The organism is Sphaerisporangium sp. TRM90804 (genome assembly GCF_029846175.1).
GTDB lineage: Bacteria > Actinomycetota > Actinomycetes > Streptosporangiales > Streptosporangiaceae > Sphaerisporangium.
Genome location: NZ_JARWAC010000002.1, coordinates 1 through 57,273 on the forward strand (window position 1 = coordinate 1; position 57,273 = coordinate 57,273).

General features: G+C 74.2%; 46 protein-coding genes (1 of these 46 only partly in view). 23 read left to right on the top strand and 23 right to left on the bottom strand.

Going from position 1 to position 57,273, the window contains the following annotated elements:
• Positions 1 to 149: 149 nt before the first annotated feature.
• Positions 150 to 1,643 (bottom strand): DUF5691 domain-containing protein, encoded by a 1,494-nt coding sequence (locus PYR91_RS01715; protein ID WP_279777231.1) that lies wholly within the window; start codon positions 1,641 to 1,643, stop codon positions 150 to 152.
• Positions 1,643 to 3,235 (bottom strand): SWIM zinc finger domain-containing protein, encoded by a 1,593-nt coding sequence (locus PYR91_RS01720; RefSeq protein ID WP_279777232.1) that lies wholly within the window; start codon positions 3,233 to 3,235, stop codon positions 1,643 to 1,645. The genes PYR91_RS01715 and PYR91_RS01720 overlap by 1 nt, the downstream gene beginning before the upstream one ends.
• Positions 3,236 to 3,426: 191 nt before the next feature.
• Between PYR91_RS01720 and PYR91_RS01725 the strand changes: the two genes are divergently transcribed.
• The 3 genes from PYR91_RS01725 to PYR91_RS01735 all read left to right on the top strand — a co-directional run bounded on the left by PYR91_RS01725 (position 3,427) and on the right by PYR91_RS01735 (position 6,300).
• A complete protein-coding gene (locus PYR91_RS01725) occupies positions 3,427 to 3,792 on the top strand; it encodes a VOC family protein (RefSeq protein WP_279777233.1) in 366 nt (121 codons plus the stop codon).
• A 150-nt stretch (positions 3,793 to 3,942) separates the two neighbouring features.
• Positions 3,943 to 4,542: a cupin domain-containing protein gene (locus tag PYR91_RS01730; RefSeq protein WP_347942842.1), complete on the top strand. Its 600-nt coding sequence runs from the start codon at positions 3,943 to 3,945 to the stop codon at positions 4,540 to 4,542.
• Positions 4,543 to 4,758: 216 nt separating this feature from the next.
• On the top strand, positions 4,759 to 6,300 hold the full coding sequence (locus PYR91_RS01735; RefSeq protein ID WP_279777235.1) for an aldehyde dehydrogenase family protein: 1,542 nt from the start codon (positions 4,759 to 4,761) through the stop codon (positions 6,298 to 6,300).
• Positions 6,301 to 6,369: 69 nt separating this feature from the next.
• Here PYR91_RS01735 and PYR91_RS01740 read toward each other — a convergent pair whose 3' ends face one another.
• The 3 genes from PYR91_RS01740 to PYR91_RS01750 form a co-directional block, all read right to left on the bottom strand.
• Positions 6,370 to 7,716 carry a PQQ-binding-like beta-propeller repeat protein gene (locus PYR91_RS01740; RefSeq protein ID WP_279777236.1) on the bottom strand — a complete coding sequence of 449 codons (1,347 nt, stop codon included), beginning with the start codon at positions 7,714 to 7,716 and terminating at the stop codon, positions 6,370 to 6,372.
• Positions 7,717 to 7,906: 190 nt separating this feature from the next.
• A complete protein-coding gene (locus PYR91_RS01745; RefSeq protein ID WP_279777237.1) occupies positions 7,907 to 11,062 on the bottom strand; it encodes an AAA family ATPase in 3,156 nt (1,051 codons plus the stop codon).
• Between the two features lie 24 nt (positions 11,063 to 11,086).
• On the bottom strand, positions 11,087 to 11,770 hold the full coding sequence (locus tag PYR91_RS01750; RefSeq protein WP_279777238.1) for a hypothetical protein: 684 nt from the start codon (positions 11,768 to 11,770) through the stop codon (positions 11,087 to 11,089).
• Between the two features lie 239 nt (positions 11,771 to 12,009).
• Here PYR91_RS01750 and PYR91_RS01755 point away from each other — a divergent pair, with 239 nt between their 5' ends.
• From PYR91_RS01755 to PYR91_RS01775, 5 genes are all read left to right on the top strand, one after another.
• The gene (locus PYR91_RS01755) at positions 12,010 to 13,002 is read left to right on the top strand and encodes a pirin family protein (protein ID WP_279777239.1); all 993 of its coding nucleotides are present in this window, start codon (positions 12,010 to 12,012) and stop codon (positions 13,000 to 13,002) included.
• A 117-nt stretch (positions 13,003 to 13,119) separates the two neighbouring features.
• Positions 13,120 to 13,884 carry an SDR family NAD(P)-dependent oxidoreductase gene (locus PYR91_RS01760; protein WP_279777240.1) on the top strand — a complete coding sequence of 255 codons (765 nt, stop codon included), beginning with the start codon at positions 13,120 to 13,122 and terminating at the stop codon, positions 13,882 to 13,884.
• A gap of 106 nt (positions 13,885 to 13,990) precedes the next feature.
• On the top strand, positions 13,991 to 15,250 hold the full coding sequence (locus PYR91_RS01765) for a nucleotide sugar dehydrogenase (protein WP_279777241.1): 1,260 nt from the start codon (positions 13,991 to 13,993) through the stop codon (positions 15,248 to 15,250).
• A 122-nt stretch (positions 15,251 to 15,372) separates the two neighbouring features.
• Complete coding sequence (locus tag PYR91_RS01770; protein WP_279777242.1) at positions 15,373 to 17,727, top strand: hypothetical protein; 2,355 nt, start codon at positions 15,373 to 15,375, stop codon at positions 17,725 to 17,727.
• 74 nt (positions 17,728 to 17,801) lie between these two features.
• The gene (locus PYR91_RS01775) at positions 17,802 to 20,222 is read left to right on the top strand and encodes a hypothetical protein (protein WP_279777243.1); all 2,421 of its coding nucleotides are present in this window, start codon (positions 17,802 to 17,804) and stop codon (positions 20,220 to 20,222) included.
• Here PYR91_RS01775 and rfbB read toward each other — a convergent pair.
• The gene (gene rfbB, locus PYR91_RS01780; RefSeq protein WP_279777244.1) at positions 20,199 to 21,191 is read right to left on the bottom strand and encodes a dTDP-glucose 4,6-dehydratase; all 993 of its coding nucleotides are present in this window, start codon (positions 21,189 to 21,191) and stop codon (positions 20,199 to 20,201) included. The genes PYR91_RS01775 and rfbB overlap by 24 nt on opposite strands.
• Positions 21,188 to 22,255: a glucose-1-phosphate thymidylyltransferase gene (locus tag PYR91_RS01785; protein ID WP_279777245.1), complete on the bottom strand. Its 1,068-nt coding sequence runs from the start codon at positions 22,253 to 22,255 to the stop codon at positions 21,188 to 21,190. The genes rfbB and PYR91_RS01785 overlap by 4 nt, the downstream gene beginning before the upstream one ends.
• A 328-nt stretch (positions 22,256 to 22,583) precedes the next feature.
• On the opposite strand from PYR91_RS01785, the gene PYR91_RS01790 reads away from it, so the two are divergent.
• Positions 22,584 to 23,519 carry a glycosyltransferase family 2 protein gene (locus tag PYR91_RS01790; protein ID WP_279777246.1) on the top strand — a complete coding sequence of 312 codons (936 nt, stop codon included), beginning with the start codon at positions 22,584 to 22,586 and terminating at the stop codon, positions 23,517 to 23,519.
• On the opposite strand, the gene PYR91_RS01795 is transcribed toward PYR91_RS01790, so the two are convergent.
• Positions 23,477 to 24,328: a GNAT family N-acetyltransferase gene (locus PYR91_RS01795; protein ID WP_279777247.1), complete on the bottom strand. Its 852-nt coding sequence runs from the start codon at positions 24,326 to 24,328 to the stop codon at positions 23,477 to 23,479. The two genes, PYR91_RS01790 and PYR91_RS01795, sit on opposite strands and share 43 nt — an antisense overlap.
• Entirely contained in the window at positions 24,328 to 25,482 is a 1,155-nt protein-coding gene (rffA, locus tag PYR91_RS01800) for a dTDP-4-amino-4,6-dideoxygalactose transaminase (protein WP_279777248.1), read from the bottom strand. The genes PYR91_RS01795 and rffA overlap by 1 nt, the downstream gene beginning before the upstream one ends.
• Positions 25,483 to 25,725: 243 nt before the next feature.
• Here rffA and PYR91_RS01805 point away from each other — a divergent pair, with 243 nt between their 5' ends.
• The 4 genes from PYR91_RS01805 (at position 25,726) to PYR91_RS01820 (ending at position 29,393) form a co-directional block, all read left to right on the top strand.
• On the top strand, positions 25,726 to 26,424 hold the full coding sequence (locus PYR91_RS01805) for a class I SAM-dependent methyltransferase (protein ID WP_279777249.1): 699 nt from the start codon (positions 25,726 to 25,728) through the stop codon (positions 26,422 to 26,424).
• A 199-nt stretch (positions 26,425 to 26,623) separates the two neighbouring features.
• Positions 26,624 to 27,241 (top strand): class I SAM-dependent methyltransferase, encoded by a 618-nt coding sequence (locus tag PYR91_RS01810; RefSeq protein ID WP_279777250.1) that lies wholly within the window; start codon positions 26,624 to 26,626, stop codon positions 27,239 to 27,241.
• Between the two features lie 14 nt (positions 27,242 to 27,255).
• A complete protein-coding gene (locus PYR91_RS01815; protein ID WP_279777251.1) occupies positions 27,256 to 28,278 on the top strand; it encodes a deacetylase in 1,023 nt (340 codons plus the stop codon).
• Between the two features lie 17 nt (positions 28,279 to 28,295).
• Complete coding sequence (locus PYR91_RS01820; RefSeq protein ID WP_279777252.1) at positions 28,296 to 29,393, top strand: glycosyltransferase; 1,098 nt, start codon at positions 28,296 to 28,298, stop codon at positions 29,391 to 29,393.
• Here PYR91_RS01820 and PYR91_RS01825 read toward each other — a convergent pair.
• Together PYR91_RS01825 and PYR91_RS01830 are read right to left on the bottom strand one after the other, a co-directional pair.
• Positions 29,332 to 30,825, bottom strand: a complete 1,494-nt coding sequence (locus PYR91_RS01825) for a polysaccharide biosynthesis C-terminal domain-containing protein (RefSeq protein ID WP_279777253.1) — start codon at positions 30,823 to 30,825, stop codon at positions 29,332 to 29,334. The genes PYR91_RS01820 and PYR91_RS01825 overlap by 62 nt on opposite strands.
• A 6-nt stretch (positions 30,826 to 30,831) precedes the next feature.
• On the bottom strand, positions 30,832 to 32,184 hold the full coding sequence (locus tag PYR91_RS01830; protein ID WP_279777254.1) for a hypothetical protein: 1,353 nt from the start codon (positions 32,182 to 32,184) through the stop codon (positions 30,832 to 30,834).
• A gap of 439 nt (positions 32,185 to 32,623) precedes the next feature.
• On the opposite strand from PYR91_RS01830, the gene PYR91_RS01835 reads away from it, so the two are divergent.
• Genes PYR91_RS01835 through PYR91_RS01860 form a run of 6 tightly spaced genes read left to right on the top strand, consistent with a single transcriptional unit; the run spans position 32,624 to position 39,254 of the window.
• Positions 32,624 to 33,778, top strand: coding sequence for a glycosyltransferase (locus tag PYR91_RS01835; RefSeq protein WP_279777255.1), 1,155 nt, complete (start codon positions 32,624 to 32,626; stop codon positions 33,776 to 33,778).
• Complete coding sequence (locus PYR91_RS01840) at positions 33,775 to 34,740, top strand: NAD-dependent epimerase/dehydratase family protein (RefSeq protein WP_279777256.1); 966 nt, start codon at positions 33,775 to 33,777, stop codon at positions 34,738 to 34,740. The genes PYR91_RS01835 and PYR91_RS01840 overlap by 4 nt, the downstream gene beginning before the upstream one ends.
• Before the next feature lie 53 nt (positions 34,741 to 34,793).
• Positions 34,794 to 35,795 (top strand): NAD-dependent epimerase/dehydratase family protein, encoded by a 1,002-nt coding sequence (locus tag PYR91_RS01845; RefSeq protein ID WP_279777257.1) that lies wholly within the window; start codon positions 34,794 to 34,796, stop codon positions 35,793 to 35,795.
• Between the two features lie 22 nt (positions 35,796 to 35,817).
• Positions 35,818 to 36,765 carry an NAD-dependent epimerase/dehydratase family protein gene (locus tag PYR91_RS01850; RefSeq protein WP_279777258.1) on the top strand — a complete coding sequence of 316 codons (948 nt, stop codon included), beginning with the start codon at positions 35,818 to 35,820 and terminating at the stop codon, positions 36,763 to 36,765.
• Positions 36,762 to 37,868 carry an MraY family glycosyltransferase gene (locus PYR91_RS01855; RefSeq protein ID WP_279777259.1) on the top strand — a complete coding sequence of 369 codons (1,107 nt, stop codon included), beginning with the start codon at positions 36,762 to 36,764 and terminating at the stop codon, positions 37,866 to 37,868. The genes PYR91_RS01850 and PYR91_RS01855 overlap by 4 nt, the downstream gene beginning before the upstream one ends.
• Before the next feature lie 3 nt (positions 37,869 to 37,871).
• Entirely contained in the window at positions 37,872 to 39,254 is a 1,383-nt protein-coding gene (locus tag PYR91_RS01860; RefSeq protein ID WP_279777260.1) for a polysaccharide biosynthesis tyrosine autokinase, read from the top strand.
• Here PYR91_RS01860 and PYR91_RS01865 read toward each other — a convergent pair.
• The 4 genes from PYR91_RS01865 to ugpC all read right to left on the bottom strand — a co-directional run bounded on the left by PYR91_RS01865 (position 39,206) and on the right by ugpC (position 44,073).
• Positions 39,206 to 39,832, bottom strand: coding sequence for a hypothetical protein (locus PYR91_RS01865; RefSeq protein ID WP_279777261.1), 627 nt, complete (start codon positions 39,830 to 39,832; stop codon positions 39,206 to 39,208). The genes PYR91_RS01860 and PYR91_RS01865 overlap by 49 nt on opposite strands.
• Before the next feature lie 125 nt (positions 39,833 to 39,957).
• Positions 39,958 to 41,736 (bottom strand): DUF4012 domain-containing protein, encoded by a 1,779-nt coding sequence (locus tag PYR91_RS01870; RefSeq protein ID WP_279777262.1) that lies wholly within the window; start codon positions 41,734 to 41,736, stop codon positions 39,958 to 39,960.
• Positions 41,737 to 41,744: 8 nt separating this feature from the next.
• On the bottom strand, positions 41,745 to 42,539 hold the full coding sequence (locus tag PYR91_RS01875; protein ID WP_279777263.1) for a hypothetical protein: 795 nt from the start codon (positions 42,537 to 42,539) through the stop codon (positions 41,745 to 41,747).
• A 310-nt stretch (positions 42,540 to 42,849) separates the two neighbouring features.
• Positions 42,850 to 44,073: a sn-glycerol-3-phosphate ABC transporter ATP-binding protein UgpC gene (gene ugpC / locus PYR91_RS01880; RefSeq protein WP_279777264.1), complete on the bottom strand. Its 1,224-nt coding sequence runs from the start codon at positions 44,071 to 44,073 to the stop codon at positions 42,850 to 42,852.
• Between the two features lie 169 nt (positions 44,074 to 44,242).
• On the opposite strand from ugpC, the gene PYR91_RS01885 reads away from it, so the two are divergent.
• Together PYR91_RS01885 and PYR91_RS01890 are read left to right on the top strand one after the other, a co-directional pair.
• Positions 44,243 to 45,241: a LacI family DNA-binding transcriptional regulator gene (locus tag PYR91_RS01885; protein ID WP_279777265.1), complete on the top strand. Its 999-nt coding sequence runs from the start codon at positions 44,243 to 44,245 to the stop codon at positions 45,239 to 45,241.
• Between the two features lie 406 nt (positions 45,242 to 45,647).
• Positions 45,648 to 46,514, top strand: coding sequence for a hypothetical protein (locus PYR91_RS01890; protein WP_279777266.1), 867 nt, complete (start codon positions 45,648 to 45,650; stop codon positions 46,512 to 46,514).
• Positions 46,515 to 46,538: 24 nt separating this feature from the next.
• On the opposite strand, the gene PYR91_RS01895 is transcribed toward PYR91_RS01890, so the two are convergent.
• Positions 46,539 to 47,198, bottom strand: coding sequence for a TetR/AcrR family transcriptional regulator C-terminal domain-containing protein (locus PYR91_RS01895; RefSeq protein ID WP_279777267.1), 660 nt, complete (start codon positions 47,196 to 47,198; stop codon positions 46,539 to 46,541).
• A gap of 84 nt (positions 47,199 to 47,282) precedes the next feature.
• Between PYR91_RS01895 and PYR91_RS01900 the strand changes: the two genes are divergently transcribed.
• On the top strand, positions 47,283 to 48,422 hold the full coding sequence (locus tag PYR91_RS01900; protein ID WP_279777268.1) for a ferritin-like domain-containing protein: 1,140 nt from the start codon (positions 47,283 to 47,285) through the stop codon (positions 48,420 to 48,422).
• Here the strand turns inward: PYR91_RS01900 and PYR91_RS01905 are convergent.
• The 5 genes from PYR91_RS01905 to PYR91_RS01925 all read right to left on the bottom strand — a co-directional run bounded on the left by PYR91_RS01905 (position 48,409) and on the right by PYR91_RS01925 (position 53,224).
• Entirely contained in the window at positions 48,409 to 48,732 is a 324-nt protein-coding gene (locus tag PYR91_RS01905) for a DUF202 domain-containing protein (RefSeq protein WP_279777269.1), read from the bottom strand. The genes PYR91_RS01900 and PYR91_RS01905 overlap by 14 nt on opposite strands.
• Positions 48,733 to 48,736: 4 nt before the next feature.
• Complete coding sequence (locus PYR91_RS01910; protein WP_279777270.1) at positions 48,737 to 49,078, bottom strand: DUF202 domain-containing protein; 342 nt, start codon at positions 49,076 to 49,078, stop codon at positions 48,737 to 48,739.
• Positions 49,079 to 49,148: 70 nt separating this feature from the next.
• Positions 49,149 to 49,517 (bottom strand): hypothetical protein, encoded by a 369-nt coding sequence (locus PYR91_RS01915; RefSeq protein ID WP_279777271.1) that lies wholly within the window; start codon positions 49,515 to 49,517, stop codon positions 49,149 to 49,151.
• A 50-nt stretch (positions 49,518 to 49,567) separates the two neighbouring features.
• The gene (locus PYR91_RS01920) at positions 49,568 to 51,169 is read right to left on the bottom strand and encodes a Na+/H+ antiporter (protein ID WP_279777272.1); all 1,602 of its coding nucleotides are present in this window, start codon (positions 51,167 to 51,169) and stop codon (positions 49,568 to 49,570) included.
• A gap of 57 nt (positions 51,170 to 51,226) precedes the next feature.
• Positions 51,227 to 53,224: a hypothetical protein gene (locus tag PYR91_RS01925; protein WP_279777273.1), complete on the bottom strand. Its 1,998-nt coding sequence runs from the start codon at positions 53,222 to 53,224 to the stop codon at positions 51,227 to 51,229.
• Between the two features lie 595 nt (positions 53,225 to 53,819).
• On the opposite strand from PYR91_RS01925, the gene PYR91_RS01930 reads away from it, so the two are divergent.
• Entirely contained in the window at positions 53,820 to 55,805 is a 1,986-nt protein-coding gene (locus PYR91_RS01930; RefSeq protein WP_279777376.1) for an ATP-dependent DNA helicase, read from the top strand.
• A gap of 51 nt (positions 55,806 to 55,856) precedes the next feature.
• On the opposite strand, the gene aroQ is transcribed toward PYR91_RS01930, so the two are convergent.
• On the bottom strand, positions 55,857 to 56,288 hold the full coding sequence (gene aroQ / locus PYR91_RS01935) for a type II 3-dehydroquinate dehydratase (protein WP_279777274.1): 432 nt from the start codon (positions 56,286 to 56,288) through the stop codon (positions 55,857 to 55,859).
• Positions 56,285 to 57,273: the 3' portion of a 3-dehydroquinate synthase gene (gene aroB / locus PYR91_RS01940; RefSeq protein ID WP_279777275.1), read on the bottom strand. The gene runs 88 nt beyond the window's last position; the window shows 989 of its 1,077 coding nt (coding positions 89-1,077); its start codon lies off the right edge, out of view — the gene reads right to left on this strand; the stop codon is at positions 56,285 to 56,287. The genes aroQ and aroB overlap by 4 nt, the downstream gene beginning before the upstream one ends.

The following is a 57,273-nucleotide window of genomic DNA, read 5'->3' on the forward strand; positions in this document are numbered from 1 at the left end:
GGACGGTGGGGACGGCGCCCGGTCGCGCCGGGAGGCCGCCCGTTCTCGCCGGGAGGAGACACCGGGCCGGCGACCGGGCAGGAAGACCCAGCCGTCACCGCCCGCCGCCCGACGGCGGACCGGCCTACCGGGGATGGAGGTGAACCTTGTCATGTCGGCGGCTCGCTCTCGCGTCGGGTGTGGTGCGGATGATGGTCAGGAGTGGTGGCGGGCGGGACGCCCAGTTCGGTGAGCATGTCGAAGCGGAACCGGAGGGTGGCGGCGACCTCCTGCACGGGGGGCTCCGGGGACAGCCGGGCGGCGATCTCGTGCATGGCCGGGTCGGCGCGCTCGCTCGCCAGGCGCACCAGCTCGCCGAGGTTCCACGGCTGGCGGCCGACGGTGTCGAGGATCTTGGCGAGCACCGCCCGCGCCAGGGGCTCGCCCCAGGGCGCGGGGACGCCGCCCAGCATCATGATGAGCTGGCCGTCGACCGGCTGGTCGCGCACCAGCTCGGCGGCCTTGCCGGCCCGCTCGGCCGGGGGCAGGACGGCGAGCAGGTCGCTGAGCGGCTCAACGGCGAACAGCGCCCGCGCCCACGTGGGATCGTCCTGGAGCACGGCCGCCCGTTCCCAGCCGAGCCTGATCTCGCGCGCCCAGTCGCCGAGGTTCAGCGCGACGATCTGCTTGGCGGTGAGGCCGAGGTGCGTCGTCCAGAACCCGAGCGGGGTGTGCGCGACGACCTGCTGGAGCCACCAGCTGCGCTGCCCGGTGCCGGCCGGGGCGCGGGACCGGACGCCGTCACGCTCCATGGCGGCGTCGCAGGACTCCGGGGGCTCGGCCACGAGCCTGCCGCCGGCCAGGGACAGGCAACGGCCCGCCCGTTCGGCCATGCGCAGGCCGAGCCGCGACTCGGGCAGCCGGGTGAGAAGATCGGCGGCCTGGCTCCTGACCTCGCGCCTGCGGTCGTCGAGGGCCCCTTCGAGGAAGGGCTCGTCGGACATCGAAAGCCCGTCGGCCAGCGCGTGCACGAAAGCGGCGCGATCTTCGGGCGCCTCGGTCTCCCACCCCTGTATCAGCAGCTCTCGCGCCTTGGCGGGATAGGCCGCGCGTAGCCGCCGGAAGTAGGACAGCCGGTCGCCCCGGGTGCCGAACTCCCACAGGTGGAGCTCCCCGCTCCCCGGCCCTCCCCGCCGGCTCCCGGACTCCTCCTCCGCCGCCACGCCGGTTGGCATGTGGGCGGTGGCCTCCTCCTGGAGGTAGGACCAGGAGGGGTTGAGGGAGGCGAGCCAGCGGCCCCGGGCTCCGGCGAGGACGCCGATGGGGGCGCGCAGCGAGCGGTCTCTGGCGCCGTGGTCGAGCACCCGGGGGACGAGCTGGGGCGGCATGCGGAACCCGCGGCCCGCCGCGGCCTCCAGCCACTCGGGCAGCAGCCGGGGGTACTCACCGTCGAGGACGCGAGCCACGCGCTCGCCGGCGGCGCGCGGCACCAGCGGCTGCTCCTCGGGAAGCGCGGCGGCCAACGGCTCGCCCCTGTGGAGCCGTTGCCCCGCCCGCGCCGCCACCGCGTGGGCCGCCGCCTGCCCCAGCAGGCCGGGCACGGGACGCCGGTCGGTGCCGACCAGCGCCGCGGACACCAGCCGCTCCCATTCGTCGGCGGACATCACAGCACCACCACCCGGCCTTCCTCATCCCAGGTCGTCAGGGGCCGAAGCCCCCGCGGCGTCCACTCGGCCGCGACGGTCACCGGCAGCCCGCCGGACACCGCGAGCAGCCGCCAGGGCTCCTCGGCCGCCGGTCGCAGCGGCAGGCCCTCCACCACCGGCCCCTCACCCCCCGCACCTTCGGCGGGCACGTCACCCACCGCATCGGGCGTCTCCGCGGGAGCCGCCGCGACATCACGGGCCGGACCTGCCGCCGGGGTGATGGGCGGGAGTGGGGTGTCGGTGAGGAGCCAGGTGGTCTTGTTTCTGGCGGGGGTGACGGCGGTGAGCACCACGGGCCAGGAGTCGAGCCAGGGGTCGCCTTCCAGGGCGGCGGCGACCTCGGTGAGCGCCTGCCGCACGCCGCCGCCGGAGGGCGGGCCGGCCTGGGCGGTGGCGTGTCTGGTGGCGACGACGGCGCGCAGCGGGGACGAGCCGGGGTAGAACGCGAGGTCGGCGTCGATGGACGTGCCGGTGACGAGGGAGGCGTCCAACGCCTGCCCGGCGGGGGCGAAGGAGAGCACCAGGGCGACCCGGCCGGTCTCGCGCCCGCGCAGCCAGACCCGGCGGGACATCAGGCGGTCCTGCTCGTCGTCGCGCTTGCCCAGGACGTGCCAGTGGTCGCGCACGGTCTCGCCGGCGAGCACCTGCTCGCGGGTGATGGGGAAGCCGACCCTGGAGCGGATGGTGTCGCGCAGGGGGGCGGGAAGCTCGCCGGCGCGGCGGTGGCCTACGGCGAGCAGGTGGATCAGGCCGTACTCGCCCAGCAGGCGGGCCGGCCAGTCGTCCTCGGCCAGGACGCGGGGCAGGCGCGCGACCGCCGCCGCGACGCCCGGCGCCTGGGCGTCGACGAGCCGCCGCGCGAGCTCACCCCACTGGGCCGGCGCGTTCTGCCGGGCCCCCGCGAGGCCTTGGGCGATCTGGTCGGCAAGCCAGCGTTCGAGCTCGGCGAGGCCGGAGGTGACACGCTCGGCGCGCTGGACGGCGCGCCGAGCCGCCGCCGTGTCGCCCGGGCCCGCCGCGCCCGCCTGCGGAAGGCCGGCGTCGAGCCCGGCGGGGTGCTCCCCCGGCACGCCGGGAGCCCCGGGCACGGCCGCGCCCGGCGACCGGGTGTCGCCCTCTCGCGCGAGCGCGCCGGGGGCGGGCGGGGTGGAGCCGGTAGATGACGCGCCCGCTTGGGCGGACCGGGGGCCGGCGGACGTGGCCTCGGCCTTGGCGGCGCGGGCGCGCCGTTGGTCGAGCCACTCGCCCACCCAGGCGGGTGGATCGTCGGCGGAGGGAACGCCGTCGGCCGACCAGAGCAGCAGGAGGCCGAGCGCGTGTTTGCAGGGGAACTTGCGGCTGGGACAGGAGCACCGGTAGGCGGGGGCCGCGAGGTCGACACACGCGCGGTACGGCTTGGCGCCGCTACCGGCGCACTCCCCCCAGACGACGTCGGGCATGATGCCGACGCCCGACCACTTGGCCGGGGCGCAGACCCCCTTGGCTCCCTTCTGAGAGGAGGCGTCGGGGGCGAGCGCGAGAACCTGATCGCGACTCCAACGTTCGATCACGCACCGCACACTATCGACGACGTCCGACAAAAACGGGGCCTCGATCGGGCCACGCGACGGTCATCTCGGCGACGGACGGGAACCGGCCCGAGATGGGGAGAAACAGCAGGTAGAAGGCGGATTTGCCGTCATGATGGAGAAGCCGGGGGAAGAGCGGTGCCAGTCTTCTCCCGACGGGTAGAGGGGCCGCCATGGCACTCATATGGGAACAGATCGTCATCGACGCCGACGACGCGGTGGCGCTCGGGGAGTGGTGGAGCAAGGCGCTCGGCTGGGTGGTGGTCAACGACGCCGCAGAGGAGTACGAGATCCGGGCCGCGCCCGCCGTGCTGCCCGGCCTGCTCTTCACGCCCGTGCCCGAGGGCAAGCGGGTGAAGAACCGGCTCCACCTCGACTTCCGGCCCCAAGACCAGCGCGCCGAGGTCGACCGCCTGATCGCGCTCGGCGCCCGCCCCGCCGACGTGGGGCAGGGCGAGGAGTCCTGGGTGGTCCTGAGCGACCCGGAGGGCGACGAGTTCTGCGTGCTCGGCGAGCGCCGCCGGTCCCCCTCGGTCTGACCCGAGCCCCACCGCCTGATCCGAGCCCCGCTCGACGGGCGCGTCCTGCCGCGCGCGCTCGGCAGGACGCGTCACGGCGTCGCGTGGGCGACGAACGCCGGGCTCGCGGGGGTGGGTTGGGGGGTGGCGTAGCATCGGCGCGTGTTGTTGATGAGGCTGGACGCTTATCCGGATGGGCCTTCCGTCGTCGCGGACGACGAGGACGGCGCGGCGCTGCGGGCCGCCGCTGAGGCGTTCACGGGGCCGGAGGCCGTGGTCGCCGTGGACGGGGGACGGGTGAGGTTCCTGCGGCGCGACGTCACCGGGGCGTTCGTCGCGCTCGACGAGCGGCCGCCGGTCGCCGAGGCGCTCGGGCTGCTGCCCCACCCCGAAGGCGGGTGGTTCCGCGAGACCTGGCGCACGTCCGTCCCGCTCGCCCCCCAGGGGTACGACGGCACGCGGCAGAGCGCCACGGGCATCTACTTCCTGCTCCAGCCCGGGGAGCGGTCGGTCTGGCACGTGGTCCGCTCCGACGAGGTGTGGTTCTGGCACCGGGGCGGGCCGCTGACCCTCCTGCTCGGGGGCACGGGCGAGCGGCCCGGCGAGGAGCGCGTCGTGACGCTCGGGCCGGACGTCGAGGACGGCCAGGTGCCGCAGGCGCTGGTGCCGGCCGGCACCTGGCAGGCCGCGCACCCGGCGGGCGGCGAGGGCGTCCTGGTGAGCTGCGTCGTCTCCCCCGGCTTCGACTTCGCCGACTTCAGGGCGCTCTGACGACGGGCGCCCCGCCCCGGTGGGCCGCTTGATCCCGCTCCGAGCCGGCGGCGATCGGCCCCCGGAGCCGCGACGGCGCACGAGCTGCGGCGGCGGTCGGGCACCCGAGCCGAGGCGGCGATCGGAGTGCGGAGCCGTGGCGGCGGTCGGGCCGCGGATGGGTAAAACCCGGGGAGGCGGCAGAATGGCAAGCTCAGCCACACGAGGAGGACGGCGATGACCCGGCGGATCGTCTCCGTCGTCGGCGGCAAGCCCGCCGAGGACGCCAGCGCCACGACGTACACGTCGGTCGATCCGGCCAGGACCGCCGAGACCGTCGCCAAGGTCCTGCTCGCCGACGGCGCCACGTTCGCCTGGGCGTGCAGTGCGGCGGCCGCGGCCCAGCGCGAGTGGGCGCGGGTGCCCGCGCCGGTGCGGGGGCGGGTGATCGCCTCCATCGGCCGGCTGGTCGAGGCCAACGCCGAGGCCCTCGCCGCCCTGGTCACCCAGGAGATCGGCAAGCCGTACGCCGAGGCGCTGGGCGAGGTCAGGGAGATCGTCGACACCTGCGACTTCTTCCTCGGCGAGGGGCGGCGCCTGTACGGCCAGACGGTGCCGTCGGAGATGCCCGACAAGAGCCTGTTCACCTTCCGGGTGCCCGTGGGGGTGGCCGCCGTGGTCACCGCCGGCAACTTCCCGATGGCGGTGCCGAGCTGGTACCTCGTCCCGGCCCTGCTGTGCGGGAACGCCGTGGTGTGGAAGCCGGCCGAGTACGCATCGGCCTCGGCGCACGCGCTGTACCGCCTGTTCGCCGCCGCCGGGCTGCCCGACGGCGTGCTGAACGTGGTCTTCGCCGACGGCCCCACGACGTTCGCCGGCCTGGAGGCCGCGCTGACCGAGGGCAACGTGCACAAGGTGGGCTTCACCGGGTCGACCGAGGTGGGGCGCCGCATCGGCGAGCTGTGCGGGCGCCACCTCCAGTCGCCGTGCCTGGAGCTGGGCGGCAAGAACCCGATGGTGATCATGCCGGACGCCGACCTCGCGCTGGCCGTGGAGGGCGCGCTGTTCTCCGGGTTCGGCACGGCGGGGCAGCGCTGCACGTCGCTGGGCACCGTCCTGGTGCACCGCTCCGTGCACGCCGAGTTCCTCGACCGCTACGCCCGGGCCGTCCAGGAGGCCGTGGTCGGCGACCCCAGGGGCGAGGTGCTGTACGGCCCGATGCTCGACCAGCGGTTCGCCGAGCGTTTCGAGGAGCACCTCGGCTGGATCGAGCCGCACCACACGGTGGTGACCGGCCCGACCGGCCGCATCACCGCCGAGAACCCGCGCGGCGGCTTCGACGGGGCGGGCGGCCTGTACTACCACCCCGTGGTGGTCGACGGCGTGCGCCCGGGCGACCGCCTCTTCCTGGAGGAGACGTTCGGCCCCATCGTGGGCGTCAGGACGTTCGGCAGCCTGGACGAGGCGATCGAGCTGGCCAACCGACCCGGCTACGGGTTGTCGTCGTCGATCTACACCACCGACCCGGAGGCCGCGTTCCGCTTCCGGTCGGGCGTCGGCGCGGGAATGGTCAGCGTGAACAACTCCACCTCCGGCGCCGAGGCCCACCTGCCCTTCGGGGGCAACGGCCGGTCGGGCAACGGCAGCCGCCAGTCGGGCATGTGGGTGCTCGACCAGTTCACCCGCTGGCAGGCCATGAACTGGGACTACTCCGGCCGGCTGCAGAAGGCGCAGATGGACGTCGCCGAGATCGTCCCCGACCTGGAGTTCCGCCTCTGAGGGCGACCGGCCGCCCAGGCCGGCCGACCAGGCCGGCCCCCGGGCTCGCGGCGGGCGCGGCAGGGCCGGTCAGTTCACGCGGTGGACGGAGTAGCGGGGCGCTTCCGAGTACCGCTCCTTGAAGATCGCGTAGCGATCGGAGAGCGCGATGGGCTGGCCGGGAAGGTCGTCGGCGAGCGTGTTGGCCGAGCGGTCCACCTCGTAGCCGCGGTCGCCGCGGTCGTCCAGGAAGACGTGGCCCTTCCAGACGGCCGCGAGGGTGGAGTCGGGTATCTCCCGCCTGGCCACCTTGACCTCGCGGTCGCCGAGCCCGACGGTGATCAGCCGGTGCTGCGTCAGGTCGTTGAACTCACAGGCGATCAGGCTCTCGCCGTCGGTCTGGCAGTCGGTGACGAACTCGGGCAGGCGGGCGATCTCGCGGCCGGTGCCGGCTTCGAGGAGCAGGGGCGGCCCCAGGCGGCCGTCCTCTACCTCTCTGACCAGGGACGTCCGCCCGGCGGCCAGCATCGGGAGCGAGGCGGGCAGGCGGTCCGACAGGTCCCACCGGGTGCGGCCCGTCGCCGCGTCCAGGGCGGTGACGGTCCCGCTGCTCACGTCGAGCGTCGAGCGTCCCGGGCCGTCGGCCACGCGGCCGAGCACGATGCCGCCCGCCATCAGCGCCGGCTGCACGCCGTGCCGGGTCCACAGCCGCCGCCCGGTCACCGCGTCGAAGGCGACCAGGCGCGTGTCGCCGAACCTGGTGTTCATGGTGGGCGCGACGGTGGCCAGGGCGATCCGGCCGTCGCCCGCGGCCAGCGCCCCGGTCAGCCGGCCGGCGACCTTCGCGGCCCTGCCGGTGCGGGCGGGGGTGAGCGGGAGCTTCCAGCGGACGCGGCCGTCCCGGCCGGACAGCAGCGCCACGCCGGTCTCGTCGGAGGGGCCGGAGCCCGCGGGGCAGAGCCCCGCCGGATGCCGGCAGGCGGTCAGGTAGTAGTCGGCGAGGATCCCCCAGTCGCCGCCGTCCCCCACGATCTGCGGCGTCTGCGGGTGGCCGTAGGCCATCGCCCGCCAGACCGCGCCCCCGCCGCCGCGCAGGCGGCCGTACTCCTCGACCGACCAGCGCACCCTTCCGGTGGCCGCGTCGGCCACGACCAGCCGGGTCGCCTTGCCCTCACCGGCGTTGCCGACGAGGACCGCGGACTCGCCGCGCAGCGCGGCGCCGCCGACGACCTTGAGCGCGCCCCTCGCGCCCTGGTTCCACAGCGGGTCGCGGTCGACCGCGAGGGGGCGCAGCGCGGGCGCGTCGTCGATCACCCGGCCGAGGTGCGGCCGCTGCGCCGCCGTCGGCGTGCCGGTGGCGCCCGGCACCGGCGCCCCGGTGCACGCGGCCACCGTCAAGGTTGCGCCGGCCAGCACGGCGGCACGTCGAACCGTCATCCCGCGTCTCCCGCTCGTCCCCGTCCGCCGTCGCCGCGCCTCCGGGCGCGGGAGGCGGGTCGATCACTCCCTGCGCTGGACCCTATGGGCAAGCGCCACCCCGCCGAGCTCGTTTCGGCGGGACGGGCGGCGGTGACGGCGGCGAAGGACGGGCGGAGCGGGTGACGGCCGGGTCACGGGGCCGCGGGGGTCAGCCTCCGTCTCGGGGGTCGCGGTCGTCGTAGCCGAGGAGGCGCATCGCCGTCTCGGGGTCCATGGCGGCGGCGAACAGCTGCGCCCGTTCGAAGGCGCGCTCGCGCGACTCCTCGGCCTTGGCACGCGCGGCCTGCTGTGCCCGGATCATCAGCACCGCGACGGCGCCGCCGACCACGAGCAGGACGGCGACGACGAGCAGCGCGATGATCGCGCCGGTCGGCCCGGACCCGGCCGGCTCGCTCCCGGAGGGCCCGCCGCCGACGGCGGCCAGCATGACGACCACCAGCCCCAGCAGCGCCGCGGCGGCCGCGAGCGCGATCCACACGGGACGGATCGACCGCCGCGGCCCCGAGCCCGCCCTCCCGTACGCGGGCGGCACGGTTCCCGGCTCCCCGGGCGCGGGCTCGTAGCCACCCTGATGCGGCACGTAGGCTTCCGGCCGCGGCACCTGGGGCGGCACGGACGGCAGGGGCGCCGTCTCCCTTCCCGTGGCGGGTTCGGCGCTCCAGGGGATGAAGTCGGGCGAGCCGTTCCCGTTCGGGGACGCCGGCAGGTCCGGCGCGGCGACCGGGCCGCCCGGCTGAGGCGCGACCGGCCCCCCGCCGTTGGGTGGGGACGCGGCCGGAAGGTCCGGCGCGGGCGACCCCGACGGCTCCGAGGGCTCCGGCGGCGGGACCGGGCCCGCGCCGTGGGGGACGACGTGGCCGGCGACGACCGGGACGGCGACCTGGGCGGCCGGGCGGGGCAGTGGGGCGGTGACGTGACTGTGGGTGCGGTGGGCGTCGGCGGCGACCTCGTGGTAGGCCTCCAACCGGTCGTGGAACCCGTCCGCGCCGTAGGCGGAACCGTCGACGAGCGGCCCCCGCGTCCCTTCGATCACCGCGATGACGTCGTCGCCGTTGAGCGTCTTGTGCCGCTCCAGGGCGTGCGCGACGCACAGCACCTCGCGCCGGTTCTCGCGCAGCAGTTCCTCGGTCTTCTTCAGCAGCCGCGACAGGTTGTACTCGATGCGCTCGGCCAGCATGTCGGGCGTGAGGTGGTCGCGTGCGGGCCCGGGCTCCTGGGTGTAGCCGGTGCCGCCGACGCCGCGCGGGCGCGGGGCCGCCTTGCCGTCGCGGATGCCGAGCTGCTGGAGCGCGGGCAGCGAGGCCAGGCCGGTGCCCATGCCCCAGTACGCCTCCATGAGGCCGGTGACCATGGTGGCGCTCTCGAGGTCGCCGGAGACGCCCGAGGAGTTGTCCTGGCCGAAGAACATGCGCTCCCCCGCCAGGGAGGCCAGCGACACCATGATGTCGGCCTCGTACTCGCTGCGCCAGCGGGTGAACTGGTCCTCGGGCTTGATGCTGGAGACCATGCCGAGGTAGTCGGCGCCCTTCTCGATCGTGGCGATGTCGATCTCCAGGTGCTGACGCGTGCGGTAGGCGACGACGGCGTGGCACGCCTCGTGCACGGCCACCGCGTGGCGCTCGCGCTCGATGTACTCGACGTCCTCGGGCGGGCCGAGCTGCTTGAGCCGCTTGGCGGTCATGACGTCCGCCCAGGTGATGACCTCGCGCCCGTCGCGGATCGCGGTGATGAGGGACTCGTTGACCAGGTCCTTGATCGTGGCGCCGGTGGCGTACGGGGTGATGGTGGCCAGCTTGTCGAGGTGGGCGGCGGTGAGCTGGTGGCGCACCTTGTCGAAGTACCCCTCGTAGGTGCGCACCCGGCCGGCCTTGGAGGGGTAGCCGACCTTGTAGATGCGGTCGATGCGGCCGGGCCGCAGCAGGGCCTCGTCGAGCGAGTTGGGCATGTTGGTCGCCATCATGACGAGGATGCGGTACTTCGGCGGCGGCTTGGGGCGCATGCCGAACAGCCTGCGGACGTAGCGGTTGAGGATGCCGCGCGGCTTCTTCAGCCCGGACAGCTCGGTGAGCAGCGCCTGGAGGGTGCCCTGGTCGCCGGAGCCGCCCATGCCCATGCCGCCCATGACGACGCGGTCGCGCACGGCGCCGGGCGTCTCGGCGCGCGACGGGCCGAGTGCCTGCCGGGTGAGGACGGCCCGGGTGTCGCCGGACAGGTAGTCGAAGCCGTGGCAGCCCGTGTGGAACGGGCCGCCCACCCGGGGCGCCCCGGGCCCGGTGGGGAAGGCGGCGGAGTGGCCGGTGGAGTGGCCGCCCCCGGGCGGCCCCTGCTGGGCGAGGGCGCCTCGGCGGCCCAGGGAGTCGGCCTCGTCGAAGAAGACGATGACGCCGCCGTACCGCAGCGCGAGCTTGCGCAACTTGCGGAACAGCGACTTCACCTTCAGGATGCCGATGCCCATGAACATGTTGACGAACGCGCCGGGGTCGACGAAGACGTACGGCCGGCCGGTCTCGCCCGCGACGGCCTCGGCCATCAGGGTCTTGCCCGTCCCCGGCGGGCCCCACAGGAGCAGGCCGCTGGGCACGTAGCCGCCCTTGGCCTCGATCTCGTCGGGCTTCTCCAGGAAGACGATGTTCTCCTTCACCCGCTCGACGACGTGGTCCTGTCCCCACACGTCGGCGAAGCGGGTCTTGATGTCGTCGGGGTAGTAGGTCTCGATCCCGCCCCTGGACATGAACCAGAAGAGTCCGACGAACTGGACGATGACGAAGAAGAACGCGAACGCGAGCTGGAGCCCGTACGGCAGGACCCGCCAGAGCAGGGCGGGCGCCTGGAAGAGGGCCAGCAGCGGGGAGACGTCCAGGATCTGGCCGAGCACGAGGGCGAGCAGCCCGATCCAGAACAGCCACTTCAGCACCCTGGCGATGCGGTAGCGGTTCCAGTCGCTGAAGCGGCGGCGGCTCCAGCGTTCGAAGCCGCCGAAGACCGTGCCCGTCCAGAACCGGTGGTAGCCGGCGGAGCGTTCGCTGACCACGAAGTGGAGCTGGCGCACCGCCTCCACGCCGATCAGCACGAGGATGAGCTGCCCGGCGCCCTCCACGGCGGTGACGAGCAGGGCGTCGCCGAACGGCATGATGCCCTCGAAGCTCGACATCTGATGCCAGACCAGCACGAGGAACGCGACGGTGAGCCCGATCAGGAACTTGACGCGGTCCCACATGGGCATGGTGCGCCTGCCGGGAGAGCTCGGCCCGGAGTCGGGGGCGCGCAGGCCCGTGGGACGCTCAGGTGCGGGGTGTCGTGTCATCGGGACTCCTCACCGGGTCACCGGTCATCCAGGCAGCCGCTTGACCTTGAACGACTGCGTGATGCCGCCGATCTGTTCCGCCCGGCCCCGGTAGGAGGCGGCCGGGCAGCGGATGAGCAGGACGGACACGCGCGTGCCGTCCGCGGCGAGGTAGGCGGTCTGGTCGAAGGTCTGCACCGGGCCTCCGAGGACCTTGAAGTTGTACACCACGTGGACGCCCCGCACGCCGTCCTCCGGGGGGAGCACCTCGTCGCTGAGGAGTTCGAACTTCTTGAAGGGGTAGCCGGGGGTCTGCTCCATGCGTTCACGCAGGTCGTCCTCGACGACGACCGGCAGCATGGCGGCGTTGCGCAGGGCGTCCAGGGACGCGGCGTCGCGCTGGTCCTCGGTCAGCTCGGACACCATGGCGAAGGCGAACGGCTCGCCGGAGCCGCCGGGGTCGAGCAGGTGGCCGGCCGACGGGGTGCGGTCGCCGTCGTAACCGACGGTCCAGGAGAGCTGTTTTCGCGACTGGGCCGTGGCCGAGGTCAGGTCGCCGAACAGCTCGCGGTCCAGCGCCTTCTGGTCGACCTTGCGCCAGGAGGCCGGGATCTTGAAGTAGCTCTGCCCGTCGCCGCCCATGACATAGGTGAACTCCGCACCGCCACAACCGGCCGCCCCGGCTGCGATGACGGCCGCGGCCGCCAACGCGATCAGCCGTGGCCCCACCCGCGACGCATCCACAGGGGCCTTACCTCCGCCTTGCGGGTCAACATGGTTGTTGTGCCCTCTTTTCCGGCAGGCGCCGCGCCCGGAGCGCTGAGAAGTCTTGACCAAATCTTGGCGGAAAGTTGGCTCCAGTTGTGACCTCGCGCGTCGGCGCCGTCCAGGAATAGTTGAAGTATCAACTTCTGTTGTGCGGAGTATCATCGTCCCGCGGCGTGAGCCGCGCCGATAAGGAGGCACCCATGCCGGCCGTGACCGCTGACACCCTCACCCTGCCCCGCCTTCCCCGCCTGCCCGAGGCCACGACGGCCTGGCGGCCGGTGGCCCGCGTGATCACCGCGCAGCGGCACCTGGAAGGCGAGGGCTTCGCCGTCCGCCGGCCGTTCCCGGGCGTCGACCTGTCGCTGGCCGACCCCTTCCTGCTGCTCGACCACATGGGCGCGGTGGAGTACGCCCCCGGCGAGGCCATGGGCACGCCCTGGCACCCGCACCGCGGCTTCGAGACGGTGACCTACATCATCGACGGCGCCTTCCAGCACCGCGACACCACCGGCGGCGGCGGCCTCATCGCCGACGGCGACACCCAGTGGATGACCGCCGGCAGCGGGCTGCAGCACATCGAGCAGCCGCCGCCGGAGCTGGTGGCCTCGGGCGGCATGTTCCACGGCGTGCAGCTCTGGGTGAACCTGCCGCGCGCGCAGAAGTGGGTCGCCCCGCGCTACCAGGACATCGGCCGCGGCGACGTGAAGCTGCTCTCCAGCGACGACGGCGCCTCGCTGGTGCGGGTGATCGCCGGTTCGCTCGCCGGACACGAGGGGCCGGGCGTCACCTACACGCCCATCACCTACCTGCACGCCACCGTCGCCCCCGGCGCGCGCCTCGACCTGCCCTGGCCGGTCGGCTTCAACGCGCTGGTGTACGTCCTGGCCGGGCAGGGCACCGCCGGCCCGTCGGCCAGCCCGCTCGGCGAGGGGCAGCTCGCCGCCTTCGGCCCCCGCGGCGACGCGCTCACCGTGCGCGCCGCGGACTCCCAGCCGGCGGCGGGCGCGCGCGGATGGGAGATCCTCGTGCTCGGCGGCCTGCCCATCCGCGAGCCGATCGCCAGGTACGGCCCCTTCGTCATGAACACCCGTGACGAGATCGTCCAGGCCTTCGAGGACTTCCAGGCCGGGCGCATGGGCGTCGTGCCCGCCGAGCGGGTGCCGCACCGCTCCAGCAGGGACGAGACGCTCTGAGCCTGGCGCGGCGAGAGCCGCGTCGCGCAGGGACGGGGTCCCGTTCTGTGCCCCGGCGGCGGGGCCGCACGGCCGAGTCTCCACGGCCCGGGGCCCGAAGCTCGCTAGTCTGCCCGCATGCCCACCGCACTCATCACCGGGGCGACCGCCGGCATCGGCGCCGCCTTCGCCCGCAAGCTGGCCGCCGACGGCTTCTCCCTCGTGCTGGTCGCCCGTGAGGAGAGACGCCTCGCCGCCGCGGCCGACGCCCTGCGCCGCGGGTACGGCGTGGACGTCGAGACGCTCGCCGCCGACCTGACGTCCGAGAAGGAACTCGCCACGGTGGAGGACCGCCTGCACGCCGGCGTCGACCTGCTGGTCAACAACGCCGGCTTCGGCCACCGGCACGCCGCGTTGCAGATGCCGGTGGCCGACCAGGTCGCCATGCTGCGGCTGCACTGCGAGGCGGTCGCGCGCCTGACCATGGCCGCCCTGCCCGGCATCCGGGCCCGCGGACGCGGCGGGGTGGTCAACGTGGCGTCGGTGGCCGCGTACTTCCCCTACGGCCCCTACAGCGCGTCCAAGGCCTGGGTGGTGAACTTCAGCGAGGCGCTGGCGGTCCAGATCCCCGAGCGCCGCGTCCACGTCATGGCTCTGTGCCCGGGGTTCGTGCGCACCGAGTTCCACCGGCGGGCGTCCATCGACACCGGGGCCATCCCCGGCTTCCTGTGGCTGTCGGCCGACCGCGTGGCCGCCGCGGCCATGCGCGACTTCGCGCGCGGCCTGCCGGTCAGCGTGCCCGACGTCCGCTACAAAGCCATCGCCGGGGTCGCCAAGTACGTCCCGCGCGGCGTCGTGCGCGCCGTCGCCGGCATGCTCGGCCGCGTCGGCCCGAACGGCTGAGCCCCCCGACCTGGGCGAACGGCGACACGCGCGCCCGGCGCCGAATGATCGTGATGTCGCCTCCCGCCCCCTACAGTCGGGCACGTCCGCAAGGTAGGGGGATGACATGGGCGAAAGACTCGTGGTGGTCGGGCAGGGCTACGTCGGCCTGCCCCTGGCCGTGAGCGCGGTCGAGGCCGGGTTCGACGTCGTGGGGATCGACGTCGACGAATGGCGGGTCAAACGGCTCAACGCCGCCGAGTCCTACATCGAGGACGTCGACGACCGGACGCTGGAGGACACGCGCGCGTCCGGCCGCTACCGCGCCAGCACGTGCTACGCCCAGGCCGAGCGTTTCGACTTCTGCGTCATCACCGTGCCGACGCCGCTGCGCGACGGGGTTCCCGACCTCACCCACGTCACCGACGCCGGGCGCCGCATCGCGCCGCTGCTGCGGCCCGGCGCGCTGGTCGTCCTGGAGTCGACGACCTACCCCGGCACCACCGAGGAGCACCTGCGCGGCCTGCTGGAGGAGGGCTCCGGCCTGCGCGCCTGCGAGGACTTCCTGCTCGGCTACAGCCCCGAGCGCATCGACCCGGGCAACGGGCGCTGGCACCTGGAGAACACCCCCAAGGTCGTCTCCGGCGTCGACCCCGCGTCGCTGCGCGCGGTCCGGGCCTTCTACGAGCGCATCGTCCACCAGACGGTGGCGGTGTCCTCCCCGCGTGTCGCCGAGCTGTGCAAGCTGCTGGAGAACACCTTCAGGCACGTGAACATCGCCCTGGTGAACGAGCTGTCGGTCTTCGCGCACCAGCTCGGCATCGACGTGTGGGAGGCGATCGACGCGGCCTCCACCAAACCGTTCGGCTACATGCGCTTCACCCCGGGGCCGGGCGTGGGCGGGCACTGCCTGCCGGTCGACCCGTCGTACCTGTCGTGGAAGGTGAAGCGCAGCCTGGGGCACAACTTCCGGTTCGTCGAGCTGGCCAACGACATCAACGCCCAGATGCCCGCGCACGTGGTGCACCGCCTCACGCTCGCGCTGAACCGCCTGGGCAAGCCGGTGTCCCAGAGCCGCGTCCTGCTGCTCGGGCTGGCCTACAAGAAGAACACCGGCGACATCCGGGAGTCGCCCGCGATCGAGGTGACGCGGGCGCTGAGCAGGCTCGGGGCCGACCTGCGGGTCGCCGACCCGCACGTGGAGTCCCACCCGCTGCCCGCGGGCGTCATGATGGTGGAGCCGACGGCCTGGGAGCTGGCGCAGGCCGACGCCGTGGTGATCCTCACCGACCACGACCGGTTCGACTACGAGCTGGTCCAGCGGGCCAGCGGCTTCGTCTTCGACACCCGCAACCGCTGCCGGGGCCCCAACGTCGAGCGGCTGTGACGCGGCACGGGCCGCGACGCCCGGACGGCTCCCCCTCGGGCCGGGCAAGGACGGGCAAGGAGATCACCGGGAGCGGCGGCCGCGCGAGGCCGTGCCGGTGATCTCGCCGGAAGAATCCGGCCATGGCCCACACACAGCCCTCCAGCACCTCGCCGACCGTGACCGGACCGGCGGGCACGGCCGCGGCCGCGGGCGCGAGCGCGCCACCGGGCCCGCCGCGGGCGCGCCGGCCATGGCGGTCGGGATGGACGCCCGCCGTGCTGGCCGCCGCCGTCACCGCGGCCGTCCTGCACCACTACGGCGTCCCGGTACGCGACCTGGCCCTCTTCGGCGCCTACCTCGCGCTCTGCGTGGCGCTGCCGGGCATGCTGCTGGTGCGCGCCCTGTATCCGGGGCGGGTCACCACCGCCGAGCAGGCGGCGTTCGGCCTGGCCCTCGGCTACGCCGTCGAGGTGCTCGTCTACATCCCCGCCCGGGCGCTCGGGGCCCCGCTGCTCGTGCTGGCCTGGCCGGTCACCGCCTACGCCGCCCTGCTGTTCGTGCCCCCGCTGCGGCGCCGCTGGAGCTCCCGGCGTGCCGAGGCCGCCCCGCTCTGGGTGTCCTGGGTCCTGGCGCTGGCGCACATCGGCGTGACCGCCTGGGGCGCGCTGCGGTTCTTCCGCATGAACGCGCTGACGTGGCCGGCGATGGGCGCCAACGACTACGACCTGCCTTTCCACCTGACGCTGATCGGCGAGCTGAAGCACCACGTGCTCCCGGTGATGCCGCACGTGGCCGGGGAGCCGCTGTACTACCACTGGTTCGTCTACGCCCACTTCGCGGCGTCGAGCTGGATCACCGGCATCGAGCCCGCGACGCTGCTGTTCCGGCTCACCGTGCCGCCGATGCTCGCCGCCCTCCTGGTGCTGGTGGCGATGACCGGCCGGCGGGTCAGCGGCTCGTGGGCCGGAACGCCGGCCGTGCTGGCGGGCACGATGCTCGTGGGCGCCCCGAGCATGTACCTGGGGCACAACGACGTGCTCGCCTGGGGCGGCCTGCAGGACGCCGCCTGGGTGAGCCCGACCCAGACCTTCGGCGCGCTGCTGTTCGCCCCCCTGGTCGTGCTGGTGCTGGAGCTGTTCGAGCCCGAACGGCCCGGCCTCGGCCGGTGGCTGCTCATCGCGGTGTTCCTGGTGACGATCATCGGGGCCAAGGCGACGTACCTGCCGCTGCTGGCGGCCGGGCTGACGGCGGTGGCCGTGGCCGGGGGCCTGCGCCGGCGGCCGTCCCCACGGGTGCTGGGCCTGCTGGCGGCCACCCTGGCGTGCCTCGCGTTCGCCCAGGTGGTGCTGTTCGGCCGCGTGCGGCAGGGCATGTCGGTCGCTCCCCTGGCGTTCATGCGCGAGAGCTGGGCGGAGCTGAGCGGCATGGAGCCGCTGGCCGGCATCGGGCGGCAGTTCTCACCGCCGCCGGGGTCCCTGCTCGGCGTCACGCTGGTGTTCCTGCTGTGCTGGGCAGTCACCTGGTGCGGCGTGCTGGGCCTGCTGGCCCGCCGCGGCCTGATCACCGGCCCCGTCCCGGTGTTCGTGCTCGGCATGGGCGCGGCGGCGCACGGAGCCGTGCTGCTGCTCGGCCACCCCGGGTACAGCCAGTTCTTCTTCCTGTTCGCCGCCTACCCCTACCTGGTGGTGCTGACCGTCCACGGCACCCTGGTGCTCGCGCGGCGCGCGCGGCTGCCGCTCCACTGGGTGGTCGCCGCGGTCTGCGCCGGCCTGCTCGCCGCCTACCTGGTGCCGGTGCTCGGCGCGGTGACGACGCCCCTCGCGCCCGGCCGGTCCGACCTGCTGCTGTACCGGCCGTACGCGGTACTGGTGGCGGTCACCGCCCTGGCGGGCGGCGTCCTGGCCGCGCGGGCCGGACGGCTGAGGGCGTGCGCGCTGGTCGTCATCGCGCTGGGCGCGGTCGCGCTTCCGGCGTGCGCGCACGCGCACGTCATCTCGGCCATCGGCAAGGCCGCGCAGCGGGGCGTCGGCGGCGTGGCCCCGGAGGCCGACGCCCGGCCCGTCCCCGAGGGCACCCTCACCGCCGCGCGGTGGCTGCGCGCGCACTCCGGCCCCGACGAGCTGGTGGCGACGAACACGCACTGCCGCTGGGGCGAGGAGGACCCCTGCGACACCCAGCAGGTCTGGGTGAGCGCGCTCACCGAGCGGCGCGTCCTGGTGGAGGGATGGGCCTACACCGCGCGGAACCTGGACCGGTGGCGGCCGGGCGTGCGGATCAACCGCCTACCCTTCTGGGACGCCGATCGGCTCCGCGCGAACGACGCCGCGTTCCAGGCGCCGTCGGCCGGGACGGTCGGGCTGCTGCGCGACCGGTACGGGGTGCGCTGGCTGCTCGCCGACGAACGGCGCGCGCCCCACCCGGAACTCGCCCGCTTCGCGACGCTGCGGCTCCGCACCGGCGACTACGCGGTCTACCGCATCGGCGGACCGGGATAAAGGGCCGGTAAGAAGATCGTCGCGAGCGGGCGTCCGCACGGGGCGGCGTGCCCGGCGTCGCCAGACTTGCACTCGTGACCACGTCTTCGCACGTCGACGCCCCTTCGCCGCCTTCCTCCGCACCGGCGGGCACCGCCCGCGGCGCACGCCCGGCGGCGGGCCGGTGGCGGAGCCTGGCGGCGTCCGGATGGCCGCCGGCCGCGCTGCTGGCCGGCCTCACCGTCGCGGCCCTGCGCCACTACGGCGTCCCCGCCGGCGTCACGGCCGTCTTCGCCGCCTACCTGCTGCTGTGCGTCGCCCTCCCGGGCGTGCTGCTGGTGCGCGCCCTCCACCCGGGGCCGCGCCCGCTCGCCGAGGACCTCGCCCTGGGCCTGACGGCCGGCTACGCCGCCGAGGTCCTCGCCTACGTCGCCGCCCGGGCCGCCGACCGGCCGCTGCTGGTCCTGCTGTGGCCAGCGGTCACCTACGCGGCCTTCCTGCTGCACCCGCGGCTGCGCCGGCACTGGCGCGGCGGCCCCCGGCCGGCCGCCCCCCGGTGGTGGCCGTGGTTCCTGGCGCTGACCGGCGCCTACCTGGTGGGCTGGAGCGCCTTCACCTGCTGGCGCGTCAACGCGCTCACCTGGCCCGCCGCCGGCGCCGCCCATGTCGACATGCCGTACAACCTCGCCCTGATCGGCGAGCTGAGGCACCACGTGCCGCCGACCGTGCCCGTGGTGGCCGGGGAGCCGCTGCACTACCACTGGTTCGCCTACGCGCACGCGGCGGCGTCGGGCTGGATCACCGGCATCGAGCCCCTGACGCTGCTGTTGCGCCTGTCGGTGCTGCCGATGCTCATGGCGCTGGCCGTCATCGTGGCCATGACGGGGCGGCGGATCACCGGCTCGCGCGCCGGCGCGGTGCTGGCCGTGGCCGGCACGCTGCTGGTGGCGGCGCCGAGCCTGTACGCCGGCGCCAACGGGCTGCTGCGCTGGACGGGGGTCCTGCACGTGCCGTGGAACAGCCCGACGCAGACGTTCGGGGCGCTGATGTTCGCGCCCCTGGTGCTCCTGGTCGCCGACCTGCTCACCCGGCCGGGCGCGGGGCGCGCCCGCTGGGCGCTGTTCGCGCTCCTGCTGGTCGCGGTCATGGGCGCCAAGGCCACCTACCTGCCGCTGCTGGCGGCGGGGCTCGTGGCGGCGGCCGCCGCCGGATGGGCGGTGCGGCGCCGGCCGCCCCGCGAGGCGCTCGCCGCACTGGGGATGACGGCCGCGGCGCTCGCCTTCGCGCAGCTCGTCCTGTTCGGCGGGGCGCGGCAGGGCACGACCGTCGCCCCGCTGTCGGTCGTGCGCGCCACCTGGGCCGACCTGACCGGCGCCGGGCAGGGGGCGGTGCCGGGGCCGGCCTCGCTCGCGGCCACCACGCTGCTGTTCGCGCTCTGCTGGGCCGTCACCTGGTGCGGCGCGCTGGGGCTGCTCGGCAGGCCTGGCCTGCTGCTGCGCCCGCCCGTGGCGTTCACGCTGGGCATGACGGCGGCGGGCGCCGGGCTGATGCTGCTGCTCGGCACCCCCGGCGACCTGAACCAGGCGTACTTCCTGCAGGCCTGTTACCCCTACCTGGCCGTGCTCGCGGCCTACGGCCTGGTGAGGGCCGTGCGGCGGGAGCGGTGGCCGCTGGCGGCGGTGGCCGGCGCGGCGGCGGCGGGGATGGCGCTGGCGTATCTGGTACGCGAGCTGTGCGGCGTCGAGGCGCCACTGGCGCTCGGACGGCCGGAGGCCGAGCTGTACCTGCCGTTCGCGGCGCTGCTCGCCGCAGTCGTCACGGCGGCCGGCCTGCTCGCGGTGTCCGGAACGAGCAATGGCCTTTACAACGTAGATCTGCTTCGGGACGGCGGGCGGGCGGGCCTGACGGGGCGCCTGCCCGGCCTGCCGGGAGATCGGGCCCGGGGGTGGGCGCTGCTGCTGGTGGCGGTCACGGCGGCCGGGGTGCCGGGGGCGTGGCAGGCCCGCGTGCTGTCGCACCTGCGCGGCGGCGCGGACGTCAACATCAGCGCCGACGGCCGCCCGGACCCCGCCCAGGTGCCGCGCGGGGCGCTGGCCGCCACCCGCTGGCTGCGGGCGCACTCCCTGCCCGGCGAACTGGTCGCCACCAACGCCCACTGCCAGTGGGCGCGGCGGGACGTGTGCGACAGCCGCCACTTCTGGGTGTCCGCCCTCACCGAGCGGCGCGTTCTCGTCGAGGGCTGGGCCTACACCGCCGCCAACCTGGACCGCCGGCCCGGCGGCGCGTTCCTGGACGCCCCCTTCCTGGACGCGGCCCGCCTGGAGGCCAACGACGCCGTCTTCCTGCGGCCCTCGGCCGAGGCGGTGGCGCGCCTGCGCGACGGGTACGGCGTGCGCTGGCTGGTGGCCGACGAGCGCGCCGCCGGCCACTCGGCGCGCATCGGGCGGTTCGCGAGCCTGCGGGTGCGCCACGGCGACTACGCGGTCTACCGCCTACCGGACGCGGACCGCTCCTGACCGGCCCCGCGCCGCGCGCCACCAGGCCTGGTGGTCGCGGTACCACGCCACCACCTCGGCCAGCCCCTCCTCGAAGCCGACCCGCGGCTCGTAGCCCAGGGCGCGGACGCGGGCGCCGTCCACGGCGTACCGGCGGTCGTGGCCCGGCCGGTCGGGGACGTGGTCGACCGCGTCCCACCCCGCGCCCAGGGCCGCCAGCAGCCGGCCGGTCAGCTCGCGGTTGGTGAGCTCGGCGCCGCCGCCGACGTTGTACACCTCGCCTGGCGACCCCTTGTCCAGCACGACGAGGATCGCCCGGCAGTGGTCGTCCACGTGCAGCCATTCACGGACGTTGAGCCCGTCGCCGTACAGCGGCACCCGACGCCCCTCCAGCAGGCTGGTCACGAACAGCGGGATCAGCTTCTCGGGGTGCTGGTAGGGGCCGTAGTTGTTGGCGCACCGGGTCACCCGCACGTCCAGGCCGTAGGTGCGGTGGTAGGCGCGGCACATCAGGTCGGCGGCGGCCTTGGCCGCGGAGTAGGGCGAGTTGGGCAGCAGCGGCTCGTCCTCGGTCCACGCCCCCTGCTCCACCGAGCCGTACACCTCGTCGGTCGAGACCTGCACGACCGTGCGGACGCCGGCGTCCACGGCGGCCTGCAGCAACGTCTGCGTGCCCAGCACGTTGGTGGTGACGAAGGCCGACGGGCCGGTGATCGACCGGTCGACGTGCGTCTCGGCGGCGAAGTTGACCACCACGTCGTGCCCGGGGACGACCTCGGCGGCCACACGCGGGTCGGCGACGTCCCCCTGGACGAAGGAGAACCGGGGATGACCGGTCACGGGCGCGAGGTTGGCCGGATTGCCCGCGTAGGTGAGCTTGTCCAGGACGGTGACGCGCGCCGTCTCGTACCCCGCGGGGGCGCCGAGCAGCAGCGAGCGGGTGAAGTGGGAGCCGATGAACCCGGCGCCGCCGGTGACGAGGATCTTCATGCGCTCACCTGGATCCTGCTGTGGTCGCCGACCATCAGCTCGTGGGTGTTGGAGACGCCGGCGGCCCGGCTGACCTCGACGTTGCGCCCGATGAGGGAGTGCGCGATGCGGGAGACGCCCTCGATGGAGGAGCCGTCCAGCACGATCGAGTACTCGATCTCGGCGCCGCGCACCGAGCAGCCGGAGCCGATCGAGGTGAAGGGGCCGACGTAGGAGGAGATGATCTTGGTGTCGGAGCCGATGACGGCGGGCCCGCGGATCACCGAGTTCTCCACCACCGCGCCCGCCTCGACCACCACGCGCCCGGTGATCTCGCTGAGCTGGTCGACCGTGCCGGCGACGCCGGGCTCCACGCGTTCCAGGACGATGCGGTTGCACTCCAGGATGTCGCGCAGCCTGCCGGTGTCGCGCCAGTACCCGCCGACCAGGTGGGAGTGGACGCGCAGGCCGTTGTCGACCAGCCACTGCACGGCGTCGGTGATCTCCAGCTCGCCGCGCGCCGACGGGCTGATCGCCCGGACGGCGTCGTGCACGGCGGGAGAGAAGGTGTAGACCCCCACGATCGCCAGGTCGCTGGCCGGGTGCTCGGGCTTCTCCTCCAGCCGGACGATCTCCCCGTCCGGGCCCAGCTCTGCGACGCCGTAGTACTGCGGCTCGGCGACCCGGGTGAGCAGGATCTGCGCGTCGTGGCCGCCGCTCAGGAACGACTCGACCAGGCCCGCGATGCCGTCGATCAGGAAGTTGTCGCCGAGGTACAGCACGAAGGGGTCCTCGCCGAGGAAGGAGCGGGCGATCAGCACGCAGTGGGCCAGCCCGAGCGGGGCCTCCTGCGGGATGTAGGTGACCCGCAGGCCGAAGCGGGAGCCGTCCCCCACCGCCCGCCGGACCTCGGCGCCGGTGTCGCCGGTGATGATCCCCACCTCGGTGATCCCGGCGTCGCGTATCGCCTCCAGCCCGTAGAACAGGACGGGTTTGTTGGCGACGGGGACGAGCTGCTTGGCCGAGGTGTGGGTCAGCGGGCGCAGCCGCGTGCCCCGTCCCCCCGCCAGCACGAGTGCCTTCATCGCGCACCGTGTCCTTCCGTGAGGACACGTGGCCCCCGGCCACCTGCCCGATCCATGATCATGCCGCGTCGAATCTACGCCGGGGCCGGGGCACGGCCCTTCGCGGTGATCGCGCTTTGTCGAACGGCGTGCGACATGTTGCCGCGGCTAGAGGTTGGCGGCCCCGCCCGGGTAAAGGACGGGGACGCCCCGGCCAAGCGGGGCCAATCGCGTGTCAAGGATGGCGTAGCACCGCACGCCCGTCACGGCTCGGCCGGGCACCATGTGATGGGGTGACCGCCTGGAGCCGCGGGGTTCGACCCCCTCCGGCCGACGACCGGGGGAACAGATGTCAGTTTCGGTGGTCATTCCCTGCTACCGCTCCGCGCGGACGCTGGAGGAGCTGGTGACGCGGCTCCTGGCCGTCCTTACGGACGTGACCCGGCAGCACGAGGTGATCCTCGTGGTGGACGGCTGCCCGGAGGACACCTGGAGCGTCGCCGCGGACCTGGCCCGCCGGTTCGGCGCGGTGCGCGCGATCGACCTGTCGCGCAACTACGGCCAGCACAACGCGCTGGTCGCCGGCATCAGGGAGGCGCGGATGGACGTCGTCGTCACCCTGGACGACGACCTGCAGCACCCGCCCGAGCAGATCCCGCTCCTGCTGGCCACCCTCCAGGGCGACCGCCTCGACCTGGTCTACGGCACCCCGCACGACGAGGAGCACGGCCCGCTGCGCAACCTCGCCTCCCAGGCGGCCAAGGCCGCGCTGTCGGGGCTGCTCGGCGTCCGCTCCGCGCGCGTCACCAGCGCCTTCCGCGCCTTCAGGACGCACCTGCGCGACGGGTTCGCGCAGTTCTCCGGCCCGCACGCCTGCCTGGACGTCGCGCTGTCGTGGGCCACCACCCGGATCGGCACGGTCAACGTGCGCATGAACCGGCGCGCCCACGGGCGGTCCAACTACACGCTGGGGCTGCTGGCCCGGCACACCATGACGATGCTGTTCGGCTACAGCGCCATCCCGCTGCGCGCGGCCAGCTACCTGGGGTTCGCGGTCGGGCTGGTCGGCATGGTCCTGGGCGGGGTGGTGCTGTGGAGCTTCGCGGTCGGCGACACCACGGTGGCGGGCTTCACCACCATCGCCTCGATGGTGGCGCTGTTCTCCTCCGCCCAGCTCATGGCCGTGGGGGTGCTCGGCGAGTACGTCGGGCGCATCCACGCCAGCGGGGTCGGGCGGCCGACCTACGTCGTCCGGGAGCGCGCCGGCTCGTCGGTCTCGGTCTGATCGGGCAGCAGCCCGTCTCGCACCAGGTGGACGGTGAGGAAGGCGCACACGGGGTCGAAGCCGTGCCGGGCCCACGCCCGCTGGACGCGGGTGTTGTACCCCTGGGTGGAGACGACCAGCTCGCGGACGCCCGCGGCCAGGCATCGCCGCTCCAGCTCCGCCAGCAGGTGCGCGTACACGCCCCTGCCGCGCGCGCCGGCGACCAGGCCGGCGAGCACGATCTCGGTGTGCGGGCCCTCGTCCTCCAGCGTCGCGAACCCGGCCGGCGCAGGCCCGTCGCCCGCGGGGCCCTCGGTGTACACCCCCAGGCACATCCCCTCGGCGGCGCACCCGCGCGCCCACTCCTGGTACCCGGCCAGCGCCAGGCCCGGGTCGAACAGCGGGTTGGCCAGGTAGTGCGACCCGTACTCCTCGAAGACGTCCGCCACCAGCTTGTCGAGCGTCGCCGGATCCCGCAGCTCGGCCACCCACGGCTCCGGCCCCGGCCTGGCCCGCGCCGCGGCGGCCCTGCCGGGCGGCGCGCCGGCCACGCGGCGCCAGTACACCAGGGAGTCGGCCAACAGCGCGGTCCTGCCCGGCATCCGCAGCCCGGCGAACCAGCGGACGCACTCGGCGGGGTACCGCACGACGACGACGTCCGCCGCCGAGCCGCGGACGGCCTCGCGGACCGCCCCGAAGGTGGCCGGCGAGCCGTCGGCGACGGTGACCCGGTCGACGCTCACGCCGAAGCGCGCCGACTCCCGCGGCGAGCGCACCGCGCGCGCGACGCCGGGCCGCGCGCCTTCCGGCCGCAGGTCGCGCCAGGCCATCAGCGCACCTCGTAGGAGGTGACGGCCTCGGCCACCCGCGCCGCGCCGGCCTCGCCCAGGTCGGCGAAGAGCGGGAGCCGCACCAGCCGGTCGGCGACGTCCTCGGCGACCGGGCACCCGCCCGGCGCGACCCGCCCGTAGCGCAGGCCCGCGGGCGCGGCGTGCAGCGGCTGGTAGTGGAAGGCCGCCTGCACCCCGCGGGCGGCGAGGTGGCCGATGAGCGCCTGCCGGTTCGCCAGGTCGGGAAGCAGCAGGTAGTACAGGTGGGCCGGGTGGGCGCACCCGTCCGGGACGGCCGGGCGGGCCACCCCCTGCGCCGCGGCCCAGCCGGCCAGCCCCTCGTGGTAGACGCGCCAGGCGGCGTGCCGGCGCGCCTGGATCTCGCCGAACGACTCCAGCTGCGCGGTGAGCTGGGCCGCGAGGATGTCCGACGGAAGGTAGCTGGACCCGATGTCCACCCACCGGTACTTGTCGACCTGCCCGCGGAAGAAGCGGCTGCGGTCGGTGCCCTTCTCCCGGATGATCTCGGCGCGCTCGGCGAGCGCGGGGTCGCCCACCAGCAGCGCGCCGCCCTCGCCGCACTGCACGTTCTTGGTGGAGTGGAAGCTCAGCGTGGCCATCGCGCCGAACGACCCGAGCGGCCCGCCGCGGTAGAAGCCGCCCAGGCCGTGCGCGTTGTCCTCCACGACGGCCAGGCCGTACCGCTCGGCGATCCGCCCGATCTCGTCCATGGCGCAGGCCACGCCCGCGTAGTGGACGACGACGACGGCCCGGGTGCGCTCGGTGACGGCGGCCTCGACCAGGCGCTCGTCGATGTTCAGGGTGTCCGGCCGGGAGTCGGCGAACACCGGCACCGCGCCACGGGTGGCGTACGCGCTGGCCGAGGAGACGAAGGCGAAGGAGGGGGTGATCACCTCGTCGCCCGGCGCCAGGTCCAGCAGCATCGCCGACATCTCCAGCGCGTGCGTGCACGACGTGGTGAGCAGCACGTGCCCGGCCCCGGTCAGCTCGCCCAGCAGGCGGGCCGCGCGCCGGGTGAAGGGCCCGTCGCCGCAGGTGAACCCGTCGCGGACGGCCTCGGTGACGTAGTCGAGCTGGTTGTGTGTGACGTATGGCCGGTTGAAGGGCACCGGCGTCAGGCTGGTTGCGCTCACCCCTGCAATGAACACCAGAGCGCCGGTGCGCCGATCACGGACGTGCGGCCATGGCGAAGTCATTGCGCAACGCATACACCGCCCGGAGCCGCCCGGCAGGGGGCGGGGCCGCCCCCGGCGGCGCGTCGCGGACGGCGGGTCAACGATCTTTCTGGGGCCGGTGCCGATTCGACAACCCCCCGGCACGGGCCGCGGCGAAGCGCACGCGCCCGTGTACCCATGGTGCCCCGGGAGGTGCGGCACATGGAAACGACACTCATTCACCGCACGGTCGACATCGAGGACCGGCACTGGTGGTTCCGCGAGAGGCGTGCCATCGTCGCCCGGGAGCTGCGCCGGCTGGGCAGGCCGGGCCGGGCTCTGGACATCGGCGGGGCGGGCGGCGGCAACGCGCGCGTCCTGGCCGAGCACGGATGGGACACGCTGGTCGCCGACTACTCGCCGGCGGCGGTGGAGCTGGCCCGCGAGCGCGGGCTGAGCGCCGTCCACGCCGACGCGCGCTGCCTGCCGCTGCCCGGCGCGCACTTCGACCTGGTGATGGCGTTCGACGTGCTGGAGCACATCCAGGAGGACAACAGGGCGGCGGGCGAGCTCGTCCGGGTGCTGCGCCCGGGCGGGACGGCGCTGATCGCCGTGCCCTGCGACATGGCGCTGTGGTCGGCGCACGACGTGTCGGCCGGCCACGTCCGCCGCTACACGCGTGAGAGCCTGGCCGGCCTGCTCACCGGGGAGGGGCTGGTGATCGACCGCATGTGGAGCTGGAACGTGCTGATGAAGCCGGTCGTCGCCCTGCGCAGGCGCCGCCTGACCGGAAGCGACCTGGACGAGCCGCCGCGCCTGGTCAACGCCGGCCTCACCGCCGTCATCGTCGCCGAGCGGTACCTGCCGGTGAAGTCGCTCCCCGGCGTCTCGCTCATGGTGCGGGCCCACCGCCCCGAGTGACCCGCGCGTCCGGGCGCGCGGGCCCGCCCGCCGCGTCCGCCGCCCGGCCGCCGCCGGCGATGTTCACCGCCACGTCCCGGCCGGGAAAAGACTGTGCACGATCCGGCGTGTCCGCCGGGCGGCCCGGAAGGGCCGGTGGTGTCCTTGCGTCTGCTTTTCGCTGCTTCGCCGGGAGACAGGAACGCGAATGGGGCCATTGATGACGCGGATCGGCCGGAAGGCGCGGATCGCCCGGAGGCACGGCGCCGCCGACGTGGCGCGCGCCCTCGCCCGGAAGGCCGTGCGCCTTCCGCTCCTGCTCGCCTTCGGCGCCGACCGGTGGCACCTGCGCGGCTACCACACGACCGCCTACATGAAGGCGGCGGTGGCGTTCGCCCGGGACGTTCCTCTTGAGCTGGACGTGGTCGCCGAGGTGGGGTGCGGGCTGGGCGAGATCCTCACCCGCGTCCCCGCACGGCGCAGGCTGGGCTACGACATCGACCGGGGGGTCATCGCCTCGGCCCGGTTCCTCCAGCGGTTCACCCGCTCCGCCGCCGAGTTCACGGTCGGCAGCTTCGAGGAGCTGGCGGGCGCCGAGCCCGAGGTGATCGACCTGCTGGTCGTCACCGGCTGGTTCCACTACATGCCCGACGACTGGATCAAGGACAGGCTGCGCGACCTGCTCGCCGCCAAGCGCGTCCGCTACATCCTGGTCGACGAGTTCCCGCACCAGCGCGGCAGGATCGAGCCGCTCATGGACCTGTTCGGCGTCCAGGTGGAGCGGCGCCGCGACTGGCAGGACGACAAGAGCCTGTTCCTGTACCGCTGCGACGCCTGACGCCCGGAGCACCCGTGGACACCTGTGAGAACCGCCGCCCGTCCTTCATCGTCACCGTCGACGTCGAGGCCGACGACGCCTGGAGCCCCTCCCCCGAGATCCGCACCGAGAACGCCGCCCACCTGCCGCGCTTCCACAAGCTGTGCGAGCGGCACGGGCTGCGCCCCACCTACCTGGTCGACTGGACCATGGCGCGCAGCCCGGTGTTCCAGCGGTTCGGCCGGTCGGTGCTGGAGCGCGGCACCGGCGAGATCGGCATGCACCTGCACGCCTGGACCACTCCCCCGCTGGTGCCGCTCACCGGCGACGACCACCGCCACAAGCCCTTCCTGCTGGAGTACCCCGAGCAGGTCGTCGCGGCGAAGGTGGAGACCGCCAGCGCGATCCTGCGGGAGGTGTTCGGCGTCTCCCCGGTCAGCCACCGCGCCGGCCGCTGGATGCTCGACGAGACCTACGCCCGCGTGCTCGTCGAGCAGGGCTACCTCGCCGACTGCTCGGTCACCCCGCACGTCTCCTGGTCGCACGACCGCGGCGCGCCGGGCGGGCCGGGGCCGCGCGACTACTCGCGCTTCCCCGGCCGCCCGTACTTCCTGGACCTCGGCGACATCGGCCGCGAAGGCGACTCGCCGCTGCTGGAGGTGCCGATGACCATCGTGCCCCGGCGGTACGGCCTGCTGGCCGGCGTCGCGCGCGAGCTGTGCGCCCGCACCGGGCCCACGCGGCGCGTCGCGCGGCGCCTGCTGCCCGCGACCGCGTGGATGCGTCCCAACGGCAGGAACCGCGACGACATGCTCCGGCTGGCCCGCCGGGCCCTGGCGCGGCGGCACGATCACGTGGAGTTCATGCTGCACTCCTCGGAGCTGATGCCCGGCGGCAGCCCGTACTTCCGCACCCGGCGCGGCGTCGATCGGCTGTACGCCGACCTGGAGACGGTGTTCCGGTTCGTCTCCTCCCGGTTCACCGGCAGGACGCTGGCGGAGTTCCGCGCCCTGTACCCCGCGCGCGTCCGGCCCGCCGGCCGGACGTCCGCCCTGTAGAGACGGCGAGGACGGCCATGGGCGGCGTGCACGTCTGCGAGGTCATCAAGTCGCTGGACCTGGGCGGCGCGGAGACGCTGCTCGTCGAGCGGCTGCGCGCCGCGCCCCGCGTGGGCCGGCGCTACACCGTCGTGTGCCTGAGCGCCTCGACGGCCACGCTGCCCGACCGGCTGCGCGACGCGGGCGTGGACGTCGTCGACCTCACCGGCTGCCCGGCCCCGCTGCGCCTGCTCCGGCTGGCCGGGCGGGTGCGCCGGCTGCGGCCGGACGTGCTGAACATGCACTCACCGCTCCCGGCGGCCGTGCTGCGGCCGGTCTCGCGCTTGTGGCGGTGCCGCCCGGCGCTGGTCTCCACCGTGCACAGCGTGCGGTTCCGGCTGCCCACCCTGCTGCTCGACCGGGCCAGCGGGTGGCTCGACGCCCGCACCGTCGCCGTCTCCCCGCAGGTCGCCCGCTCGGTGACCACCTGGGGGTCCCGGCGCGTGTCGGTCCGCGTACACGGCGTCGACGTCGAGGCCCAGCGCCGCCGCGCCGCCGACTCGCGGATCACCCGCAAGGAGTGGGACGTGCCGGACGGCGCCCTGCTGGTCGTGCACGTCGGCAACTTCCGCCCCGTCAAGAACCACGCCCTGCTCGTCGACGCGGCCGCCAGGGTGCTGGCCGAGGAGCCGCGCGCGGTCTTCCTGCTCGCCGGGTCCGGCCCGACGTTCGAGGCGACCGCCCGGCGCGTCGCCGAGCTGGGGCTGGACGCGGTCCGGCTCGTCGGGCCCGTCCCGGACGCCGCGCGCCTGATCGCCGCGGCGGACCTGCTCGTGCTGAGCTCGACCTACGAAGGACTCCCGGTCGTGGCCATGGAGGCGCTGGCCGCGGGCGTCCCGGTGGTGGCCACCGAGGTCGGCGGCGTGCCCGACCTCGTCACGCACGGCCGCAACGGGCTGCTGGCCCGCCCCGGCGACTCCGCCGCCCTGGCCGCGGCCATCCTCCGGGCGGCCCGCCCGGAGGTGCGCGAGCGGCTGGTGCGGGGCGCGCTGGACAGCGCGGAGAAGGTCGACATCACCCGGGCGGCGGAGTGGTTCGACCGCCTGTACGGCCGGCTGCGCGGCGGAACCGCCTGACCAGCCGCCGCGCGGCCTGCCGCAGCGAGCGGACGTCGGCGGCGCGGGGCAGCAGCGCCGAGACCGGCAGGCGTGCCGCCCGCAGGAACCACGCCATCTCCACCGCCGCCATGAGCGCGTACGTCACCGTGGACACCGCGCCCGCGCCCGCCGCGCCCCACCTCGGGATCACCGCGACGTTCAGCAGGATGTTCAGCACCAGGGCGCCGGCCGGCACCGAGGCCAGGGCGAGCGGCCGCGCCGTCCGCACGAGGTACTGCTCCACCGGCCGCAGCAGGGTGAGCGCGACGGCGCCCGGCGCGAGCGTCAGCAGGGGGGCGACGCTCCCGGCGAACGGCCGGCCGTAGACCAGCGGGATGAGCAGAGGCGAGACGGCCACGAGCACGCCGATGAACACCGAGGACACCAGCAGGTTCAGCCGCACGGTGCGGGCCGTCACGTGCCCGGCGTCGCCGAGGTCGCCGACGGCCTGCCGGGGCAGGGCTGCCTGGGTGAGCACCTCGGCCGGCACCCGTGTCTGGAACAGCAGCGTCACCGCGACGGTGTAGAGGCCGACCGCCGCCACCGTGTCCAGGGCGTTCAGCAGCAGCACGTCGGCGCTGGTCATCAGGTGGCACGCCACCAGCCCGACGTGGTAGCGGCTCCCCAGGGCGAGCTGGCGCAGCGCCAGCCGGCCGTCGCCCCGCAGCGGGAAGGGCCGCACCGCGGCGAGCAGGAACAGGCAGGTGGCGATGAGCGAGATCGTCCAGCAGACGATGACACGGCCCACCGTGAGGCCGCCGGTGCCGGCCAGGACCATCAGCGGGACGCACTGCACCAGCGCGCCTGCGACCATGCACCGGCTGACGGCCTCCATGCGCGAGCGCAGCAGCGCGATGCCGGTGAGGTTGACGGTGGTGACGCCGAAGGGCACGGCCAGCAGCGCGAGGCACAGCAGCGGCGACCGCGACGGCATCAGCCCGAGCAGCGTCAGCACGACACCGGCCGCCGCCGTCAGCGTGCCGAGCAGCATGCCGAGGAACAGGGCGTTCACGCCGAGGCGGTGGTGGCGCCCGGGGTCGCCCCACAGGAAGATCTGGGTCCGCTCGACCGACAGGTGGCCGAGCACGATGGCGGTGAGCGCCGTGGTGGTGATGATCGCGTAGGTGCCCCGGCCCTCGGGCCGCAGCGTGTGCGCGATCAGCACCCCGGTCGCGGCGGCCAGCACGAGCATGACGACGCGGCCGGCCGCCATGTGCGCGACGGCGCCGAGCGGGGTCCCGGGGGAGGCCGCGGGCGCAGCGCCGGACGCGGTCCCGGGCGGGATGCCAGGCGGGTCGGCGAGCGGGTCGGCGAGCGGGTCGGCCGGCGGGGTTCCGGGGGGAGCCGCGAGCGGGGTGCCTGGCGGAGCCGCGAGCGGTGGGGCCCCCGGCCGGCCGTCGTCTGCGGGCACCGGCTTCTACGCCCGCGGCCGCGGCGCGGCCGGACCCACCCGTGGCCCGGCGCCCGCCGGAAGCGCGCCGCCCCAGGCGGGAAGCCCGCCCGCCGGGAACCCGCCGAGACCGGCCCGGGACGCGAGGACCTCGCCCTCCGGAGCCCCGGGCTGCGCGGGCACCCCGGCCGAGCCGTCGCCGGGGCGCCTGGACCAGGCCACGGCGGCCAGCAGGCTGGTGACCATGACGATGGGCATGCGCTGCCGCATGATCAGCCCGACGTTCGACATCGTGGTGGCGTACACGACCGTGCCGGGCACGATGAACAGCAGCAGGAACATGACGATCCTCCGGTCGCGCGCCCACAGCCGCCGCACGCCCCTTACGGCGCCGAACAGCAGGAAGTACCAGATCAGCGCCTCGATCTTCCCGAGCTGCAGCAGCAGGCTCCCGTCCGTCCAGGGGAAGGGCGACAGCACCGTGTACAGCAGCTTGGTCCCCAGGTGGTCCCACGCGTTCCCACCGTCGTCGAACTCGACGCCCGAGCCTCCGGCCGCGTTGGAGCGGAGCACGCTCTCGGCCTGGCCGTACTCCAGCTGCCGCCGCATCGTCTCGAAGGGCGCGCTCTCGGTGAGGCCGCCCTGCAGCAGGCCGAAGGCGATCACGGCGAAGAGCAGCAGGGCCCGCGGCGAGATCAGCCTCTTGAGCCCCGAGACGCCGACCACCAGCGGCAGCGCGCACATGAAGACCATGTACGGGCGCACGTGCCACAGCCCCCACAGCAACGGCGCGAGGGCCACCAGGTTGCGCGGGTCGAAGCGCCGCATGTTCCGCGCCCCGACCCACAGGCTCGTGACGACGAGGAAGGCGTTGAACCCGTCCTTGAACATGTCGGAGGTGTGCGCCAGGAACGCCGGCGTGAACACCGTCAGACCGAGGAGGAACAGGCACGCCCGCGCGTCCGCGCCCACCAGCCGGCCGAACTTGTACATGACGACGCCGAGCGCGCACGAGACGGCGGCGACGACCGCCGTGCACGCCAGCGAGGCCGGGCCGTCGCACAGGTAGATGACGAGCGCGAACAGGTTGCAGGGCACCGCCACCGAGTGGAGCGACTGCACCTGGTCGGCGGTGACGAAGTGCAGGCCCTCGCGCCGCCACAGGTCGACGACCGCGAGCGCCGCGCGCTCGTAGTAGACGCTGTCGCCGATTCCGACCGTGACCAGCGGGTTGCGCATCAGCATGGCGTGGACGGCCAGCCGGACGGTGAAGGCGGCGAGCACGACGGGCATCACCCGGCGCACGGTGTGCCGGTCGAAGCTCACCAGGACCAGCAGGACCAGCACCATTCCCGTCAGGGCGACGATGGCGTACTGCATTAGACGGTCGCCTCCCGGCTGCATGGTCGGATTCGCGTCACCGGCGAGGCGCCTTTCACATTCGCGGCCGCGCCGTTTCCCGCGCCCGTGGGCGCTGATGAGCGGAGACCACGATACGGGAAGCCCTGTCCGGCGATCGACAGGCCGGGCGGCGTGTTTCCGCTGGTGGGAGGCCTTGAGTAAGGCGCGCACCGCATTCAGGGAGGGTAATTCGGCATTTTTCACATTCGCCCGTCACGGCGATTCCCATTCGCTCGCCGTGAACATCCCCGGTCCAGGAGAAATGCTATTCGATCAAGACCCGGTAGCCGGGAGGGAAACTTTCGGCCGTCACCGTAACGGCATCGGCGAACCGCTTGGATACGCCGCTAGCTTCTCAGGACGTGACACAGCCCATCGTGGAGGAGCGCACGTGATGCCGGACACCCGGATACGTGTGATGGAGATCATCGCACGGATGAGCGGAGGCGCGGCCCACCACGTCATCGGGCTGCACCAGCGGCGTGACACCGGCGGCTTCGACCACCGCGTGTTCACCGGGCACGTGAGCGACGGCGAGGGCGACCTCATGCGACTGCGCGGCGCCTCGGTGCCGGTCCACCGCGTGCCCGGCCTCGGCCGGTCGGTCATGCCCGCCGCCGACCTGCGCGCCATGTTCCACCTGGTGCGCGCCATGCGCGCCTTCCGCCCGCACGTCGTCCACACCCGGACGGCCAAGGCGGGCGCGCTGGGCCGCGTCGCCGCCTCGCTCGCCGGGGTCGGCGCCGCGCGCGCGCACGTCTTCCACGGCCACCTGCTGGACGGCTACTTCTCCCCGCCCCGGCGCCTCGCCTACGTCCAGACCGAGCGGATGCTGGCGAAGCTGTCGGACCGGCTGGTGACGGTCGGCACGCGCGTGCGCGACGACCTGCTGGCCGAGGGCATCGGGCGGCCCGAGCAGTACGTGGTGATCCCCCCGGGGGTCCGGCTCGGCCCCGTCCCGGAACGCGCGGCGGCCAGGGCCGCCCTGGGGCTGCCCCAGGACGTGCCCGTGGTGGCGTACGTCGCGCGCCTCACCCAGGTCAAGCGGCCCGACCGGTTCGCCGCCGTCGCCGAGGCGGTGCTGCGGCGGGTGCCGGAGTGCCGCTTCGCGGTGTGCGGCGGCGGCGACCTGGCCGCCGACTTCGGGCGGCGCGTCGCCCCGTTCGCCGGGTCGGTCCACCTGCTCGGCTGGCGCGGCGACGTGGAGACGGTCTACGGCGCCGCCGACGTGGCCGTGCTCACCTCCGACAACGAGGGGACGCCGCTCACGCTCATCGAGGCGGGGATGGCCGGCCTGCCGTCGGTCTGCACCCGGGTGGGCAGCGTCGCCGAGGTGGTGCGGGACGGGCAGACCGGCCTGCTCGCCGGCCGCGACGCCGCCGAGCTCGCGGCGCACGTCACGCGGCTGCTGGACGACGCGGCGCTCGCCCGGCGCATGGGCGAGGCGGCCCGCGCGTGGACGGCGTCCGCCTTCGGCCTGGACCGCCTGGCGTCCGAGACCGAGGCCCTGTACCGCTCGCTCGCCCCGCCGGAGCTGCGCCCCCGGTGCGAGGTGCCCGGAGCGAGACGATGAGGGTCCTGGTCACCGGCGGCGCCGGTTTCATCGGATCGGCCGTCTGCCGGGCGCTGCTGGCCCGGCCCCAGGTCGAGCGCGTGACGGTGCTGGACGACCTCAGCAGCGGCGACCTGGTCAACCTCGGCGGGGTCGCGGTGGACTTCTTCCTCGGCAGCGTGCTCGACCGCGACCTGGTGGCCGAGCTGGCCGCGGACGCCACCACGGTGGTCCACCTGGCGGCGCGGCCGTCGGTCCCGAGGTCGCTCGCCGACCCGCTCACCTCGCACGCGGTGAACGCCACGGGCACCGTGCGCCTCCTGTCGGCGTGCCGCAAGACGCGGCCGCATGTCATCCTGGCGTCCTCCTCGTCGGTGTACGGCGACCGCCCCGAGACGTTCAAGCACGAGGAGCTGCCCGCGCGCCCGCTCAGCCCGTACGGGGCGGGCAAGCTGGCCGCCGAGGCCTACACCCTGGCGTTCGCGGCGACGTTCGGCCTGCCGGCCCTCGCCTTCCGCTTCTTCAACGTCTACGGCCCCCGGCAGGCCGCCGACCACGCCTACGCGGCGGTCGTGCCCACGTTCGTGTCGGCCGCCCTGCGCGGCCGGCCGCTGCCGGTCCACGGCGACGGCACCCAGAGCAGAGACTTCACCTACGTCCTCACCGTCGCGGAGATCCTGGCCGACGCGGTGGTGGGCCGGGTGACGCACCGCACGCCGGTGAACCTCGCCTTCGGGACGCGGGTGTCGCTGCTGGAACTCGCCGACCTGCTCGCCGGGGTGCTCGGCACGCCCGTCGAGCGGACTTTCCTGCGGGGCCGGGCGGGTGACGTCCGCGACTCCCAGGCGTCGGCGGCCGTCCTGCGCGAGCTGTTCCCGGGCGTGCGGCCGGTGCCGCTGCCGGACGGGTTGCGCGAGACCGTGGAGTGGTTCCGCGAGGCCGTGATCCCGGGTGACCGCCCCCGTCTCGGCGCCGGTGCCTGACCACGCGCTTCCCCCTCCAGCCAACCTCTCCGACCACGCAACAGGGGAAGCCCATGGACACCACCGCTAAACGCAGCTACCTGATCACGGGCGGCAGCGGGTTCGTCGGGTCGCACCTGACCGACGCGCTGCTGGCCCGCGGCGACTCCGTCGTGGTCCTGGACAACCTGTCGACCGGACGCCTGGCCAACCTGCGCCCGCACCCCGACCTGCGCTTCGTGCACGGCTCGGTGCTGGACGAGCTCATCGTCGACGAGCTGGTCCACCAGTGCGACGTCGTCATCCACCTGGCGGCCGCGGTCGGCGTCAAGCTGATCGTCGAGCAGCCGCTGCGGTCGCTGACCACCAACATCCGCGGCTCGGAGATCGTCATCGAGACCGCTTACCGCTACCGGAAGAAGATCCTGCTCACCAGCACGAGCGAGATCTACGGCAAGAACTCCTCCGGTCCGCTGCCCGAGGACGCCGACCGCATCCTGGGCAGCCCGAGCGTGGTCCGCTGGGCGTACAGCACGGCCAAGGCCGTCGACGAGATCCTCGCCAACGCCTACCACCGCGAGCGCGGGCTGCCGACGATCATCGTCAGGCTGTTCAACACCGTCGGCCCGCGGCAGAGCCCGGCGTACGGCATGGTGATCCCCCGGCTGGTCCGCCAGGCGCTGCGGGGCGTGCCGCTCACGGTCTTCGGCGACGGCACGCAGAGCCGCTGCTTCGCCCACGTCGCCGACGTGGTGGACGCCCTGCTGCGGCTGCTCGACAGCGACGCCGCGATCGGCCAGACCTTCAACATCGGCTCCTCGGACGAGCTCACCATCCTGGAGCTCGCCAAGCTGATCATCCAGTACACCGGGTCGGCGTCCGGGGTCGAGCTGATCCCGTACTCGGAGGCCTACGTCGTGGGCTTCGAGGACATGACCCGCAGGATCCCCGACACGACGAGGATCCGCACGCTGACCGGCTGGGCACCCACCCGGACCCTGCACGACATCTTGATCGAGACGGTCGCCGACGCCGAGCGCGAGACGGCCCCGGCGGGGTCCCTGGTGGAGACGTGAACCTATCGAGAGGTGGCAGGCAGTGAAGATCGTAGTGACCGGCGGCGCCGGCTTCATCGGGGCGAACCTGTGCGGGGAGCTGTCCCGGCGCCCGGAGGTATCCCAGGTGGTGGTGCTGGACGACCTCAGCTCCGGTCGTGCCGAGAACCTTCAGGGGACCGGCGCCGACATCGTCAAGGGAAGCATCCTCGACCGCCCGCTGCTGGAGGACACCCTGGCGGGCGCGGCGGCCGTCGTGCACCTGGCCGCCCGCCCGTCCGTCGCGATGTCGGTGGCCGACCCCGAGGGCTGCCACGAGGTCAACGCCACCGGCACGCTGCGGGTCCTGGAGGCGTGCCGGCTCGCCGGCGCGTACGCGGTCGTGGCCTCCTCGTGCGCGGTGTACGGCGACCGCCCGGACAACCCCAAGCACGAGGACCTGCCGGCGCTGCCGCTCAGCCCGTACGGGGCGGGCAAGCTCGCCACCGAGGCCTACGCCCAGGCCTACGCGGCCAGCTTCGGCATGCGCACGCTCGCGCTGCGCTTCTTCAACGTGTACGGCCCCTTCCAGGCGGCCGACCACGTGTACGCCGCCGTCATCCCGGCGTTCGCCGACCGCGCCCTGCGCGGCGAGCCGCTGCTCATCCACGGCGACGGGCTGCAGACGAGGGACTTCACCTACGTCGGGACCGTCGTGCGCGTGCTGGCCGACGCCGTGCTGCGCCAGGTGGTGTCCGACGCGCCGGTCAACGTCGCCCAGGGGTCGCGCACCTCACTGCTGGAGCTGGCCGCCGAGTTCGGGCGCATCCTGGACCGGCCGCTGCCCGTGGAGCACCTGCCCGCGCGCGAGGGGGACATCCGCGACTCGCGGGCGTCCTGCGAGCGGCTGCACCGGCTGTTCCCCGACCTGGAGCGGGTCCCGCTGGAGACCGGGCTGCGGCGGACGCTGAGCTGGTTCCGCAGGTCGGCGGCCGAGGAGGCGCGGGCGTGATCCCATCACACGTGACCGCGATGGGGGTCGCCGTCACGACCGGGGCGGCGGCGTTCGTCCTGGTGGCCGTGCTCACCGAGGCCACCCGGGCGTTCGCGCTGCGGCACGGCATCGTCGACCGCCCGGCCGCGACCCGGCCGCACCGCCGCCCGACGCCCTATCTCGGCGGCGTCGCGCTCGTCGCCGGCACCCTGCTGCCGCCCGTGGTGGCGATCGGCGGCTGGACACTCCAGGTCGCCATGATCATGGCGGGCGGCGTGCTGGTCGCGGTCATCGGCGCGGCCGACGACCTGCGCCCGCTGCACCCCGCCGTCCGGCTGCTGACCGAGGGCGCGGTCGCCGCGGCCGTGGTGGCCGCCGGAGTGCGCCTGCACCTGCTCGAAGCGGTGGTCCCGTTCGGCGGATGGCTCGACGCGGTCCTCACCACCGCCTGGATCGTCTTCGTCACCAACGTGTTCAACATGATCGACAACACCGACGGCGTGCTCGGGTCGATCACGATCACGACGGCCGGCACGCTGGCGGCGGCCGCCTACCTGACGGGCCGGCCGGACGTCGCGCTGCTCGCGTTCTCGCTGGCCGTCGGCTGCCTGGGCTTCGTCGCCCACAACTGGGCGCCCGCCCGCATCTTCATGGGCGACGCCGGCTCGCTGTACATCGGCTTCACGCTGGCGGCCTGCGCGGTGACGGCGTTCCAGGGGGCGGCGCCCGCGACGGCCCTGCCCGCCCTGCTCCTGATCACCTTCGTCCCGACCGTGGACACCTGCCTCGCGGTGGTCGCGCGCCGGCGGGCCCGCCGCTCGTGGCTGGTCGCCAGCCCCGACCACCTGGCCCACCGCCTGGTCGCCGCCGGCTTCGCGCCGCGCCAGATCGCGCTGGTGCTGTCCGCCGCCGCCACGGTGACGAGCCTGCTCGCCCTGCACCTGACGCTCGGCCGCATCCCGGGACCGCTAGCGCTCGCCGGGGTGCTCGGCGCCGGCGCCGGCCTGGTGGCGCTGCTGCTGCGGGCGCCGGGCCGCTATCCCTCCCCCCCGCCCCGTCCCCCAACACGCGACGACCGCGAGCCACGTCCCGCCACGGTCCCGCTCGAAGAAAGGCATTGATCGGTGGAACCGCTGTACTACGTGCGCCTGGCGCGCAAGAGCTGGGTGTTCATCGTCCTGTCCCTGGTCCTCGCGGGCGCCGGCGCGTGGGTGGTCACCGCCCGGACGCCCGCCAAGTACGTCGCGACGATCAGCATGCTGGTGTCCGGGCACGACAACGAGGGAAGCCTGTCGACCGCGCTGCAGGCGGCGGCGCTCTCGGAGCAGAGGATCCAGTCCTACGCCAGCCTGCTGTCCAGCCGCCGCCTCATCCGCGAGGTGGTGCCGGACGACCAGATCGACGAGGTCCAGGCCGCCGTCAAGGCCGAGGCCATCCCGGCCACGGTGCTGCTCCGGGCGTCGGTCACCCACACCGACCCGCTACGCGCGGCACGCCTGGCCAACTCCCTCGGCACCGCCTTCGCCAAGCTGATCGACCACATCGAGCGGCCCACCCGGTCCAGCGACTCCACCGTCAAGGTGACGGTCGTTGACGAGGCCGAGGTGCCGGTGACGCCGGTCAGCCCGCGCCCGGCCGTCAACCTGGCCGTCGCGCTGCTGCTCGGCCTGATCATCGCCTTCAGCCTGCTCGTGCTGCACGACCGGCTGGACACCACGATCAGGACCACCCAGGCGCTGCAGCGCATCACCGGGACGCCCACGCTCGGCATCATCGAGTACGAGCGTGACGCCCGGCGCCTGCCGTTGATCATCCGCCGTGAGGGCCAGTCGACCCGGTCGGAGGCGTTCCGCTCGCTGCGCACCAACCTGCAGTTCATGGGCGTGGACCGCCAGCCGCGGTCCCTGGTCGTCACCAGCTGCCTGCCCGAGGAGGGCAAGTCCTCGACCGCGACGAACCTGGCCATCACGTTCGCGCAGGCCGGCTGGCGGGTGATCCTGGTCGACGCCGACCTGCGCCGCCCGCGCGTGCCGTCCTACCTCGGCATCGAGGGCGCGGTCGGGCTCACCAACGTGCTGATCGAGTCGGTGGACCTCGCCGGGGCCGTGCAGACCTGGGGGGACGACAGCCTGTCCGTCCTGCCCAGCGGGCAGATCCCCGCCAACCCCAGCGAACTGCTCGGCTCGCAGGCGATGCGCGACCTGGTGGGCCGGCTCACCAAGGAGTACGACATCGTCGTGGTCGACGCCGCGCCGCTGCTGCCGGTCACCGACGCCGCCGCGCTGGCGGCCATCTGCGACGACGTGCTGCTCGTCGTGCGGCACGGCAAGACCCGCCGCGAGCACCTCGTACGCGCCGGGGAGCTGCTGTCGTCGATCAACGCCCGGCTGGTCGGATCCGTGCTGAACTTCGTGCCGCCCAAGTCGGGCCAGGTGTACGGGTACGGCGCCGGAGAGGGCTACAAGCCGGAGGACACGAACGAGCGCCCGCCCCTGGTGGGGGTCTGAGCCGGACCGGCCACCAAGCGCATCGGCGCCGCGATCGCGGCGTCGATGCGCCGCAGGGTCGCCCGGTAGAGGCGCGACGACCCCCCGTAGGGATCGGACAGGTCGGGCTGGTCCACCGGGATCAGCCCGCGCAGCGCGCGGACGCCGTCGGTCAGCACCCGGGCCCGCGCCACCGGGGTGCGGTGGAGGGCGACCCAGACCCCGGACACGGCGGCGGCGAGCGCGCCGAACTCGGCGATGGTGAAGGTGGCCGCCGCGGCCGGCGGGTGGAGGCCCACCGCGTACGCCCGGTGCGCCCTGGTGGCGGTCAGCACGAGGTCGGCCTCCCGCACGAGCGTGGCCGTGAGCTGCCGGGAGCAGAACCCGACGGGGTCGGCCCCCACCCTGGCGAGCGCCCGGGCGGCGTCGGGGGTCATCGGCGATCCGGGCAGCGCGCTGACGCCCGCGCTGCGCGTCACGACCGGTGAGCCGGCGCCGAGCATCAGGCGGGCCAGCCGCTCGGCCATCGGGGACCGGCAGACGTTCGCGGTGCAGACGAACAGGACGCGAAACCGAGGACCACCCGTCGGATCGCTCATGCGCGCCCGGCACGGGCGCGGGCCACGGTCATTGGCTTCACACCGCGAGGGTACGGCCCGCGGCCCTCCGCCTCCAGTTCCCGCAAGGGCCGGAAACGAGGCTTTCCGCCCCGCAGGCGGATTCCTTACTCCGCAGCCGTCCCGGGGCCGCAGCCCCGCCGGTCGTCGGAGACGCGGGTGTGCTGCGGGCGGGCCAGCGGCTGCGCGGGGACGGCCGGCGGCTCGGCCGAGGCCGGCTCGTCCAGGCGGAACTCCAGCGTCCTGGCCTGGCGGGGACCGATCTGCAGCAGCGTCGAGTACACCGGGTGGGACCGCTCGGACTCCCCGGTGACCCCCGTCGGCTGACCGTCCAGCCGCGTCTCGGTCACCTTGGCGCCCACCGCCGCGTACAGCGAGACCCACAGCAGGTTGGCGCCCGGCGCCTGCCCCTTGCCGTGGCGGTCGTGCCTGCCGGTCACGTACGGGGGCAGCGTGCCCTCGGGCACCTGGTTGGCCAGGCGGACGCGCACCGTCGTGGCGCGCCGCCCGGCCCGGCACGGGCCCAGCTCGTAGTCCAGCGAGCGGTCCAGGTAGAAGTCCAGCTTGCCGCCGGCGGCGTTGTTGACGACCAGGCCCGCGTACGGGCCGGCCCGTTCGGGCAGCACCCCGCCGAGCGGGGTCCGGGCCAGGCGGTCCTGCTCGGCGTCCCTGCGGCTCCAGACCTGGATCCTGCGGTCCTCGATCATCGGCGACAGCACCGGCAGCAGCCGCGAGGGCGTGGCGACCAGGTCGGGGATCCGCGCGCTGACGGCCGCGGCGATCCGCAGCAGGTAGCGCTTGCGCTCGGCCGGGTCGGCGTACCGCGCGTACGCGGCGCGCTCGGTCAGGTCGACGACGTTGGCGGCGTCGACCTTCTCGCCCCCGGGCAGGGTGACGGGGCCGGTGGCCCCCAGCAGGTAGGACAGGCCGACCGGGTCGATGGCCACGGCTCCGTCCAGCCGCCGGCCGGTCTGCCGCTCCCACAGCGCGGTCCAGGTCGTCGCGGCGTACGGGAAGTGGGGGGACAGGTTGGATACCGACAGCAGCTTGACCGCGCCCTCGCCGTAGCGCCGGCGGAACGGCGTCCCGTGGTCGGCGACCGGGCGCATGCTGCCTTCGAGGTCGTTGTTGGCCGCGAGCCGCTCGACGGCCACGCGTCCGCCGGCGGCCTCCAGGATGCCGAACGCGCCGACCAGCCCGCCGGTGCCGCGGGCCTCGGCGTTGGTCTGGAAGGCGAGGAAGTAGCGGCGCGGGCCGTCGTGGCCCAGCATGGGCGGGACCAGGGTGGCCGCGGTGGCGGCCGCGTGCAGCCAGCCGCGCAGGCGCACGGTCTCGCGCAGCGCGCTCTCGCGCGCGCGGTCCAGGGAGTCCAGCCCGGTGGGGGCCGATCCGGTGGAAAGGCGGGCGCGCACCCGGTCGAGCCGGGTGACGGCCGCGCCGAGCGCGGGCGCCGCCGCGTGCAGGCCTGCCAGCGCCCGGCGCACGTCGGCCGTGGAGTGCGTGGCCGCCTGGATCAGCGGCGCGGCGGCGCCCTGCAGGCCGGTCAGCACGTCGGTCAGCTCCGCCGCCCCGGCGGCCAGGTCGCGCACGGTCGTCGCGCCGTAGCCGACCACCGGCGCGTGGGTGATCAACGACCAGTCGGCGCCGGCGGTCAGGCGCTCCGCCTCGGCCGCGTGCCACCGGGCGCTCGCCAGCGTGGCGGTGATCCGGGCGGCGTCACGGGCGCTGATCACGGCGCGCAAGTGCAGCAACGCGTCCCTGCTGGCCTGCAGATGGTCGCGCACGCTGAGGCCGCGGTAGGCCGTCCAGCCGCCGGCGGCCGGCACCGTGCCGGCCGCCAGGAGCAGTACCGCCAGGACCGCGCGGCGCCGCCTGGTCGCTCGCACCCGCGGCGCTACTCGGCGCCCGACGAGGCCCGGCGACGGCGGACCGAGACCAGCACCGTGCCGGCGCCGGCGGCCAGCAGGATGCCGCCCACTCCGGCCACGGCCGCCACGGGCGCCCCGGTGAACGGGAGCCTGCCGGGCTGGGCCGCGGCGGGATGCGCGTGGACCGGCGGCCGGCCCTCGTGCCCGCCACCGGGCGCGTAACCGCCGCCGCCCTCGCCGCCACCCCCGCCACCGGCGCCCGCGCCGGCGGACGAGTCGTCGTGGTGCCGGTGGCCGCCCCCGCCCCCGCCCGACGACTCCTCGCCGAGCAGGAACCTGTGGGCCTGGATCACCCGGGTGCGCCCGTCGTGCTCGCCGCCCCGGCCGGAGCGGTCGAGCTCCGACCTCGACAGCGGCTCGCGGCCCTCGGCCTCGTCATGGGCGTGCCGGCCCTTGAGGTGGCAGCTGACGATGTTGCTCCTGCCCGACTGGTTGCCGGCGGCGTCCCTGGCCCTCACGAAGTAGGAGATCTTGTGCACCCGCGGCGGCCGGTCGACGTAGTTGAGCACGTTGCCCGCCACCGTGGCGATGAGCCGGAACGGCGAGGCGGAGGCGTAGATGTCGTAGGCCACCACGCCCACGTTGTCGACGGAGGGGGTCCAGGTCAGCCTGATCAGCCCGCCGCCGAGCGCGGTCGCGGTCAGGAACGGAGGGCTCGGCGGCTGGGTGTCGGGCGGGGTGGGCGGGTACGGCTGCGCCGCCACCAGGCCGAACGGCCCGGGCGCCGCGGTGGGCCCGGCCAGCGCCGGTCCAGCCCCCATCAGAACCATTCCGCACCCCGCGGCGACCGCCGCGAGCACAGGTATCGTGCGTTTCCCCGCCATTCGGCACTCCCTCGGTGGGCGATGTTTCGGGCCAAAGGGAGTGCCACCCGCGAGCCGGGCGTCATCTCCACGGACTCGTTATATCGACGCGGCCGGAAAGGGAAGGTCCGGGCGCTCGTCTCTTACCCAAACATCGAGCCTGCTTGCCCCACCCTTGAACGGTGAAGGCCCCCACCGCGGGAGGGGTTCGCGGTGGGGGCCTTCGGGCCGGGACGCCGGCGCCCCGCAGGGCCCGGCGCGCGGGTGATCAGCGTCCGACGTTGGCCGGGTGGCCGATGGCCAGGCCGGAGTCGGTGTCGAAGAAGTGCAGGTTGCGGGTGTCGACCACGAGCTCGATGTCCTGGCCGGGACGCACGTGGCTGCGGGCGTTGACGCGGGCGGTCCACAGCGACTTGTCGCCCACCAGCGGCAGCGTCGCGGCCTCCTCGTCCTCCCCGGCGTCCTGGGCGGCGACGGTGTCGCGGTGCTCGACCGGCGGGGCGTCGATGAGGAACAGCACGTTGATCTCGCTGCCCAGCTCCTCGGTGACCTGCGCGCGGGCGGGGATGCGCGCCCAGCCGGTGGAGTGGCCGCTGGCCGAGACGGCGTCCTCGAAGTCGGAGGGCCGGATGCCGAGGATCAGCTTCTTGCCGAAGTACTGGTCGAGGCCCTGCTTCTCGGCGAACGTGGACTCCGGCACCGGCAGCTTGTAGCCGGCGAAGGCGACCGCCGCGCCGCCGTCGTCGCGCACGAGCTCGGCGTTGACGAAGTTCATCGACGGGGAGCCCATGAACCCGGCGACGAACAGGTTGACCGGCGCGTCGAACAGGTTCTGCGGCGTGTCGACCTGCTGGAGGATGCCGTCGCGGAGCACGCACACCCGGTCGCCCAGCGTCATGGCCTCGACCTGGTCGTGGGTGACGTAGACGGTGGTGACGCCGAGGCGCTCGTGCAGCGTGTTGAGCGAGGCGCGCATGGAGACGCGCAGCTTGGCGTCGAGGTTGGACAGCGGCTCGTCCATGAGGAAGGCCTGCGGCTCACGCACGATGGCGCGGCCCATGGCGACCCGCTGGCGCTGACCGCCGGACAGGGCGGCGGGCTTGCGCTTGAGGTACTGGTCGAGACCGAGCATCTTGGCGGCCTCCTGCACCCGCTTGGAGATCTCGGCCTTCGGCATCTTGCGGAGCTTCAGACCGAACGCGAGGTTCTCCTCCACCGTCATGTGCGGGTAGAGGGCGTAGTTCTGGAAGACCATCGCGATGTCGCGGTCCTTCGGGGGAAGGTGGTTGACCACCCGCTCGCCGATGGAGATCTCGCCGCCGCTGATGTCCTCCAGGCCGGCGATCATGCGCAGCGCGGTCGACTTGCCGCAGCCGGAGGGGCCGACGAGAACCATGAACTCGCCGTCCTGGATCTCCAGATCGAGGCCGTTGACGGCCTTCACACCGCCGGCGTAGATCTTGTCGACCTTGCGGAGAACGATAGATGCCATGACCGTCCTTCGTGCTTCCGGTTCGCCGCCGGATGTGTGGATACGTTTTCATGAATCTCACCGGAACCGGACATCTCTGTCAAGCCCCTATGGAATATCGGCTCATCACACTCTCCGGAAGCCGCTCTCATATTGGCCAACGGGTGGAAACCATGATGGAATCGTTTCCATGAAGGCGAGCGAGCAGCGTCGGACGACCATCAAGGACGTGGCCGAGGCGGCCGAGGTCGGCGTGGCGACCGTCTCCCGGGTGCTGTCGGGCACCGGCTCGGCCAGCCCGGCCACCCGCGAGCGGGTGCTGGCCGCCGCGGCGCGCCTCGACTACCGTCCCAGCGCGCTCGGGCGCAACCTGCGCCGGCGGAGCACCGGCGGCATCGGGCTGCTGATCCCCGACATCACCGACACCTTCTACAGCCGCCTCGCCGACGGCGTGCTCGCCTGCACCCAGGCGGCCGGGGAGCCGGTGATGGTCGGCGCGACCGGCGACGACCCCGAGCGCGAGGCCGAGCTGATCGGCTCGCTCATCGAGCAGAGCGTCGAGCGGGTGATCGCGGTGCCGTCCGGCGACGGCGAGATGTGGGCGCCGGCCTTCCGCGCCGGGCTCGGCGTGGTCTTCGCCGAGCGGCGCGTGCGGGGCCGCGAGGACGTCCCGAGCGTGGTGACCGACGACAGGTCGGGCGTGCGCACCGCCGTGGAGTACCTGATCGGGCTCGGCCACCGCCGCATCGCGTTCCTGGGCCGGCACGGGCAGGCCCAGCGGGCGCGCGCGTTCCGCGAGGCGCTGACCTCTCTCGGCATGACGGTCGACGAGGAACTGGTCGTGCGCGCGCACGCCACCCGCGACTCGGCGTACGCCGCCGCCTCCGGCCTGTTCCAGCACCGGCCCGACCTGACCGCCGTGCTCGCGGGCGGCAACATGCTGGGCGAGGTCGCCCTGCTCGCGGCCAGGGAGCTCGACCTGCGCGTGCCGCGCGACGTCTCGCTCATCATGTTCGACGACGTCCCGTGGGCGGAGCTGTGCTCTCCCCCGCTGACCGTGATCTCCCAGCCGGCCCACGACATGGGGTACCGGGCGGCCGAGCTCGTGCTGCGGGAGGGCCGCCGGTCGCGGACGGTCACGCTGCCCACCGAGCTCATCGTGAGGGCGAGCTGCGGCCCGCGCCGCTGAGCCGACGCGCCCAACGAGATACACCGTTCGTACCCTTTTGGCGGGGGTCGGCCGGATGAAACCCCAACGACACGGCATCTCTTGATCATCTCGCGGCCACGTCCGGCACGGGCCGCGCCAACCGGTGGCAGCGATACGGCGGTGATGTCCCGGCCTGATGGCAAAAATCTGGCCCAGGCGTGTCACCGATCGCGAACCCGAGGCGGACCGGCTACTAGAAACCGCCTTAGGACCCGTCGCGGCGCCGTCCGGGGGGACACACCCGTGTCCCCTACCAGATCCGGAAACGGCCACGCGGACGTCCGGCGCGCCCGCCAGGCGCGAAGGGCGCGACGGCCGCACGCGTGTGCGGCCGCTCTCCGCACGCGGCCCGATGAATAGGACCCAGTTGGACAGCACCCGCGCCTTGCGTAGCGCAGTCGTGGCCGTGATCGCCACCGCCCTGGCCGGCACCGCCGGAACGGCGCAGGCCGTCACCGGGTCGGGGACGGCGGCCGACGCCGTCAACGACACCGCCGAGCCCCTCGAAACAAGGACCGGCCCGGCCGGGATCCCCGAAGCCGGTACCGGACCGGTCGCACTGCCCCGAACCCGCACAGGACAGGCGGGGCCCATGGGCCTCCCGGTCGGAAGGGGACGCCTCACCCTCGCCGGATCCGGCGCCGGGCGAGCCGCAACACTCCGTGAGACGGCCGGGAACCTTCCCCGCGCCCTCGCGGACCTGGCCGCGGAGTCGACGGCCACACTCGCCGGCCCGCCGGTGAGCATGCGGGCGGGGCTCGTCCTGCTCGCCGGGATCGCGGGCGTCGCGCACGCCGGCAAGCCCGCCAGGGCCTTCAGGGCCGCCAAGGCCGCGCGGGTCAAGGCGGCCCCGGCCAGGAAGGCGCCGAGGCCCGCCTACAAGATGCACCGCGGGACGTGGAGCACGTCGGCACGGCCCCGGGTGCAGGTGTGGTCCGCGAGGACACCCAAGATCAACAACAAGGCGATCGCCTTCCGCATGGTGGCCCAGCGATCCTGGCCCACGTCCCAGTTCCGCTGCCTCGACAGCCTGTGGACCCGGGAGAGCAACTGGAACCACCGGGCGCAGAACCCCTCCTCCGGCGCGTACGGCATCCCGCAGGCCCTGCCCGGCCACAAGATGGTCGGCGTGGGCAGCGACTGGCGGGTCAACCCGGCGACGCAGATCCGGTGGGGGCTGAAGTACATCAGGGGCAGATACGGCTCCCCCTGCGGCGCCTGGGGCTTCTTCCGGTCGCACAACTGGTACTGACACCGTCGCCGCGGCGCGCCCGGGTCACCCCCGGGCGCTCTTCTCGCCGACCTGCTTGAGCCGCGCGGCCACCGCCGTGATCAGCAGGTCGAGCCCGTACTCGAAGGCCTCCTCGTGGTCCCACGCGCCGAGCAGCGGGGCCACGGAGTCGACCGCGGGGAACAGCGCGGGGTCCACCCTGGGGACGCCGAGCTCGCCGTGGCTGCCCGGGGCGTACGTGGGGGTGACGCCGACCTCGCGCAGCAGCGCCCCGATGATGTAGGCGATGAACGTGCGCAGGATCTGCACGGCGTCCTCCCCCTCGAAGCCCGCCTCGCGCAGCGTGTCCAGCGCGCGCTCCACCGGCATCAGGCCCGCGGGCGACTGGAGCTGGCGGCTCACCACCACCATCGTCGAGTGCGGGTAGTGGTGGGCGATCTGCCGGAACGCCCTGGCCTGGATGCGCACCCGCTCGGTCCACTCGGCCTCGGGATCGTCGGTGAACGTGATCTGCGAGAGCACCCGCTGCGCCACCGCGTCCAGGAGCGCCGCCTTGTTCGGCAGATGGTTGTACAGCGACATGACGCCCACGCCGAGGTCGGCCGCGATCCTGCGCATCGAGATCGCGTCGGCGCCCTCCCGCTCGATGAGGTCGATGGCGGCGGCGACGATCCGGTCCCGGGTGAGGGCTGGCATCTGGTTCATCGTCTCCTCGCGCATTGACGTACGTACAGCGTACGTGTCACGCTCGCCAGTACGTACGGTGTACGTTCCCCGTTGGAGGCCACCGTGTCGACCCATGAGCTGTACACGATTCCCGCCGAGCTCTCGACGTGGAACGTCGAGATGAACGGCGCGTCCCGGTTCACCTGGGAGTACGACGAGGGCCGCGACCGCATGCTCGCGTTGTACCAGAAGGGCAAGGACAAGCAGTGGGACTCCGTCAAGCGCATCGACTGGGGCCTTGAGGTCGACCCCTACGACGTGCTCGGCATCCCCGACCAGTCCATCGCGATCTACGACACGCCGCTGTGGCACAAGATGGACGAGAAACGGCGCAAGGACGTCCGGCGCCACGGCGCCGCCTGGCAGTTCTCGCAGTTCCTGCACGGCGAGCAGGGCGCGATGATCTGCTCGGCCCGCATCGTCGAGTCGGTGCCCGACCTGGACTCCAAGTTCTACGCCGCCACGCAGACCATGGACGAGGCCCGCCACGCCGAGACCTACGCGCGGTTCCTGCAGGAGAAGGTCGGCATCGCCTACCCGATCAACAAGAACCTCAAGGCCCTGCTCGACGACACCCTGTCCGACTCGCGGTGGGACATGCCCTACCTCGGCATGCAGGTGCTCATCGAGGGGCTCGCGCTGGCGGCGTTCGGCGTGATGCGCGACATCACCACCAAGCCGCTGCCCCGGCAGATCCTCTCCTACGTCATGCAGGACGAGGCCAGGCACGTCGCCTTCGGCCGCATGGCCCTGCGCGACTACTACCGGGAGCTGACCGACGCCGAGCGCCGCGAGCGCGAGGACTTCGTCATCGAGGGCTGCTACCTGATGCGCGACCGCCTGCGCGGCGTCGAGCAGTGGGAGGTCCAGGGCCTGTCGCCGCAGGAGGTCAAGCAGGCCATGGAGGCGGTCGAGCACTCGCAGTACCTCAAGCTCTTCCGCTCGCTGCTGTTCAGCCGCATCGTCCCGTGCGTCAAGGACATCGGCCTGTGGAGCGAGCGCCTGCAGAAGGCCTACGCCGACATGGGCGTGCTCGAGATGGCCGGGCAGAGCCTGGACACGCTGATGCGGCAGGACGAGGAGATCGCCGAGAAGCTCGACCGCGAGCGGTTCGCCGCCGAGGAGGCCGAGCGCGCCGAAGAGGTCGCCACGACCGTCTCGCTCGGCGCCGGGGAGGACGTTCCGCCCGTCACCCGGGGGTGAGCGCGAACGCGATCGCGCCGCCGGCGGCGCACAGCGTCCCGAACCAGGCGAGCAGGGCGTCGACCCGGATGCCGGCCGGGGGCGCTCCCTCGCGGAGCGCCCGCTGGACCCGACGGTGCCGCACGCCGCTCCTGGCGAGCAGCACGGCCCCGCACCCCGAGGTCAGCACGAACGGCACCGCGGCGAGGCCGTCGCCGCCGTACCTGCCGGCGACCCCGGCCGCGACCAGGCCGCCCGCCGCCAGCGTGGCGGCGGTGCGGATCCACGCGAGCAGGGTGCGCTCGACGTGCAGCCCCTCGCCGGTGTCCACGCGGTCAGCCCGCGAGCACGATGAGCACCAGCGCCAGCACCGCGACCCCCGCCACGCCGTAGGCGAACACCGGGGCCAGGGCCAGCCTGGGCAGCGGCGACCGCCGCCGCAGCGCGCTCTGCACCCCGCGCCAGCGGGGGTAGGCCAGCCCCGCCGCGAGCGCGGACAGCAGGACCAGCACCACCGCGAGAGTCGTGCGCACCCAGGGGACGAAGACGTCCTTCGGCACGGCCGCCATGGCCACGCCGCCCGCACTCAGTGCCAGGGACGTGCTGAGCCAGGTGAGGAACGTGCGCTCGTTGGCCAGGGTGAACCGGGGGTCCGGCTCGTCGCCCTCGACATCCATGTGACCAGGCTATTTCATGGGCATTCCAGGTAGAGATCGCGGGTTGAAGGCATGATCAGGCGCGGACCGGTCAGGTGCACTCCCGCGCGACGGTCTGCACGGTCTGGGCGGTGTCCTCGGCGGCCTTCTGCGCGGCGTCCACCGCCTCGTTGGCGCTGGTGACGTTCAGGCCCTTGTAGCTGTCGGCCAGCTTCTGCAGGGCGTCGTTGAGCGTGGTGTTCCCCGCCGTGGTGGCGGTCTCCTCGAGCTTCTTGGCCGCGTTGTCGAGTTCCTTCTCCATCGCCTGGGGGTCGTTGACCAGGCCGGTTATCTTCCCCGCGGTCTCGGTGAGCACTCTGTTGGCCTCGATGCAGGCCTGAGCCTTGTCGACGGTGCTGCAGCCGGTGGCAAGAACGGTGAACGCGATCGCGGCGGTCGCGGCGAGCGGGAGAATTCGCATGTCCCGACCCTATCCAAACGGCATGCCGGGCGAGCGCCGCCGAAGCCACGCTAATCGCGGGCCAGCGTCGCCTCCTCGTAGTCGAGCTCCCTGGTGACCCGGCGCAGCACCTCGTCGTCGATGCGGCGCTCGTCGCGCATGCGCACCAGCACCTCGCGCTCGGCGTCGAGCATGGCCCGGCGGAGCCGGCGGTACAGCGCGCTGGGCGTCTCCTCGCCGCCGGGGCCGGTGCCGCCGCCGAGCCGCTCCCACGCGCCCATCGCCCGGCGCTCGGCCAGCGTGCGCAGCCGCTCGACGACGTCGGCGTGGGTCTCGCTGACGCCGTCGCGGGTCAGCTCGTTCAACCGCGTGAGCGCCGCGCCCGCCGCCGCCTGCTGGGCCGCGGCCTCGGTGAGGTTGTCGCGGTACACCTCGTCGTCGGTCGACAGGCGCAGCATCCGGATCAGCGTCGGGAACGTCAGGCCCTGCACCAGCAGCGTGGCGATGACGACGGCGAAGGTGAGGAACAGCAGCAGGTCGCGCTGCGGGAACTGGGCCGGCAGGGCGAACGCCGCGGCCAGCGACACCACGCCGCGCATGCCCGCCCAGCCGATCACCGCGATGTGGGCGGGGACCGGCGGCGCCTCGCGCTCCCGGACCCTGCGCGACAGGAGGCGGGGCAGGTAGGTGCCCGGGACCAGCCACACGACCCTGGCGAGCAGCACGACCGCGAACATCGCCACGGCGTAGCCGGCCACGCGCCAGGGGTCCTGCCCCTCCAGCCCCCGCAGGATGAGCGGGAGCTGGAGCCCGATGAGGAAGAAGACCACGATCTCCAGGACGAAGTCGATGACCTTCCACACCGACTGCGACAGCAGCCGCGTGCCGTAGGACCGGCGGTTCATGCGGTGCCCGAGGAAGATGCCGACCACGACCACCGCGATCACGCCGGAGGCGTGGATCGCCTCGGCCGTCAGGTAGGCGGCGAAGGGCAGCATCAGCGACACCGTGTTGGCGATCAACGGGTCGTCGGCGCGCTCGAGCAGCCAGCCGAAGGCGTAGGCCAGGGCCAGGCCGATGACCAGGCCCAGCACGGCGGCGTACAGGAACTGCCCGGCCGCGGACAGCAGGCTGACGCCGTGGCCCACGGCCGCCGCCACCGCGACGCGGTAGAAGGTGAGGGCGGTGGCGTCGTTGAACAGGCTCTCGCCCACCAGGATGGTGATCGCCTTGCGCGGCAGCCCGAGCCTGCGGGCCACCGCGACCGCCGCCACGGCGTCCGGCGGCGCGATGATGGCGCCGAGCGCGAACGCGGCGGCCAGCGGCAGGCCGGGGATGAGCAGGCGTGCCACGAACGCGACCGCGGCGGCGGTGAACAGCACGAGCCCCACCGACAGCAGCGCCACGGGGCGGCGGACGTCGCGCAGGCGCAGGTAGGAGCTCTCCAGTGCCGCCGCGTACAGCAGGGGCGGCAGGAAGACCAGCAGCACGAGCTCGGGGTCGAGGCGGTAGTCGGGTACGCCGGGGAAGAACGTGGACAGGATGTAGGACGCGACCAGGCCCACGAGCACCAGCAGCAGCGGCGTCGGCCAGCCCCGCCAGCGTGCCACCCCCGCGACGGCCGCGGCGCCGGCGAGCAGGAGCAGGAGTTGGAGCGCCGTGGTGATGTTCATCGGTTCACCAGGATAAGCCCGCCTCGGGGGAACGTGACCGCCGGGCGGGCTCGCGCATCACCTCTCGGTCGGGTACCGGCGTCCGTGCTCGTCGGCGTAGGGCCGGTCTTCGGGCCTGGCGCGCTCACCCGTGGTGTACATGGGGTCGTGGACGTAGGGGCGCGACAGCCGCGGGTCGGTGGCGTCGCCCGGGTGCGGCATGGGGCCGAGGCCCAGCGGGTCGGAGGGGTCGACGGCGGGCTCCGCCGGGACGTCCGGGTTCCACGCGTACGCCGGGGCGTCGCCGGGCGTGCGGTAGGCGGCGGGGTCGGGCCGCCCGTCGGGCGCGCCGTAGGGCAGGGAGTCGTTGACGATCATGTTCTCCCTGGGGACGGCGTCCTGCCCGCCGTACCCGGGGGCGCCGCCGTACTCGGGGCGGGGCGGGTAGTCGGATGACGAGGCGTAGCCGGGCGGGGCCGAGTAGTCCAGCGGCGGGGTGGCGTAGCCGTCCGCCCTGCCGTAGTCGCCCGGGGACGTGTGGCCGCCCCGGCCGTACTCGCCGCCCGTCACCGGGCCGTTCGGACCGTACTCGCCGCCCGTCACCGGGCCGCCCGGACCGTAACCGCCACCGCCCGTGGGGCCGCCGGGGCCGTAGCCGCCGCCGGCGGCGGGGTCGTAGCCGGGGCCGTAACCGCCGGTCGCGGGGTCGTAGCCGCCCCGGGATGACCGGCCATCGGGCGGGTAGCCGGGCTCGCCGGCCTGCCCGGCGGGCCCGTAGTCGCCCGCGCCGGGCCGGGCCCGGCCGGAGCCGTACTCGCCCGCCGGGGCCTGGGCGCCGGGGCCGTAGTCGCCTTCGCCGGGCAGGGCGCCGCCCTGCCCGTAGTCGCCCGCCGGCGGGGCGCCGCCCGGCCGGTGGTCGCCCGGGGGCGGGAACTCGGCGTGGGCCGCGGGCTCGCCGCGGCCCGGGGTGTCCTCGCGGCGTCCGCGGGCGCCCGAGCGCGAACGGCCGGCGCGCGTGGCGTCCCGCGAGGCGTGCTCGTCGAACATGAAGCCGGTGGGAGGGGTGTAGTCGGGGTGCGCGATCTCGTCGGCCGCGGGGCCGAGGTCGCGGGCGCCGCCCGGAGCGGCCGGCTCGCCCGCCGGGGCGGGCACGCCGAGCGGGGCGGGCACGCCGAGGCCGGCCAGGGCGCCGAGGCCCGGTGAGCCGTGCCCGGCGGGCGCGGGCCGGGCCGGGTGGGCGGCGGGCGGGTAGTCGCGGTGGTCCGCCGGATGGTCGCCGTGGCCTGCGCGCGCCGGATGCGCGGCCGGTGCGGCGTAGTCGGGCAGGCCCGCGGCCACCTGATAGTCGGCGTGGCCGGCGGACCCCGGGTGCCCGGAGTGCTCGGGGTGGGCGGCGGGCGCCGGGTAGTCGGGGTGGGTGGCGGGCGCGGCGTACTCGGGCAGACCGGCCGTCGGGTAGTCGGCCTGGCCGGCGGGCGGGGAGACCGGGCCCGCGCCCGTGGCGGGGAAGCCCGCCGCCGGCTGCGGCCGGGGCTCCGGGCCCCGCTCCGGCCCGGGGGCCGGGTACTCGTGCGGCGCGGGAGCCTGGGCGGGGACGTGCTGGGCGGCCTGGTGGCGGGTGCGGGAGGCGACGAGCTTGTCGGAGCCGGGCGCCGCGCCGCGCGCGACCAGGACGTCCTTGGGCCCGAGGGGCGCGGCCGGCGCCGCCTCGTCGTGCGGGTAGGCGACCCCGGCGACGGTGTCCTCGCCGGCCTCGCCGCCGGCCTCGGCCGGCCAGGCGTACTGCCCGGTGCCCGGGTACTGGGGGTACTGCCCCTCGCCCTGCTCCCCGGCCCCTTCGGCGTACTCCTCGTCGTCGGCGTACTGCCCGCCCGCCTCGGCGTACCCGTCGTCGAGGGTGTCGAGCAGACGGCCGACGTCCTCCATCGGCATGCGGAAACTGGCGGTGCACATCTCGCCCCGCCACAGGCTGAGAACGAGCGTTCCCTCATGCCAGGTGACCCGGAGAACCCGCTCCTGGCCACGAGCGTCGAAGAACACCTCGCCGAAGGATGGCAGTGGGACAACTTCCGACATGGCAGACATCGCTCTTTAACCAGCCTTTATTCGTCCACTCGACCTCAGGAAACCCTACCGAACCGTGCACCCCGCCGTCATGGCCCTCCCCGTGCGCCACAGCTCTCGCACCGGCCCCATGCAGAGGGAGGCGCATGGTAGATCGTCGTCGACCCCGGGAACCCGGCCCCGCCAGTGTGCCACGACCATCACCGAGGGGGTTCCGGAATGCCGAGATGCACCCGGAACGCGCCGCGGGTCGACGTGCCGCTCCGGGCACGGCACCCCCGGGAGGCGGGTAGCGTTGCTTGCCGTGCTCGACGACTCCCTCAGCGCCGGCGGTCTCCTGGACGGCCCTGACTCCTTCGACGACAGCGGCGCGACCCTTGACGGCGAAGCGCCCGGCGCGGGCGCCGTCACGTCCGAAGCGTACGGCGACGGCTCCGGCGACGACGACCCGCCCGGCGCGGACGACGCGTTCGCCGAGGAGGACGACCTGGCCGAGGACGACGAGGTGGACGAGTTCGCCGAAGAGGACGACCTGCCGTCCGTCGAGCGGCTGCTGGCCGCCGCCGTCGCGGCCGTGGGCGGGGTGGAGCGCCCCGGGCAGGTGACGATGGCGGCGGCGGTGCGGCGGGCCATCGACCACGGCGAGCACGTCGCCGTGCAGGCCGGCACCGGCACCGGCAAGTCGCTGGCCTACCTCGTGCCCGCGCTGCGCCACGCGATCGAGTCCGACAGCGCGGTCGTGGTCTCCACCGCCACCATCGCCCTCCAGCGCCAGCTCGTCGACCGCGACCTCCCCCGGCTCTCGCGTGTACTCGCCGACCATCTGCCCCACGAGCCACAATTCGCCATTCTCAAGGGAAGGCGAAACTATCTCTGCCGTTACAAGGCCACGGCCCTGTGGCCCGAGGAGGACGGCGAGCAGCTCTTCGACCCGCGCGAGGTCAGCGCCACCGGCCGCATGGTGCAGCGCATCCAGGAATGGGCCGAGAAGACCGAGACCGGCGACCGCGACGAGCTGGTCCCCGGCGTCAACGAGCACGCCTGGCGCCAGTACTCCGTGAGCGCCAAGGAGTGCCTGGGCGCGCAGCGGTGCCCGAGCGGCTCCGAGTGCTTCGCCGAGGCCGCCAGGGAGCGCGCCGGCAACGTCGACGTCGTCGTCACCAACCACGCCCTGCTGGCCATCGACGCGATGGAGGACTTCGCGGTGCTGCCCGACCACGACGTCGTCGTGGTCGACGAGGCGCACGAGCTGGTCGACCGGGTCACCAGCGTGGTCACCGGCGAGCTGTCGGAGGCCGCCGCCGGCATCGCCGTGCGCCGGGTGGGGCGCCTCATCGAGCAGTCGGTCGCCGACCGGCTCCAGGAGGCCGGCGAGGACCTCAAGGCCCTGCTGGCCGCCGCGCCGCCCGGGCGCCTCGACCAGCTCCCCCAGGTGCTGGGGGTGACGCTGTCGGTGCTGCGGGACGCCGCGTTCGCCTGCATCACCGCGCTGGGCCCGCGCGGCGACGGCTGGGGCGGCGGGCGCAACGACGACCCCGAGAGCTCCGGGCAGCGCAAGGCCGCCTTCACCGCCCTGGACGACATCCACGACACCGCCGTGCGCATCCTGGACGCCTTCGGCCACGACTCCGAGACCGACCGCGCCGAGGTGGTGTGGCTGGAGGGCGCCACCGACCGCCGTCCCGCCCAGCTCAAGGTCGCGCCGCTGAGCGTGGGCGGCATGCTGCGCGACAAGCTGTTCGGCGACCGCACCGTCATCCTCACCAGCGCCACCCTCGCCCTCGGCGGCACGTTCGAGGGCATGGGCCGGCAGTGGGGCCTCGGCCCGGCCGCCACCGGCGACGCCGAGCCCGAGGGCGAGGCCGGGCCGGACGCCGAGGCCGCCTCCGAGGCGGCGGCCGAGCCCGCGGGCACGGCGCGCCCCAAGCGGTGGCGGGGCCTGGACGTCGGCTCCCCGTTCGACCACGCGCGCAGCGGCATCCTCTACGTCGCCCGGCACCTGCCCCAGCCCGGGCGCGACGGCCTCCCCCCGCAGTACCTCGACGAGATCGCCGAGCTGATCGAGGCGGCGGGCGGGCGCACGCTCGGCCTGTTCTCCTCCATGCGCGCCGCCAAGGCGGCCACCGAGGCGCTGCGCGAGCGGCTGGCGACCCCGCTGCTGTGCCAGGGCGACGACTCCACCTCGCTGCTGGTCGAGCAGTTCGCGGGCGACCCCGCCACGTCGCTGTTCGGCACGCTTTCCCTGTGGCAGGGCGTCGACGTCCCGGGCCCGTCGCTCAGCCTGGTGATCATCGATCGCATCCCCTTCCCCCGGCCGGACGACCCGCTGGCCTCGGCCCGCCAGCGGCACGTGGCGTCCAAGGGCGGCAACGGCTTCATGGCCGTCGCCGCCACGCACGCCGCGCTGCTGCTGGCCCAGGGGGCGGGGCGGCTGCTGCGCGGGCAGAACGACCGGGGCGTCGTCGCGGTGCTCGACCCTCGGCTCGCCACCGCCCGCTACGCGAGCTTCCTGCGCGACTCGCTGCCGCCGTTCTGGACGACCAGCGACCCCGAGAAGGTGCGCGCCGCGCTGCGCCGCCTCACCGCCGGCTGACGGCCCGCCCTCCCGGCGCCCGCCGCGGCCCGCGCCGCGCGGGCGGCGGCCTCAGGGCGTGCCGGCGATCGCGCGCAGCGCCAGCTCGTAGGAGCGCAGGCCGAAGCCCGCGATCGTCCCGCTGGCGACGGCGGCGACCACCGAGGTGTGGCGGAACTCCTCGCGCGCGGCGGGGTTGGAGATGTGCACCTCGATCAGCGGCGCGGTGCGCTGGGCGATGGCGTCGCGCAGCGCGTAGGAGTAGTGGGTGAACGCCGCCGGGTTGAGCACCACGGGGATCGCCCGGTCGGCCGCCTCGTGCAGCCACGCCACCAGCTCGGCCTCGTCGTCGGTCTGGCGGACGTCGACCGACAGGCCGAGCTCGCGCCCGGTGTCGCGGCACAGCGCCGCGAGGTCGTCGAACGTCTCGGCGCCGTAGACGTCGGGCTCGCGGGTGCCGAGGCGCGAGAGGTTGGGGCCGTTGAACACGTAGACGGGCCTCATCGGCCGACCTCCCGGTAGGCGGCTTCCAGCAGCTCCTCGGAGGGGTCCTCCAGGGTGGTGACCCGGGCGACGTCGTCGAGGATGACGAAGCGCTGCTTGGCGCCGCGGTTCTTCTTGTCGACGCGCATGTGCTCGCGCAGCTCGGGCCAGGCCTCGCGGCGGTAGGCGGTGGGCAGCCCGACCGACGACAGGATGGAGCGCGTGCGGTCGACGAGCCCGGGGCCGGCGTGCCCGGCGGCCCGTGACAGCTCGGCGGCGTAGACCATGCCGATGGCCACGGCCTCGCCGTGGCGCATGTGGTAGTTCTCCACCCGCTCGATCGCGTGCGCCAGCGTGTGGCCGTAGTTGAGGATCTCGCGCACGCCGGACTCGCGCAGGTCGGCGCCGACGACGTCGGCCTTGACCTGGATCTTCCGCTCGATGAGCTGGCGGGTGTGCCGGCCCTCGGGCAGCCGGGCGCCCTCGGGGTCGTCCTCGACGAGCAGCAGGATCGTGGGGTCGGCGATGAACCCGCCCTTGATGATCTCGGCGAGGCCGGCGACGTAGTCGTCGCGCGGCACCGACACCAGCGTGGCCAGGTCGCACAGCACCCCGGCCGGCGGGTGGAAGGACCCCACCAGGTTCTTGCCCTCGGGGGTGTTGATGCCGGTCTTCCCGCCGACCGCCGCGTCGACCATGCCGAGCAGCGTGGTGGGCACGTTGACGACCTTGACGCCGCGCAGCCAGGTGGCGGCGGCGAACCCGGCGAGGTCGGTGGTGGCCCCGCCGCCGACGCCGACCACGGCGTCCGACCGGGTGACGCCGTAGCGGCCGAACGCCGACCACAGCTCGGCGGCGACCTCGACGGACTTGGCGCGCTCGCCGTCGGGCACGGGCAGGCTCACCACCGTGTGGCCGGCCGCCTCCAGCGCGCCGCAGACCGGGCGGGAGATCTCCGGCAGGCTCGCCGGGTGGACCACGGCCACCGTGCGCACGCCCTCGCCGA

Bases quoted from the DNA above. Each gene is read 5' to 3' on its own strand.
- PYR91_RS01735 (WP_279777235.1), top strand. From the start codon at position 4,759: ATGACCCGGCGGATCGTCTCCGTCGTCGGCGGCAAGCCCGCCGAGGAC.
- ugpC (WP_279777264.1), bottom strand. From the start codon at position 44,073: ATGGCATCTATCGTTCTCCGCAAGGTCGACAAGATCTACGCCGGCGGT.
- PYR91_RS01810 (WP_279777250.1), top strand. From the start codon at position 26,624: ATGACGCGGATCGGCCGGAAGGCGCGGATCGCCCGGAGGCACGGCGCC.
- PYR91_RS01760 (WP_279777240.1), top strand. From the start codon at position 13,120: ATGCCCACCGCACTCATCACCGGGGCGACCGCCGGCATCGGCGCCGCC.
- PYR91_RS01895 (WP_279777267.1), bottom strand. From the start codon at position 47,198: ATGAACCAGATGCCAGCCCTCACCCGGGACCGGATCGTCGCCGCCGCC.
- PYR91_RS01795 (WP_279777247.1), bottom strand. From the start codon at position 24,328: ATGGCCTGGCGCGACCTGCGGCCGGAAGGCGCGCGGCCCGGCGTCGCG.
- PYR91_RS01805 (WP_279777249.1), top strand. From the start codon at position 25,726: ATGGAAACGACACTCATTCACCGCACGGTCGACATCGAGGACCGGCAC.
- PYR91_RS01770 (WP_279777242.1), top strand. From the start codon at position 15,373: ATGGCCCACACACAGCCCTCCAGCACCTCGCCGACCGTGACCGGACCG.
- rfbB (WP_279777244.1), bottom strand. From the start codon at position 21,191: ATGAAGATCCTCGTCACCGGCGGCGCCGGGTTCATCGGCTCCCACTTC.
- PYR91_RS01790 (WP_279777246.1), top strand. From the start codon at position 22,584: ATGTCAGTTTCGGTGGTCATTCCCTGCTACCGCTCCGCGCGGACGCTG.
- PYR91_RS01885 (WP_279777265.1), top strand. From the start codon at position 44,243: ATGAAGGCGAGCGAGCAGCGTCGGACGACCATCAAGGACGTGGCCGAG.
- PYR91_RS01730 (WP_347942842.1), top strand. From the start codon at position 3,943: ATGAGGCTGGACGCTTATCCGGATGGGCCTTCCGTCGTCGCGGACGAC.
- PYR91_RS01715 (WP_279777231.1), bottom strand. From the start codon at position 1,643: ATGTCCGCCGACGAATGGGAGCGGCTGGTGTCCGCGGCGCTGGTCGGC.
- PYR91_RS01785 (WP_279777245.1), bottom strand. From the start codon at position 22,255: ATGAAGGCACTCGTGCTGGCGGGGGGACGGGGCACGCGGCTGCGCCCG.
- PYR91_RS01740 (WP_279777236.1), bottom strand. From the start codon at position 7,716: ATGACGGTTCGACGTGCCGCCGTGCTGGCCGGCGCAACCTTGACGGTG.
- aroQ (WP_279777274.1), bottom strand. From the start codon at position 56,288: ATGAGGCCCGTCTACGTGTTCAACGGCCCCAACCTCTCGCGCCTCGGC.
- PYR91_RS01915 (WP_279777271.1), bottom strand. From the start codon at position 49,517: ATGCGAATTCTCCCGCTCGCCGCGACCGCCGCGATCGCGTTCACCGTT.
- PYR91_RS01835 (WP_279777255.1), top strand. From the start codon at position 32,624: ATGGAGATCATCGCACGGATGAGCGGAGGCGCGGCCCACCACGTCATC.
- PYR91_RS01930 (WP_279777376.1), top strand. From the start codon at position 53,820: ATGGCGGCGGCGGTGCGGCGGGCCATCGACCACGGCGAGCACGTCGCC.
- PYR91_RS01840 (WP_279777256.1), top strand. From the start codon at position 33,775: ATGAGGGTCCTGGTCACCGGCGGCGCCGGTTTCATCGGATCGGCCGTC.
- PYR91_RS01745 (WP_279777237.1), bottom strand. From the start codon at position 11,062: ATGACACGACACCCCGCACCTGAGCGTCCCACGGGCCTGCGCGCCCCC.
- PYR91_RS01845 (WP_279777257.1), top strand. From the start codon at position 34,794: ATGGACACCACCGCTAAACGCAGCTACCTGATCACGGGCGGCAGCGGG.
- PYR91_RS01755 (WP_279777239.1), top strand. From the start codon at position 12,010: ATGCCGGCCGTGACCGCTGACACCCTCACCCTGCCCCGCCTTCCCCGC.
- PYR91_RS01925 (WP_279777273.1), bottom strand. From the start codon at position 53,224: ATGTCGGAAGTTGTCCCACTGCCATCCTTCGGCGAGGTGTTCTTCGAC.
- PYR91_RS01920 (WP_279777272.1), bottom strand. From the start codon at position 51,169: ATGAACATCACCACGGCGCTCCAACTCCTGCTCCTGCTCGCCGGCGCC.
- PYR91_RS01820 (WP_279777252.1), top strand. From the start codon at position 28,296: ATGGGCGGCGTGCACGTCTGCGAGGTCATCAAGTCGCTGGACCTGGGC.
- PYR91_RS01725 (WP_279777233.1), top strand. From the start codon at position 3,427: ATGGCACTCATATGGGAACAGATCGTCATCGACGCCGACGACGCGGTG.
- PYR91_RS01910 (WP_279777270.1), bottom strand. From the start codon at position 49,078: ATGGATGTCGAGGGCGACGAGCCGGACCCCCGGTTCACCCTGGCCAAC.
- PYR91_RS01765 (WP_279777241.1), top strand. From the start codon at position 13,991: ATGGGCGAAAGACTCGTGGTGGTCGGGCAGGGCTACGTCGGCCTGCCC.
- PYR91_RS01830 (WP_279777254.1), bottom strand. From the start codon at position 32,184: ATGCAGTACGCCATCGTCGCCCTGACGGGAATGGTGCTGGTCCTGCTG.
- PYR91_RS01875 (WP_279777263.1), bottom strand. From the start codon at position 42,539: ATGGGGGCTGGACCGGCGCTGGCCGGGCCCACCGCGGCGCCCGGGCCG.
- PYR91_RS01865 (WP_279777261.1), bottom strand. From the start codon at position 39,832: ATGAGCGATCCGACGGGTGGTCCTCGGTTTCGCGTCCTGTTCGTCTGC.